The organism is Bacteroidales bacterium, from assembly GCA_035647615.1.
Lineage (GTDB): Bacteria > Bacteroidota > Bacteroidia > Bacteroidales > 4484-276 > SABY01.
This window is the reverse complement of the sequence record DASRND010000024.1, coordinates 1-57,671: the sequence shown is the minus strand read 5'-3', so window position 1 is coordinate 57,671 and position 57,671 is coordinate 1. Positions and strand designations below refer to the sequence as shown.

Below are 57,671 nucleotides of genomic sequence, written 5' to 3'. Positions count from 1 at the left end.
TCTGCTGTGGTGTGCGGATGCCGGCTACCACATCTTCGCCCTGGGCATCGATGAGATATTCGCCATTAAAAAGGTTTTCGCCTGTAGCGGAGTCACGTGTAAAAGCAACACCTGTAGCAGAATTATCGCCCATGTTGCCATATACCATGGCTTGTACGTTGACGGCGGTACCCCAATCGGCAGGGATATGATTGAGACGGCGGTAAACTACCGCACGCTTATTCATCCAGCTATCAAACACAGCACTGATCGAAGCCCAGAGCTGATCCCATGGATCGGTGGGGAAATCTTTACCGGTTTTTTCTTTGATAGCTTTTTTAAATCGAGTGACCAGGTCTTTCAGATCATCAGAAGTAAGATCGAGGTCGCGTTCTATTTTCCGCTCTTTTTTCACCTGATGGATGATTACCTCAAAGGGATCTTCTTCATGTTTCGAATCCGGTTTCATTCCCATCACCACATCGCCAAACATCTGAACAAAGCGACGGTATGAGTCCCAGGCAAAACGTTCGTTGCCGGTTTTAGCAGCGATGCCTTTCACGGCTTCATCGTTCAAACCCAGATTGAGGACAGTGTCCATCATGCCGGGCATCGAGGCACGGGAGCCGGAGCGAACGGACAAAAGACAAGGATTGTTTTTGTCGCCAAATTTTGTTCCCGTAATCTTCTCCACACGGGCAACAGCTTGCTTTACTTCGTCAGTGATGATATCAAATATATAACGTGCTCCTTTTTCGTTGTAAAGGGTACAAGCCTCTGTGGTAATAGTAAAACCCGGAGGAACGGGTACTCCTATCAAATTCATTTCTGCAAGGTTGGCACCTTTGCCACCCAACAGATTCTTCATCGTAGCATCACCTTCGGCTTTGCCGTCGCCAAAAAAATAGACGAACTTTTCCTGTTTCTTACTCATGTTATTTTTATGTTAGTGTTTAAAGTTTGAATTTCAATACTATAGATTTTTTTTGAATGTGCAAAATTATAAATTATCCCGCTGGAAAGTTGGGTCGATTATTAAAAGTTTGTTAAGAATACTTGCGAAAACGAGCATATCTATTCATTATCAAGAAGTTACATTTTAGGAATACTTATTGCAAACTACGCACCATTTCTTACCAAGCTATTAATTTATGAAATCATTGAAATTTTCGATTCTAATCTCTTCACTTTTTCTTCTCATTGCCACATCTGCTCCCTTGCTTTCGCAGAATAATTCCCGTTTGCCAGGCACGAATTCCGTTACTACCGAAAACATGCAATGGCGTTTTTTGGGGCCTTCGGGAATGCCCAATCCGGTGAGCAGCTCCAATACTTATGGCGTGGGGCAACTCAACCGTTTGTGTTTCGACGCTATGTATGACGGTGTAGAGAACCAGACCATTTACGGCTGCTCCTTCTTTGGCGGGCTATGGCGCACCGAAGATGATGGCGAAAACTGGAGCAGCGTCAATACTGATTTTCTACCATCGACGTCCGTGGCAGATGTTTGCATCAATCCTTTCGACCGGCGCCAGCTATTTGTATGTACCGGCTACGGCGACGGCGGAATCGATGACGGATGGAGTCCAAATTGGGCACAGATAAACCCATTGCCCACAACAGGAATCTTCAGGAGCAATGATTATGGCGCCACCTGGCAGGACATCTCGGGCAACTTTCTGGACTTCTTTCCTGATGGTGGCATGTGCCGCAAAATGGTGATCAACCCGCTGAATCCCGATCAGATTTTGGTAGCCACCACCTCCGGCGTTATCCGAACAAATAATGCCTCAGCAAAAGTGGTGCGGTGGGAAAATACTTTTAAAAATATTGATAAGGAACTTCGCGATACCCGCGGCATTGCCTACAAACCCGGCAACGCAAACGTAGCTTATGCTTCGGGTCAGGATATTTTTGTTTCTAAAGATGGTGGCACTTCCTGGCACCCACTCACCGGGCCGGAAACAGGTATTGAAATCGATAACCTCCCCGACTCGCTGGTGGTGCGACGCATCAATCTGGCTGTTTCTCCGGCAGCACCCGAGAGGTTGTACGTCTACATTTTGGGACATCACGAGATGAAAGGCAAAACTATTCTTGGCGCACACATCGCCATTCACGAATCAGGAAAGTGGGAAATTATTGATACTCGTTTTTCGACGGGACTTACCTACTTTGCACAGCATTGGATAGCGCTGGCAGTGTCGCCTGTAGATGGCGATGCGGTTTTTTATGGCAACTCACGGCTGCTGGGAACCGAGAAGATCAAAAATACGCCCTTCGGGCTGCGCTCGCCTTATTGCGGCAACGGCTTCCACGCCGACATCCACGCCCTGGCATTTCAACCCAATGTGGACAACCCGAAGCTTTTTTGTGGAAACCATGGCGGGGTTAGCGTAAAAACCATGCCCAATGCCGGTCAGGATGGATGGGAATACAAAAACGAAGGACTCGGAGTTGCCATCCTCTGGTCGTTTGACGCTGCCGGTTTTGATGAAAATTTGTTTGCAGTCGGCACACAGGATAACGGCGCGCTAATTCATATGGACACGCTGGGCCACCAGTGGCATTTTATCGCAGGTGGTGATGGTTTTACTACACGTATCGACGACAGCAGCCAATCCATTTATGTTTCGATGCACGACAGATCGCTGCTAAAATTCAACCATCATACCCTAAAAATGAAACACGAAACAGCAAAGCTGCCGTTCGACTCACAGGTAAAAAAGAGCAATGCAATTACCACCAAAACTTTTCCTTTGGTAAACCATCCCATAACCGGGGAACCCTGGTTTGGGTTTAGTGAAATCTATAGCAAACGCATCGAAGATCCCACTGTTATGGACCATCCCGACAGCATTTGGGTGCGCCAATCGGATTTATTCAAAACAGAAATCCAGGCCTGGCGCCGCCAAATTACGGATATGGCAATTAGCACCAAAAATCCCAATATTATTTATTTGGCAACAGGTGGCCAGCAAAATCCTCCCACCGAGGAGTGGCAGTTGCCGTCGGGATTGTATAAATCGAGCAGTGGCGGACTGCAGGGAATCGACAGAAGTGAGGCTGCTTTTGAGCGCCTCGACTACCCCGGCCAATACGACAATGACGATACATTGGCCATCATCTCAGGCATTGCGATTTCTAAAGAGAACCCCGACGAACTATGGATTACTTATCTTGGAGTCATGCCCCAATATAGAATTTGGCACTCGAAAGATGGCGGAATCAACTGGGAAAATGACGATGTAGATGGGATATTCGCCGACAATCCTGTAAATGCTATTGCGATAAGCAACGGCCCATCAAAGCGTTTCTGGCTCGGAACCGACCGCGGACTTTACACGAAAACCATCGGAACCCCGTGGCAACCGGTACCGGGATTTCCACACGTAAGAATAACGGAGATAAAAATCAGCGAACAATTTGGCAGAATCAGCGTGGCAACATTCGGGCGTGGGCTATGGGAAGGTTTGCTCCCGACAGAATGACCACCAAATCCCAAAAACAAGATCAAATAATTTTCATCGGGAATTATGAAAGCGGATTTGCTTAAGCCAGATATGGATCAATCACGCGGCAGATTTCTGCAAAGATTCCTTCCAAAGTTCCTACGCCATTGACGGAAATAAATTTCCCTTGATTTTTGTAATAATCAATCAGCGGGCTTGTCTGATTCTGATAAACTTCCAGCCGATTGCAGATTACATCCTCGGTATCGTCAACACGCCCCTGCTCCTTTGCACGATTGAGTAGGCGGGCAATGATTTCCTGCCGATCCACATCAAGCGCCAGCACCAGACTGATACAATCTTTGTGGCGGTGCAACATCACATCCATATCGCGCGCCTGACGCAAGGTGCGTGGAAATCCGTCAAAAATAAATCCATGAGGGTTGTCGGCCTTCTCCATAGCGTTTTCAATGATTTCCATCAGCAGCTCGTCGGAAACCAGATGACCACTGTCGATAACCTCTTTGACGCGCTTGCCCAGCGGCGTTTGGTTTTTTATTTCGTTACGGAAAATGTCGCCGGTGGAGATGTGTTTAAAATGATATTTGTGGGCGATTTTAACGCTCTGGGTTCCTTTGCCCGATCCCGGCGCTCCAAAAATAATGAAATTGAACATTGCTATTTTGATATTTTATTAATCGTAAAAAATCAATCGTATTCTGAATAGCTTACGAAAGTAGATATTTTATCTAATAAACCAATTTTTTTTGACCTTAGCACTCCCAATGACAATTCACAGGCGATTGAGCGACCCAGGTTCTACGCCGCTTTAAAAAAAACAGAAGCGCGCCAGTGGAAATCTTACTTTTGCAGCATTTATTGCACAAAACCATTGGATACTACAGGAATTATATTCGTTGTTCCGCCCGACAGCCTGTTTCTGTCAGATTCGTTGCCAACACCAGTGCATGGCTGGCAGCAGGCTTTGGGAGCTTTTACTGCCGGCGACACCACTGCAGAATATCCGGTAACCCAACGCTTTATCACCTCACAGTATGCCCCTGCCACCCGGGTGCGCCCCGAACCACTCGTACACAACTATTCGCAATGGCAGTTGCTCACGCTGGGCGTCGCCCTTCTGATCATTTCACTATTGCGACTGATGCAAAAGAATTTTTTTACCAACATCGGGCGCAGCCTTACTTCGCGGCCGCTTTTCAGGCAGCTTTATCGCGATGGTGATCTTTTTACGCCAGGCTCCAACATTTTGCTGTTTATTGCATCGCTGCTGGTGTACACTACTTTCGTGTTTCAATGGGACGAAGTGTATCACTTTTTGGGATTTCTCTATCCAAGAGCGCTCTATCAACAGATTGCCGCAGTTGCTATCGCTATCGCAATTATTATTCTCATAAAAGGATGGCTGATGCGATTGATTGGATTTATTTTTAAAAACAATTATCTGGTACGCGAATATCTGGCAAATACAACTTTTATGAATCAGGTGGCCACCATATTCCTGATCCCATTTTTGCTTTTTTCGCTCTATTCGACCAGCCGGATGCCTTTGCTGGCGGCCAGTATAGTAGCACTTGTGATTTATCTATTCAGGCTTTTCCGAAGCGTTCCTATTGGATTCGAATCAAGAAAATATTCCCATCATCAAAATTTTATCTACCTTTGCGCCCTCGAAATTTTGCCGGTAATTATTGTATTAAAAATCATTACAGGTTAAAAATACCAGGTAACAACGGGACTTTTAGAAAAAATTAATTTCCAAAAAAAAATTGATTAATGGTAAAAAACATTCTCGTTTCCCAACCAAAACCAACTGATCCAACGCGCAATCCCTATAATGAACTTGCCGAAAAATATGAACTTAACATTGATTTTCATAAATTTATTAAAGTTGAAGGCATTCCGGGGCGCGAATTCCGCAAGGACAAGGTAAACATACTGGATCATAGTGCTGTAATCTTCACCAGCCGCAACTCCGTCGATCACTTTTTCAGAATATGTGAAGAGATGCGCGTGGAGGTTCCTGATGAGATGAAATACTTCAGCATGTCCGAATCCACCTCATTTTATTTGCAGAAATATGTCCAGTTTCGCAAGCGTAAGGTTTTTCATGGTCATCAGAACTTCAACGATCTGATGGAGATCATCAAAAAGCACAAAGAAGAAAAATTCCTGCTGCCCTGCTCCGACATACACAAGCTTTCGCTGACCAAGGCGCTCGATGACAACAAGATCAAATATTCCAAAGCAATAATTTATCGCACTCTGGCCAGCGATCTTTCCAAGCTGGATATTAAAAGCTACGATATGATCATCTTTTTCAGTCCTTCGGGGGTGAAAGCGCTGCAGAAAAATTTCCCAAACTATGAGCAAGGCGACACCAAGATAGGTGTATTTGGGCCAGCTACTGCCAAGGCAGTAAAGGAAGCCGGCCTCTCGCTCAATCTTAACGCGCCTACTAAGTCGGCACCGTCGATGACCATGGCACTGGGTCAATACATTGAGAAGTTGTACAAAAAAAATGGTTTTAAGGTAGGAATGTAAACTGCATGCTTTCGGTGGCCAAAAAAATGCCGTCTGCTGCGCGGTTACAAATGATGCCTCTGAATATGTTGTCGCAAAACTTTAAGAAAACTGAACGCCTTTGTCGCCGCGCCCTCATCGGGAAGCTGTTCGACAAAGGCGTTTCCTTTTTTGAGTTTCCTTTCAAAATAATTTATCTGCAGATAGATGCAACGGAATCGCTACCGCCGGAAATTCCGGCGCAGGTTCTATTTACCGTGCCCAAGCGCAACCATAAACACGCCGTGTCGCGTAACCGCATCAAACGGCTGATGCGCGAAGCTTACCGGAAACACAAAACCGAACTCTACAACACCTTGCGGACGCAAAACAAACAGCTTGTACTGGTGTTTATCTACACCAATCGGGAAATGCCCGAATACCGACAGACAGAGCGAAAAATAAAGCTCGCGATACACCGTTTAGTTCACGACATTACAAAAAACACCACAACGTAAAACACATCATAATGAGCAGGCAACTATCAATAAAATCGGCAACACAGATGCTAAGCATGCTGGTGCTGCTGCTGACTCTCTCGTTCGCTTCGATAGCACAGGAAAAAAATCAGGATTTCGAGATTAGCAAAAATCTCGACATCTTCGCCGAGCTCTATAAGCAACTCGAAATAAATTATGTGGATGAGATTAGTCCTGGCGAGCTGATGAAAACCGGCATCGATGCCATGCTGGGTTCGCTCGATCCATTTACAAATTACATCCCCGAATCGCAGATAGAAGATTATAAACTCCTCACCACAGGACAATACGGTGGCATTGGCGCGCTGATACACAAACAGGGAAATTACGTGGTGATTTCTGAGCCTTACGAAGGATTTCCGGCGCAGAAGGCCGGTCTTCTTCCCGGCGACCGCATCCTGGAAGTTGACGGCAAACCTGCGATTGATAAAGACACCGAAGCGGTGAGCACTGTTTTGAAAGGCGAAGCCGGCACTACACTCAAACTTCGTGTAGAAAGAGAAAGCGTTGAGAAGCCTTTCGAGGTGGAACTTAAGCGTGAAAATATCAGCATCGACAACATTCCTTATTATGGCATGGTGAGCGATAACGTTGGCTATATCAAGCTTTCTGGATTTACGCAGGATGCAGGCAAAGAGGTAAAAAAAGCTTTTCTGGAGCTTAAGCAGGAAAACGATGTTCACGGTATTGTCCTCGATTTGCGCGGCAATGGCGGCGGACTTCTAAACGAAGCTGTGAATATTGTAAATATTTTCACCGACAAAGGCGAGCTGGTGGTAAGCACACGCGGCAAAGAAAAAGTGCGCAACCATTCGTATTTTACCTCTGACAAACCTGAAGACACTAAAATTCCGATAGTGGTTCTTGTAGATAATGCCTCAGCTTCGGCCAGCGAAATCGTTTCAGGAGCCTTCCAGGATCTGGATCGTGGTGTGGTAATCGGACAGCGCACCTATGGCAAAGGGCTGGTGCAAAACGTTTTGCCACTCAGCTATAATTCAAAAGTAAAAGTGACCGTAGCCAAATATTACATTCCGAGCGGCCGGTGCATTCAGGAGATCGACTATTCTCATCGCGACATAGAAGGCCAGGCCCACCAGGTTCCTGACTCTTTAATTTCTGAATTTAAAACGAAAAAAAACCGCAAAGTTTTCGATGGTGGCGGCGTTTCGCCCGACATCATCATGGAGCCGGAGATGCTCAGCCCTATCTCTGTAAATCTGCTCATTCAGTACATCATCTTCGACTATGCAAACAAGTTTGCACGCGAGCACGACTCCATTGCTCCGCCCGATAAATTTGCCATAAGCGACGAAACTTACAACGACTTTATCAATTTTGTAAACAGCAACAAAGACTTTAAGTACACCACCGACAGCGAAAAAACGCTGCAACGTCTCAAAAAAACCGCCGAAGAAGAAGCCTACTATGATGAGATAAGCGCTGAGCTTGCACAGCTCGAGCAAAAGCTTATGCACAACAAAAACGAAGACCTGCACACCCATCGTAACGAAATCGCAGAGATGCTCAAGATGGAGATAGCTTCGCGCTTTTATTTTCAGCGCGGACGGGTAATAGCAAGCCTGGCCACAGATCCGGAAGTAAAAAAAGCCATAGAAGTTTTGAATGATCAGAAAAACTATTCAGCCATTTTGGATGGAACCGTAACCAAAGCATCCATCGATTAACAGATTTTAGTTATTAAAAAACAAATAATAAAAGCCGGCCGAACAAATTGATTCTACCGGCTTTTTTATCCTACAAGCTGCCCCGTTAGCTGCAAAATACATATCTTCGCCCATCAGCTTAAAGAGCGTACTATGAAAGAATTACAAATAACATGTACCATCGTTTCTTACAACGGCGAGGAGGAGTTGCCCGCCAGCGACCGTGCCTTGCTTCAGGCGGCTAAACGAGCGGCAACAAAGGCTTACGCGCCTTACTCGCAGTTTAAGGTTGGAGCGGCACTTCGGCTTGCCGATGGCCAGATTATTACAGGTAATAATCAGGAAAATGTGGCCTATCCTTCGGGACTTTGCGCCGAGCGGGTGGCGTTGTTTTATGCATCGGCCAATTACCCCGATGTTCCTGTCGAAGCCATTGCTATCACTGCTAATACACAAGCTTTTAAACTGACCTCAGCAGTAACTCCCTGCGGATCGTGCCGCCAGGTAATGGCCGAAACAGAAAAAAAACAAAAGAATAACATCCGGGTGATCATGCCTGGAGACAACAACACCATTTTGGTTGCAGAAACCTGCCGGCAGTTGCTCCCACTGATGTTTGAAGCCAATGGGCTCATGAAATCATAGCGGCACATTACTTCCCTGCTAATTCAATTTTATTAATGACCTATTTTTACGCGGCTCATCTCCACCAACATTTTCAAGGCAGCGACATAAACACTGAAAATAGATGAGCGATTTTTTATTAAAATTAAAAATGGAAAAGCTCTGAATTATGAAAAGGATAAAATTACTTGTACTTCCCTTGTTTATGCTTGCGCTAATGGCCATGCAATCGGACAAACCAGCATACCGGCTTTTTGATAAAAATGGACAAGAAACGCCCTACAAAAATCTTCTTCGTGATGCCCTGGAAGCCGACGTGGTGCTTTTTGGTGAGCTGCACAACAATCCTATCAGCCATTGGCTGCAACTGGAGCTTACGCGGGATTTGTACACACAACGCGGCAAATCACTGGTGCTTGGAGCAGAAATGTTTGAAACCGACAACCAATTGATCATCGACGAATATTTGCATGGCGACATCCGGCAACGCAACTTCGAGAGTGAAGTAAAGCTTTGGAATAATTATCAAACCGATTACAAGCCATTGCTCGAATTTGCAAAAGACAGTGGCCTGCGTTTTATCGCCACCAATATACCCCGGCGCTATGCCTCGGTGGTGCATCAGAGAGGCTTCGAAGGATTGGATTCGCTGTCGGCGGAAGCCAGAAAGCTACTACCTCCGCTACCGGTACTCTACGACCCTGACCATCCTCCTTACCATGCCATGATGGAAATGATGGGCGACATGCCCACCGCAGCCCATGGCAACGACAATCTGTTGCGGGCACAGGCTATAAAAGATGCAACCATGGCCTGGTTTATCCTCCAAAATTTACAGCTAGGCGAACTCTTTCTGCATTACAACGGCGCCTATCACTCCAACGACTTCGGGAGCATTTGCTGGTATATCAATAAACTCAATCCTGGTGTGAAAATCCTGACCATCTCATCCATAGAGCAGGATAATATGGATGAACTATCCGAAGAGAACCTGGGAATTGCCGATTACACCATTTTGATTCCATCCACGATGTCAAAAACGTATTGATGTTTATTTCTGAATCATTCAATTATCAGTGTTTTTGTGATTGCCTGTTCATCTATCGTGATGCTTAGTTGATAAATTCCCCGGCCAAACGCTGATAAATCAATTGGATGATGCGATACATTTTCATTTCTGATAATTTTGTCTTCAAAGATCATCGTACCATTTAGGTCAAAAACCTTGTAATAAATCTTGTTTTGCGGGGCTTTGGATTGGATGGTCAAATTAAAAATCCCATGTCCGGGATTTGGATGGACGGAAACAGCAGATTCGCCGCTGATTTCTTCGGAAGAAGAGACGACTACATTTATCAACTCCGAAGCATCGTCTTCAAAACAAGGATTGGCAACCGATTGTTTTACCAGATAAATTTTGCTTTCAACGTAGGTGTGTGTCGGGTTCTGAAGCTCGGAAGTTTCGCCATCCCCAAAATCCCAGAGATAGGTTTCACCGTTTAATGAATTGTCGAGAAATTGATAAGTGGCGCCATCAACCAACCAGGAAAATCCTGCAAAAGCAATGTTGCCCTTGTCAAACCAGCTTTCCCGGGTCAGGTCATAATTGATATTTGTATAGGTATCGAAAAAAGTAAAGTTGTAGGTTTCATTCAGCACCACCTCTTGGGCCACTTGCTGCAGAAACAGCGCATCGCTTTCGGAAAGTCCCGCAGAATATTTTGTGCCAAGCGGCGACTTTTGGAACAGGGTGGCATACATCACACAAGCCGTCAGATACGTCCCCGACATCGAAGGGTGACTGTTGTCGGATGAAAACAAATTGATCAGGCTGTCGGGGTCATTATCCATCGCCTCTTTCCAGGCCAGCCCGACCGGAGCAAGGGTTGCGCTATTTTGCTCGGCCATGCTATAATATCCGGTCATCAGCCGCTCCTGCATACCAGCAAAAGTACACACCGGCGGCCATGCCGGGCAATTTTGCTTGTCGCCGTACTTTCGCCCCCAGGTCATATAAAACACCGTTTCGGTGCAAGCATTATTCAATTTTATCGAATCGTTCAAAACAGTAGCATAGGGCAAAACTTCAGTAGCCACCTGCGATGGCGGCCACGAAGGCTCCTGGCTCTGCGCCTGGATAACCACAAAATCCCAATCTTCTGCACTGATTTTTGCAAGGGTTGTGGCGTTTGTAGCATGATTTATCAACCTGAAGCCACCCGGTGAATTGCTGTCGTAATAAATGGAATCACCCAACGACAAGGCCAGATTATAAACTTCTTGTGGTAAATTATTTACGGCCGTGTAGCTGTTACCCAGGAAAAGAATCTTTTTTGCCTGCCCGGTAACACTGGCGTTGGCAATTACAACCAGCACCAAAATTAAAAGGCCTTTTATCGTATTATTCATCGCAATAAGTTTTTGTATTTTTCGTGCCTAAGAGGCGCGTCGTGCATGGGTTTTAGCAAGCTTACGCAAAGGTAAAGTAGAGATTCATAAAAAAGTTCCATAGCATCACCACCATGATGGCAAAGGCTTTTGAGAGGTAAAAATTGAATTTGAATCTGGTGACGATAAGCCACAAAATAAGGGTGTTGATGGCCAGGCCAATGATGGAGATGATCAGAAATTGCGTGAACTCTATAGCGATTTCGGGATTCTCACTTTGGAAAGTCCACACGCGGTTCAGGTAATAATTGGAAGTAGCGGCCAGGGTAAAGCCAATGGCATTGGCAACGTATTTCTGGACTTTCAGTTTTTCTTTGAAGAGCCAGGTAAAGCCAAAATCGACGATCAGTCCGGAGAATCCAACAATCCCAAACCTGATAAACTTCCCGAAAATCGTCTCTTGAAATATTTCTAACATGCAACTAAAATTAGCAACTGCAAAGAACAGCTTTTTTTAGCATTACAGCATTTTGGTCAGCATGTCGATGATGGGAGGAGCCTGCATCACGCCCGACTGGCGAAAAAGTGATTGTCCGTTTTTAAAAACCATCAGCGTGGGCACGCTCATCACCTGGTATTTTTGCGCTACAGCGGGATTTTTATCCACGTCGATTTTGATGATACGAGCACGCTCACCCATTGCTGCTGCCACCTCTTTAAGTATGGGGGCCATCATCTTGCACGGGCCGCACCACTCAGCCGAAAAGTCGATTAATACAGGCTTTGGCGAATTAATAATCTCATTGAAATTTGCCATACATCGATCCGTTTTTTTTGTTGCTTATTTTAATGATTACTGATTACATAGGAATGAGAAACACCATTTTTTTATTGTCTCTCATCACATCCACGGTGATGATCTGTCCGGCTTCGAGACTTTTGAGCCGCCCCATGTAGTCGTAAATATTCCCGACAGGCTTGCCTTCGATGGCAACGATCTTATCACCTTTCAACAATCCGCCTGTATGTGCCGGCCCGTCGGGGCGCACGGCATCCACGCGCAGACCGTCGTCGCCGGTGCCGGCGAAATCGGGCATAATGCCAAGCGTAACTTTAAAATTATAGCCGTGACGCTGGCGCTCTTTAGGACCTGCTTCCACGAAAACCAGTCGCTCGTGATCATCGGCAAGTGCAACAGCCAGATCGGCAGTAAAAGCCACCACCTCCGCCTCTCCTTCTGCGTTGATCAGCTCGGCGCGATCGCGCGGCGTATGATAATCGTCGTGGGCGCCGGTGGTAATAAAAAATACAGGAATATCTTTTCCATAAAACGAAGCATGATCGGATGGGCCATAGCCCTCTTTGGAATACTGCATTTTGAGTGTGGTTGTTTTAGCAAGGTCATCAAGAATGGCCTCGCTGCGCGCAGATGTACCCGTGCCTCCAATGCTTAGCGATCGGTCATCTTTAAGGCGGCCGATCATATCAATGTTGATCATCGCCATTACCTTACTTAGGTCGATCAGTGGGTTTTCGACAAAATATTTAGAACCTATCAGTCCCATTTCTTCGGCACCAAAAGCGATAAAGAGCAAGCTTCGTTCGGGGCGGTTGTTGCGGTCAGCGAAATACTCTGCGAGCTCGAGCAAGCCGGCTACTCCTGAGGCGTTGTCGTCGGCGCCATTGTGCACAGCCACCGTGTCGATGGCACGCGATCCGGAGCCGGGACCGCCCATTCCCAGATGATCGTAATGCGCTCCGATCACCACAAATTCATCTTTCAGCACCGGATTGGTTCCTTCGAGCCAGCCCACCACATTGTGCGTGGTAGCCACTTTTTGCTGCACTTCGAGCATGGCCGAAACCGACACCGGCAATTTGTAAACAACCGGAGCCTTTTGCGCTGCGATCTGCCGTTCGATCACCGCTATGGAATCGGCCACAGTAATCATAATGTTGTCGATGATGCTTCGTTTGAGTTGCAACACCGGGATTCCTGCAGTAGCGGAGCTTTTGTCGTAGGTGAGGCGCAGCAATTGGTCGTCGTTATCGAATTGCGCACCGTTTACGAAAATCACGCCAGCAGCGCCTTTGTCGCGGGCTGTCAGCACTTTCATCCTTTCGCCGATCATTCCCTGAAACACACCATCCCATCCTTCGATGGCAGGCGCACCGCGCAGCACAATCGCCCATTTACCAGCCACATCAGCCGCGGCATAATCGTCCCATCCGATGCTGTCGTTTTTAATTTCAAATCCATATCCCACAAAAACAGCAGCAGCCGATAACGCAGCATTGGCGGTGAAAGGCAGCGGCATAAAATCTTTTTCGACCAGATACACATCTATGCCAATGCTCAGGCGGTTGCTGCGACCCAGCGCAACATCGGTCACGAGATCAAAATTCTGATAACCCTCCTCCCCCATCAGTTGCAGTCCGGCAGCCGACATTTGGTCGCGAATATAGGCTGCTGCTGCAGCGTCGCCCGGAGTGCCGGGCTGGCGACCTTTCAGTTTGTCGGAAGCAAGAAAGTTGATGTGTTCCTGTATCTCAGCAGCGGAAATGGCAGTTTTCTGTGCGCTGACATGAAAGGCGAAGGAGAATAAAAACAAAAATAGTAAGGCAATATTTTTCATCTAAAAATATGATTAAGAATTTAATAATTGAGTTTACAAAATTAATGGTTTATCAGCTAACGCAAAATCTGCGAAAAGCATATCCAAAAGCCTGTTCTGCATCGAGCAAAGACTTGATGAGCGGATAATTTCCGGGAGGCGGCAGGAAAGATCGTGCTATTTCCAGACTCTGATCCCAAAGTTCTTTTTGCAAATTTTCTTCACCAGCTACTTTTGCAGGATAACGGACTTTTTTATTTCCGACATAATCTTTTACATTTGCCAGGTCAAACAAACTTTAGTTACATTGGTTTCTATAATAATTGAATCATAAAAATAAAGCACGATGAAAAAATTTGCAATGATCCTGGCTGGTAGCGGCGTTCAGGATGGTTCCGAAATACATGAAGCTACCCTTTCGATGCTTGCCATCATGCAGCAGGGCGGCAGCTATCAACTGTTTGCACCCAATGTAGAGCAGCATAATGTGGTAAATCATCTCACGGGCGAAGAGATGAACGAAAAGCGGAATGTTCTGGTTGAATCCGCAAGGATTGCACGCGGTCAGATCAAAAGCCTGGACGATTTTTCGGCTGGCGATTTTGATGCACTCATCATTCCGGGTGGCTTTGGAGTAGCCAAAAACTTGTGCAATTATGCCTTTAAGGGCGCCGACTGTTCGGTAAATCCACAGGTTGCTGAGGCAATTAATACAATGCACGACCTGAAAAAACCCATCGGGGCGTTGTGCATCTCACCGGTACTGCTGAGTAAAGTTTTGGGCGAGGTAACCATCACCATCGGCGACGACGATAGCACCATCGACAAAGTAGAAGAAATGGGCAGCCAGCACCTCGTGACTACCCATGGCGAAGTAATTTACGACGATGATCACAGCCTCTTCACCACGCCTTGCTACATGCTCGACGCCAACATCCGGCAAGTCTATCAAGGCGCCTCTGCGCTGGTAGATGCGATGATGAAGGCAATGAAATAAAGTGGAAACGTCGCGGGAGGCTGGTTGTAATCTTAAAAAAGCTCTTAAAAGGAATCTTCAAATACGCCTAACGATTTGAGATTTTAAAATTTAGCTATTGGGATTTATTTGGAACTTGAGTTTTGTATTTTGAGATTTAGAGCTAATAAAGCATCAAATGCTACAGCCAATTCCATACCTCCTACTGCTCATTTTTGGGCGCTTTACGAATACGAATGCTGAAGTTTTCGCTCAGGGCATAATAATTTTCACGAGGGTCGGCCTGTGTGGCAGCATCCAACAAAGGCATATCTTCCTTGATATCCATCAGAAGTTGCCTGCTGTTTTGCGACAATGTTGCAAGTGCCTCCTGCTGTTGGAGGGTAGCATTGTCGAAGAGCTTACCAACAATACTACCTGCTATACGCGCCAGTACGCCTCCTGATGGCTCCGGCTGTGCCGCGCGCGCATCGCGAAGCAGCATATACCCAAAAGCCTCCGTAACCTCAGTGCGATAATCTAGGGTTTGATTTGCTGCAAACTGGTACTCCAAACCCCACTGCTGACGGGTTTCGATAGGCGATGGAAGTGGAAGATTCTCTCTGACCGGCAAAGCTGAATTTGTTTTAAAACTTGATTTATCAGAAATATCATAATAATGAGATGGGTGGGCGGCGATCTGCTTTGCAGCGACATTAGCTGAATTAACGGAACCATCGTCTGCTGGTTTTTCCACCTGAACTGTGGGAGTCTCCTGCGGAGACAAAGGCTGCAAAACCATTTCGTGACGCGCAGTTTTTGCAGGATTCTCAGCCGGCTGCCGCAACAAACTATTGGTAATCATCAAAACCAAAACCAGCAAAGCCGCTATGGACAAAGCGGATATTATATATTGGCGCGGAGGCACCAGAAATGCAGATTTTTTTAACTTTTCCTTATCCGGATAACTTTCGTAGTCGGATGCTTTGAGAAAGGTGCGCTTATAGAGGGCTATCTCGTTTTCGATAGTTGGATTGATAGCTGTAAAAGAAGCAAATTCGGCTTGTTGCATTTCATCCAGATCGCGCTCCAGGTGGGCAATGATAAAATCCTCGTAGTTATCCTGATTAATGTTTTCGGTAGGAATAACTTCTTTCTTTTTCAATTTCAGCTTCGGCTCAAAAACCAAAGCATCGTCAGGCGTGAATGTGCAGAGGGCAGCATCTTTAAACTCCAAAAATTCGTCTTGCAGGTCGGGATGATTTTGCAAAAAAGTAGCCAGCTCTTGCTGCTGCGAAGCATCGAGAGAATTATCCCAGTAATCGAGAAACCAGGCCTGGTAATTATTTTGGTTGATCAGCATAGGTTCTCCTTTCATTAAATCACCACATCCACATTTACAATATAGGCCTTTAGCGCCTTGCGTGCACGATAAATGTACACTTTCACCTGCGATTCGTTGAGCTGCGTTATCTCGCCAATCTCTTCATACGAATATCCTTCGTAGTCGCGCAAAAGAACCAAAGTACGCTGTATCTCCGGCAATCTTTTCAGCGCTTCTTCGAGCACATGTTTCAGATCGGTAAATTCATCGTAAGTCACCGGATCATTCGTCTGACTTTTGAGATACATCTGCTTATGCTTGTTCTTTCTCACCATATCCACAATCAAATGATACGCTGTGGTGAAAAGATACGATTTGCATTTTTCAAAATCTACTTCCTGATGTTTGTCCCACAATCGCACATACGATTCCTGCACAATATCTTTAGCAGCTTCCTGCTCAGGCATACTCTTGATTACAAACCTGAAGATACCATCAGAAAACAAATCTACTGCACGATTGTATTCCTTTATTGTCATTCGCATTATGCGTTTGTTGCAACTTAACTACTAAAACGAACAGCTCTCAAAAAAGTTACACCCTTCTTTGGGCAAATCATAATATAGCAAGGCTTTTGTTCGCTTACAATGTCTGACAGGGAAAACGTACACAAAACCTTTGAGAGCCTTACATCGATGAGATTATCAGTGATTATTTAAACATTTAGATAAAATATACCGGAAGCAAAACGCGTTGCAATACAACTAAAAAAAACTGATAATATAATTATAATTTATATTTGCACCGCCATTCAGAGAGTTGGTAAATCATTACAGAAAAACAGATATTATTACTATTAACAATCTTATTATTAACTACACTTAAAAAGGAATCGGGATATGATACGAGATTTCAACAAAACAGTCGAACAACTAAAGGAACTCGCAAAGATTATTAATGAGTTTCAATCGGAAGCCGTACAATTAAAACTTATCGAATTGCTTTTTAGCAGCAACTCACTGGAAACGGCAGCACCTGCACCTGCACCTAAACCTGCAAAAGAGAAAAAAGCAAAGGTTGCAACTGTAACCGCTGAAGCTCCGGCAACTGAACTAACGGAAGCTCCGGTTGTGATTAAAAGACGCCCTGGCCGTCCGCCAAAAGTAAGAACAGAAGCTCCTGTGGCCAAAAAGCCACGCAAAAGATCGACCGATCGCCCGGGACCAAGTCAGATATTGAAGCAACTGGTCGACAACAACTTCTTCGCCGACAAACGTACCATTGGCAATGTGGTAGATTACTGCAAGAACGTGTATAACTACGACTATAAAAGCACCGATCTTTCGGGAACGCTTGCAAAATTCGCCAAAGATGGTGTGCTGATGCGCGAGAAAAATCCGGAATCGAATCAGTTTGAATATTCAAAAGCATAGACCTTTTCTAAAACAAATAAGATAAGCTGATCTCCATACAGAGATCAGCTTTTTTTTGTTTTAATGCAGCGGCTAATGCCGGATAAAAAACTTTTCCGTGTGCTTTCCACAATTCTTTTCAACTCTGGTGGCTGATTTCTGACCATGAAAGCTCGGGATGTTCTTTATAATTTGTCATTTATGGTTATAAAACCACTTTCCGTGAAAAGCTTAGGTAGCCACATCCACAATCGCCAGCGTTATTTCTCTGCCATCGCCCTTTCACTTTTTTTTAAATAGTTTTGCGGTGGCAAGTTTAAAAGTTAATTATTTTGCAGCAAATCAAGTGGTAGTAGCAATTTTATAAAAAAGCAGGTGTTTCTAAAAGAATGAACTGGGATATTTATATCAAAGGTTTTATGATGTATCTGAAGCTGGAGAAATCTGTTTCGTTAAACACGCTGCAAGCCTACAAACGCGACATCAACCAGTTTCGAAACTACATCGAAGAGGAGACCCAGGTGAGCGATCCTGTCAAAGTCACCACTGCGCAGCTTCAGAATTTTGCCGGGTGGATGAGTAACAACAACCGCTCGGCAGCCACCATTGCGCGCACCATTTCAGGAGTTCGTGCCTTTTATAAATACTTGCTGACTGAGGATTTGTTGGATCATGACCCGACCAGCCTGGTGGAAACGCCGCGGATTGGACGCTCGCTTCCGGAGGTACTCAGCTTTGGTGAAATCGAGCAGATGATTGCCGCCGTGGATATGTCGAAGCCGCAGGGCGAACGAAACCGCGCCATCATCGAGGTGCTTTATGGCTGTGGATTGCGCGTTTCCGAACTGGTAAATCTTACGCTTCATCAGTTGCACTTCGATTTGGGATTTGTACTCATCACCGGCAAGGGCAACAAACAACGATGGGTGCCCATTGGAAAGCCAGCGATGGAACAGACGGAGAGATACATCAGCTACAGCCGTTGCCACATCACGCCGCAAAAGGGTCATGAAGATTATGCATTTCTGAACAGCTCCGGGAAAAAGCTGACGCGCGTGATGATATTTTATATTGTAAAATCTTTGGTGGAAAAGGCTGGCATCCACAAAAATATCCATCCGCACTCATTGCGGCATTCTTTTGCCACCCATCTTGTGGAGGGCGGCGCCGACCTACGTGCAGTACAGGAAATGCTGGGACACGAATCCATTCTCACCACCGAAATCTACACCCATCTCGACCGTAAATTCCTGCGCGAAACCGTTGAGAAATATCATCCGATGGGGAGAGCTGATTCGTGACGATATGACGTTTCGAGGTCCTACGGACGCTCGAAAGCCTATGGCTGTGAATCAGCTACGCCTTTACATTCGAGGGCAATTCCAGGCCATAGCCGGATTTCTTGTCTTCGCGCTTTAGCAGCAAAGCAAATATCAGCCCCAGGATACCCAGACCGGCCAACATCAAAATAGCCCAGGTGTAATCGTAGCTATAGTTGCCCGTAGCTTTCACTGCGTCAGTGATGTCGGAATTGGTTCGATCGAGCACAATACCGATGAGCAACGGAAAAGCCCACAATCCGAGATTCTGCACCGAAAACATAGCGCCGTATGCGGTTCCTATCCGGCGTTCATCAACAATTCTAGCTACAGCCGGCCACATGGCAGCCGGAACCAACGAGAAGGTAATACCCAGAAAAAACATCGGGATCACCGGATTGATCGTCGTAAGTGCAAATACCAGATGAATGACCACCAGCAGCGAAGAACCGAAAATCATAAGCGTAGCACTCCGCCCGATGCGATCGACCAGAAATCCAAAAAACGGTGTAAAAACCAACGTGCCCAAGCTAAGATAAGAAGCTATCCTGCCGCTCTCCTGCTCATTCAGGCTAAATTTATTAAGAAAAAAATCGGCCGAAAACGACTGAAACGGGAACACCGCCGAATAGAAAGTAACACACAACAACGAAACATAAATAAACGACGGGGTGGTGAGCATCTTTTTGAGATCGGCCCAACTAAACCGGTCGTCGGCTTTGAGAAGCTCTACATTACTTTGTGTCTGCCGGTCGAGTTTTAAATCAAACATTACATACACCAGAAAAGCCAGCAGCGCAATGCCGAGCAACATGGCCGCAAACCAAATTGCCAGCGTCCACGGGTCAACGGCATCTTTGATGGCCGGCGAAAAATAAAAGGCAGCAAACGATCCAAGGCGCGCTATGCCTATCTTGGTCCCAAAAGCCAGCGCCAGCTCCTTGCCCTTAAACCATTTGACAATAATTTTGCTGATGACCACAATGCTGGTTTCGGCGCCAAGCCCAAAGAAGAACCTGCCGAGCAGCATCATTTTAAGCTCCGGAGAATAGCCCGGCCAAAAAGAAGTCATCAGATTATAAAAAGGTCCGCCCGACCGGTAGATTGTGCTGGCGCCGTAAGCGGTGATAAACCCACCGATGGCCATCATTCCGATAAACATTGTTCCAGTGCGGCGTATTCCGAGACGGTCGAGAATGATACCGCCCAAAATGGCCATTAATAAAAAGGTGTTGGGAATTGAATAAAACGAAACGAACAATCCAAAGTCGGACGACGAAAACCCAAACTCTGTTTCAAGCGTGCGCTTCAACGGTGAGATGGCATCATAGAAGTAGTAATTAGCCGCCTGCACCGAGGCCACCAGCAACAAAATTCCCCACCGGCTGACAGCAGAATCTCTCAAGGTTCTTTTCAGCGTGTTCACAAGTAGCTTTTTTTATTAATAAAAAAGAAAAATGATTTCCCGGACGAACAAAAAAAAAGGTGCGTTCAGGCACCTTTCTTTTTAAACATCTTTTTTAGATCAACACATCCTCACCCTGTGGCAGTTTGTTGGGAATATCAAGTCCATAACCTTTGACCTTGTCAACCCTTCTGAGCACAACACTAAGAATGACGGCCAAAACGCCAAAGCCGGCAAAAATAAGCTCAGGCACAACATAGTTGTACTTTACAATTTCCCCGGCTTTAATTAGATCTGATACTCCGGGGTTTGAAGCTGATAATGCATATCCAATTAGCATAGGTACGAGTAATAATCCAATGTTTTGGATATAAAATATTAACCCATAAGCTGAGCCTAAGTACCTATCTTCAACAATTTTAGGAAGCGAAGGCCACATTGATGCGGGAACAAGAGAAAAGGCAACGCCTAAAATCACTATTGTTCCTATAGCTATAAAAGGAGTGAATGATGCGTCAGGAACCAATGCAAAAATTAAATGTGAAACAGTTAATAGTATTGCTCCATACATCATCATTGTTGCGCCTTTCCCTTTAAAGTCTAAGAATGCACCAATAAATGGAGTAAGAATCATTGCTCCAATAGGGAAGAACGACACATACTTTGATGCAATAGCAGCATCTATGCTTAACTTTGAAGCAAGCATATCTGTTGCGAATTTTTGGAATGGGAAGATTGCAGAATAGAACAAAACGCATAGTCCTGCAATAGCTAAGAATCCTGGATTTGTTATTATTTTGCCAAGGTCTGAAATTTTAAATTCATCCTCAGGGTCAACATTTACACCTTCTCCGGTTTGTTTGTCAAGCGCTTTATCCATAAAGGTGTAGATAAAGAAGGTGATAAAACCAATCAAAAGGAATAAAACTCCAAAGAAAACAGAATTTGAAACTCCACCACTTTTTGCAAATATGGGTGAAAGTTGGAATACTGCAAAAACGCCTAATCTGGCAAGTGCCATTTCAAGACCCATTGCAAGTGCCAGTTCTTTCCCTTTAAACCATTTTACAATAGTTTTAGAAACACTGATACCGGCCATTTCAACACCTACGCCAAATATTGCAAATCCAAAGAAAGCCAGTTTTGCGGAAGCAGGAATGCCTACAATAAACGAACTCAGGAAGGTTTCGATTCCGGTGCCAACAAAACCCGGGGTTAGTGCGTACCATTTAAGAGTACCACCTGCAAGCATCAGAATTCCTGATAATCTTAATGTAAATCTTATGCCCATTTTATCAAGGATGATTCCCGAAAAAATAAGGAAGAAGGCAAACACATTAAGGAAGAACTCAGATCCTCCAAGCATACCAAATGTCTCGTTAGACCAAAAATAGGGCGCTTGTTCTAATAGAGTTTTTAATGGGGCAACGACATCAACAAAGAAGTAGGCGAAAAACATTGTCGATGAGATGAGAATCAATGCGATCCATCTGGCCGTTTTCGAATCGCGTAGCGAGCTTCTAACTTGTTCCATAATTTTTATAAATTTTTTAAGTATTTTTTTGAGTGGCCAAAAGTATGATAATTAAATTAACGCCCGAAACTTTTGTGGATAAAGATATGCACCGGTGCTGCTATGGAAAATTTAATATTTTTGTTCGACTAATCAAAAAACAAAGTAGCCTTGAAAATATCCTGCATCAATCCACTCCGCTTTCTGCTCATTTTTCTATTCGCTTCGCTTACCGCGGCAACTGCTCAGATCAGCACTCCGGGCGTTCCGGCCAGCTTCTCCAAAAATCTTTCTGCCGAATCCGTTCCGGTATTTAAAATACAGGCTCCCGACACAGAGCAGCTATTGCGCGAAGACGCCTTCACCGATAAACTTGGCATTGCCATGCGCTTTGCGCAAAATCAGCCCACGCAAATCGACCTGGCAAAAGATGGCCTGTGGCAACAACTTGACGACGGTTCACAAATTTGTCGTCTGGCAATAACAAGTGCCGATGCGCAAGCTTTGATTTTGTATTACAGCAATTTTGAAATTCCGGCCAGAGCACAACTCTTTCTTTACGATAAACTGCATCGACAGATTGCCGGCGCCTTTACGAGCACCAACAACAGCAATGGCGGCAGCTTTGCCACCCAAATGATTTATGGCTCCACAACCATTCTTGAATATTATCAGCCTGCCGGAAATTCGGAGCATCCAAACATGATCATCGATGAAGTAGGATATGTGTACCGCACCGCCGAAACGATGTATGGCACGCGCGGCTTTGGTGGCTCCGGGTTTTGCGAGGTTAATGTGGCGTGTCCTGAAGGAGAGCAATGGCAACAACAAGCCAAAGGCGTGGCACGCATCATTGTGAAGCAGGGCACCAGTTCGGTGTGGTGCAGCGGCTCGCTGCTCAACAATACGCTCCTCGACCACACTCCGTGGCTACTCACCGCCGATCACTGCGGGCCTAACGCTACACAATCCGATCTGGATCAATGGATGTTTTATTTTAAATATCAATCGCCCGACTGCGAAAACCCAACATCCGACAGCACCTTCCGGTTTTACACGATGACTGGCGCTACCAAAGTAGCTTCAGCAGGAGGCTCTGGCGTAAAATCAGATTTCAAGCTGCTGCTACTCAACGAAACGATACCCGACGAATACGAACCTTTTTATAATGGCTGGAGTGCTGAAGAAACGCCCTCCACACACGGTGTAACTATCCACCATCCGCAGGGCGACATCAAGAAAATCTCGACTTATACACAACCCCTGATTTCCGACAACTGGGGCTCGTATCCCGGAACGCACTGGCGTGTGTACTGGGCTCAAACACAGACCAACTGGGGCGTTACCGAAGGAGGCTCTTCGGGCAGCCCCCTCTTCAATCCCGACGGACTCATCGTGGGGCAGCTCACCGGAGGCACTGCCAGCTGCATTCAGGCATCCTCGCCCGACTACTATGGAAAATTTTCATACTCCTGGGATATGGGCGACACCCTCCCTGAAAATCAACTCAAACACTGGCTCGACCCCAACAATATGGGTGTGCTCGCGCTGCAAGGAATGACCGACATTACCGAAAAGGAAATCATTGAGAAGAATTTCACTCTCTTTCCCAATCCCAGCAATGGCATCGTTTTTATTAAATTAAACCAGCAAAGTAATGCTCCTGTCGAAATTGAAGTGATGGATATTGCCGGACGGGTAGTCTATCGAAGTGTCGAAAATTCTTCTTCCATAAAAATTGCAGAGCTGGATTTGAGGCATCTCGAGCATGGGATTTATTTTGTAAAAGTAAGCCAGGGTCAGAGAAATGTTTCCGTGGGAAAGGTGGTACTCTCGGAGGTTAGGTAGTGCTTGTTTTTTTATCAATTAGGAACATTACCATTAAATTCCAACCGCCGGAAGTCGGTGTAAACAATCTCAAATAAATTCCAATTTTAAAAACACAATAAACAAAGCCGTTGTGGATATTTGAAATTTGTTTTTTGGTATTTATTTGTCAATTGAAATTCGGAATTTGAATTTTTGTCATGATACTATCGACTTTATGGACGGAGACTAAGTAATAAAATGCTTGTCTCTGAATTTAAAAAAACAGGATCAGCTTTAAAAGAAAAAATAAACCCCCAGCAGCAGGCGGAGGTTACCTACTTCTTCTGAGTTTTTCACCACACCCTTCCTGTCGATGTCGGGGAAGCCGTATTCCTCTTTGGCGTATGCCGCAACTGTATATTCTATTTCGGGCGCAAAGCGAAACTTACCGGTGTTGAAAATCAGTCGGGGTGAAATGCGATAAACGTAGTCGACATTATAGCCACGGGAATAAGGATAACCGGGAATGTTTGCGAATGAAGCCAATTGTTCGATGGCGCCCAGGTTTTTGGTGTAGCCCAAAAACAATCCGACTTTCCATTTATCGCTGCGCGTTTCAAAGTCGCCCCATGCAGCAGCGGTTTTGTAAGGCGTATAGTTATATCGCCCTTCGTCCGAGTTGGTTAACTCATGTATGGCATAGCCTCCCAACATGGTGAGGTCGTGGGCATCTTGCGCATGGGTAAATCCCGCTTTTAATTCGATGGAAGGAAACACATATTTTATAAAAACGTTCCAGGAGAGACTGCTCACCATCTCATTGGTTTTGAAACCAACTGGGGTCTCCAATCGCGGCATCAGTTTTTTGTAATTAACCGAAGCACCACCCAAAAACTCATGGCCATTGGACCATGCGGTGTGATATTCGGCGCGAAGGTTAAGATTGGGAAGCACAGCATTGCGCAAATATTTGGTGTCGGGACCATCGGGGCCGGTGCTGGTAAAGTCGCGTTGCGAAAGCACCGTAAACATGGCACTCAAATTCCCGAAATCTTGCGTAAGCCTGATCTGTGGATTGCGTGCAAACGCGACAAACGGAACGCCGGTATTAAAAGATATGGTGCTCGGAAAAGAAGTTTCGATAAACATCGGATGCCAGTATTGGCCCACCAGCAAATGGGTGTTTTCCCAGTCGAGTTTTACGTAAGCATGACGCAACCTGAACTCGTTGATCTGCCCTTCGGCATGGCCAAAAAACTCGCCTTCGATAGCGCCTGAAGTTTTGGCTCCAAGAGCATCGGGCCCCGTGATGTTGCCCCGTAGCCTCGATTGTATGCTAATGATATTAAAACTGCTGCGGGCATTTATGTCGTCGCCGTAAGGATCATAATCTTTAGCAGCCGGATAAAGCAGGAATTGACCGTCGCGAATAGAAACGGTTTGGCGGCTGTCGAAATAAAAATCGTTTTTTACAAAGCCTGAAAATTTGATTCCAAACATGGGAGCATCCTGTCCGAAAGAAATTGTAACAAGCAGAAAAAAGCAGAAGAATAATAGGAGATTTCGTTTCATAGCCGGTTATTAACTATAACATCATTAATGGATTAGCATTTAAGTATTTAGCTTGCAAAATTATAACTATTTCTCTTTTACTAAAAGATTGCCTTTACAAAGTATTTCTTAACTGATCCTGATTCGCATCTCTATTTGCAGGATTTCGGATGGATAGTCAATCTATTATTTTTCTTAATATCTGATCTTACGTTACTTATCATATCATCACAAGAGTAGCAACCCAAAAGTATCCCCGTCGTTAAAACAAAATTTTAAACTCTTTACAAATGGACGGCCGGGGCAACAAATGTTTCTTGACTACCTTTGCCACGAATCAAAAAGTGCGTTAAGCGAAAGCTTACCGGGATTGAATATGCTGATTATTAATAAAATATCACTATAACTTTTACAAATGGAAGAAAAACTGGAACGGTTCAGCCTGAGCAAGTCGATGCAGCCCAAAGGGATACTGCAAAGAGTGGGACTGATAGGCTGTGGCTCTATCGGGCAGGAAATTGCGCTACACGTGAGCCAGAAAGGCATTGAAGTAGTCTTTATCGATTTATCGGAAGAGCTTGTGCAGGCCAGCCTGAAAAGCATGGGCGATCAGCTCGACGAACTTATCAACAAATGGGGCATGACGGACAGTGAGAAGAAACTGGTGATGCAACGTATTACCGGCTCGACCAAATACGAGCATTTGCACAACTGCGACATCATCATCGAAACTATCCTCTCCAAAAAACCCGGCACCAGCCTCGAAGAACGCATGCGGGTGTTTGAGCGCGTAGAAAGTGTGGTAAGTCGCGACACTGTAATTACCTCCAACACTGCTACACTCATGATCAGCGACCTTTCGGCAGCGCTGAAATATCCTGATCGCGCTGTGGGAATGCACTTCCTTAGCCCGATAAGCAGAATCAACATCGTGGAAGTAGTACGGCATGCCGGCACCAGCAACGAAGCCTTTGAAATGGTTAAGAAATTCTGCCAAATGATTGGTAAAAAAGTGGTCGAATGCAGCGAATCTCCTGGCAACATCAGCACTCGCATGATCGTGACCATGATCAACGAAGCCTGCAGTCTGCTGCTGGAAGGCGTATCATCCGTTACCGACATCGACGAGGTGATGATGGAAGCTACAGGATTTGAATTTGGCCCCTTCGAGCTGGCCGACAAATATGGTATCGACAAAATCCACAAATGGATGGAAAATCTGTACCGCGAGCTGGGCGATCTGCGCTTTAAGCCTTCACCCATCATCAAGCGTATGGTGCGGGCCAATATGTGCGGGCGTCATGTAGGCGAAGGTTTTTACTTTTGGGAAGAAGGAGTTAAAAAAGTAAAACCCGGCAGCATACGCACATTAGGCCGATAAGGCTAATTATAAGTTTTTGGTATTGAATGATAAAAATCAGAAAAAGCATAAAATGAAAATCATTGTTTTAAACTGCGGAAGCTCTTCGATAAAATATCAGCTTTTCAACATGCCTGAGAATGAAGTGGTGGCCAAAGGGCTGGTCGATAAGGTCGGACTCAAAGGAGCATCCATCAAGCATAAGCGCAACGACGGAAAAGAGTTGAAAATAGAGGGAGAAATCCTCGATCACCAGGCTGGTATCGAATACCTGCTGGGCATCCTCATCGACAAAGAATATGGCAGCCTCAACTCACTAAACGAGATTCAAGCCGTTGGTCACCGGGTGGTACATGGCGCCGAAGAATTTAGCGGAAGCGTAGCAATCACACCCGAGGTGGTTGCCGCCCTCGAAAAATGGACTGATCTGGCTCCACTGCACAACCCTCCCAACCTAAAAGGTATCTACGCCATGCAGCAACTGCTGCCGGATGTGCCACAGGCAGGAGTCTTCGACACTGCATTCCACCAGACTATGCCCGAGTACTCCTATTTGTATGGAATCCCCTACTCACTTTACGAAAAGCATAAAATTCGTCGCTACGGCTTTCATGGAACCAGCCACAAATACGTTTCGGCAAGAGCCTGCGAAGTTTTAGGTTTGGATATTAATAAAACCAAAATCGTTACCTGCCACCTGGGCAACGGCGCCTCACTGGCGGCTGTGCTCAATGGCAAATCGCTCGACACCAGCATGGGCATGACGCCCCTGGAAGGTGTGATGATGGGAACACGCGCCGGCGACCTGGATATAGGCGCACTCTTCCATATCATCAATAAAGAGAACATGAACCTAAAAACCGCCAACACGCTGGTGAATAAGTTCAGTGGCATTCTTGGTGTTTCAGGCATTTCATCCGACATGCGCGATGTGGAGAAAGCTGCCGCAGATGGAAACCACCGTGCACAGGAATCATTAAAAATGTACGCTTATCGCGTAAGAAAATACATTGGCGCCTATGCAGCCGCAATGGGTGGTCTGGACGTAGTGGTATTTACGGGTGGTATTGGCGAAAACGACGCATTAACCCGCGCCAAGGCGATGGAAGGACTGGAATTTCTGGGTATCGATTTTGATTTTGATCTCAACAAAACTGTTTGCGCAAAAGAAATTACACTCACCAGAGAAAACTCAAAAGTAAAGGTGGTGATCATTCCTACTAACGAAGAGCTGATGATTGCAAAAGACACCTATGAAATAGTGACGAAGTAGAGAAACTAGTGGTGAGAAAAAGAATTTACATTTCTCTAAAAAAACATATTTGGTTTAGATTAAATAAGAAACCCTGCCGTTTGACAGGGTTTCTTTTTTATTTAGGAATGGCCATACAAATATTGGCTGAAAAGCCATTTTATTTCTTCCTCACCTTCGATGCACCCGATGTGTGCTGTTCAACGACAGGATCGCCGGTGTAAACCACCGATGAAGCTCCGGAAGCATTTACTTCCAGCTGCTCAATTACTTGCACCTCTGCCTTAGAAGCGCCGCTGAGTTTTATAGTCATCTGCCCGACGATCAGGTTGGGCGCTTCAAGCTCGCAAGCTCCCGAAAGTTTGAACTCACACATCTCTGCCGAGCCTTCAAATTCGACCTCAGAAGCGCCGGAATAATCACCCCGGAGCTTTCCGGCGCGCAGTGATAAATCAATTTCTGATGCTCCGCTGCCATTCAGCACAAGGTTGTTAAAGTTGAGCTGGCCGGTGCCTGAAATATCACAAGCGCCCGAAGCCTCTATTTTGGTCAGCTCCCGGAAGGTAATGTAGACGTTCAATTTTTTGGATCTACCAATATTTTCGCGCGACCGGATAACCAGCCGGCCACTGCGCACGGTAGTTTCGATGAGCGACAACAGGTTCTCGTCGGCTTCCACACGCAAAGATTCGCTATCGCCTTGTGTGAGGAAAATCTCGAAAGCACCGCCGGCGCTTATCTGGTCGAATGAACCTACGCTGCGTTCTTCAGATTTCACGTTGCCGTTGCCGTTAAGGCCAGTCAGATTATCACATCCGGCAAGTGCGAAAACGGCCGGGATAAGGAATAATAAATAAACCGTTGAAAAGTTTTTCATAATGGTATTGATGTTAGATTTTTAAAATTATCTGTGATAAATATCGCCCGAACCCTTGGAAGAAGTGCTGATGGAGGTGGGTGCACCATAATACGTAAGATCGCCGGAGCCTCGGAGCGACACCTTTAAATTACCGGATACTGAAACCACCACATCGCCCGACCCACGGCTGTCGACAGAAACATTATTAGCCTTGAGATTAAACAGGTTGATATCGCCGGAAGCAGATTGGTTTAGTGTTACATCGTTAGCGCTGCCGTTGAGTTTCACATCCCCAGAACCATTCACCGTAATTTTGCACTGATCCAATCGCACACCACCGGCTTCAAAATCGCCGGAACCATTGACAAAAAGTTCAAGATCGCCCTGGATACCTGAGAGTTTAACGTCGCCCGACCCATTGATGTTTGTGGTGATGTGTTTCATTTCCAAATCCATCACTACATCACCGGAACCATTGATAAGAATCTGCAGGTCGTTGCCACGGATAACGCCTTCGCTTTCAAAATCGCCGGAGCCATTAATCCTGACCAGCTCCAGATTTTTGACAGTTACAAATACAACCAGCTCTTTCACTGCCGAAAACCTTCCTTTGGTATCAATTGTGAGTACGTCTCCCAAAACTTCGGTAGTCACATTTTTTTGGATGTTCTCGTCAGTTTTAACAACCACTTTCGTTTTGTTACCCTGCGTTAATTTTACATCGGCAGAAGAGTTGATGGAAATGGATGTAAAATCGCCCACAGCCCGCTCAACGCTTACAACCTTGCCGTTGCCACGCGCGCTCGTGACAAATTGAGCATTTACACCATGCGTCATCAGGAGCAAACTCCCAATTATCAGACTCATCAGAACATTCCTTTTTACTTTTTTCATTGTTGCTATTTTATTAATATTAAAAAATAATTTTTTACAATCCTATTTTCACACTACCGTATGAGTTATCAATTTTCACCAAAGCTTTTTGTGGATCGGAGCCGGTGGTACCCGTGTAACGGCTTCCGGTGTAGGTAACTTCACGTCGGGAAAGTTTAAACTGTGATTCCGGAAACTTAATCGTGCCCAGATCCACTTCAGCTTCAAATCTGAAACTGGCGCCGTTGCAAAAATCCAGCACAGTAGAACCATAGGCGTTTTCGATTTCTACCAGCTCAAATTGAGGCGAAACCTCCGACACTATCAGTGAGCCATAATCTGACTCAGCGCGTAGGGTGCGTCCAAGTTTTTTGATGATGCAATCAGAAAACTTCGCCGAAACCACCGCATCATCCACCAATTCTATCAGCACACTGCCACCTTCGGTATCAATCCTAAGCCGCTCCACCTTGCGAATCTTCACATCAGAATAGTTCGACTCCACCGATAAAAAATCGCTCTCACCAATGTTTAGCGGCGAATAAGAAACCCCCACTTTACCCTGCCGGATATACTCGATGCGACCGTTACCAAAACCGATTCCTACCTTGTTATCTTCATTTTTTAATGCAGCAATTTCCAACGAACCATATTCGATTTGTATCTCAGTGGCACCGCTCACCCTGCCGATGTAGCAGTTGCCAAACTGGTTGCGGATATTCAGTTGCACAGCCTCGGGCATCATCACCTCCACACGGATGGTCAGTTTGTTGTTTTTGCCTTTAAAAAGATTATCACTATTTCGGCTCTCAAAACTTACTTTGCTGCGTTTGCCCGAAAGCTCGTATTCGATGCGGGCAAAAATTTTCTCGGCCGCTTCGCGCGAAGCAGCATCCACTTCTGCAGTAATCTTTACAGCAATGGCTTGCTGGTCCCAATTTTTGCAGGTAACCATGCCATACTTATGATTGATAGAAAGCAGGGCGTTTTCGTCGATATCAAATTTCTTGTCGGCAAGAATTTTCTCAAAGACTCCGCCCGCTGCGCTTGCCGATACACCAAGCAAAATGAGCAGAGCCAGCATTATCGTATTAAAAGTTGTTTTCATAACATGTTTTTTTATTCTGATAAATTGCCTGCAGGATTTTGTTGAATTGCTTCGGCCTGATCGAGTTGTGCCAGGATAGTTTCCATGATCCGTTCTTTTTGTCTTTTGTTATTTACCAAAGCGGCTTTAACCTTTTCATTCTCGGGATTTTTCATGTATTCTTTTTCAATTTTTGCAAGGCTGGCGTCGAGTGCCTGCAGCTGCTTTTCAGCCAGTGCTTTCACGCGAAGTGCTTCGGCATCATTGGGTACAGCCTGATCTATTTCTTCAACTTTCTGTTGTGCGGCGCGATCGTAATAATTAAAAACGCTCTCGAGTTCCTCAGGAAATGCGATCATTGTTACGCCCTCAAGCACTGCACCACCAAAGCGTTGGAAAGAAATATTTTTAAAAACAAAAAAAGACGAGACCAAAATGAGCAGCACCGCAGCCATCCTAATAATTCCCGGCCAATGAATCTTTTTAGACTCTTCCTGGTCAGCCTTTTCGAGTTTGTCCAAAAAGCGTTTGCGATGACCGGCAGGCATTGGCTGGTCATCAAAAAACTCCTTGTTTTCGCGTATTTTCTTTTCGAGGAACGACATGTTCTTTACGTTTTAAAATTTAAAATTATCACCTTTATTTACTCATCACGGCTGCGCATGATTATCTGCAACAGCTTTTGCTTGGCCCGCGAATAGCGTGTGCGCACATTGCCATACGACATTTGCAAAACCTCGGCTATTTCCTGATGATCGTATCCTTCGAGGAGATGTAGCGATAAAATGCTGCGGTAATCATCGTTGAGTAGCTGCATTGCCGTGCGGATTTCTTCGAGCCGGCAGAAGACATTCTCGGTAATCGACTCCTCTTCTGTTGCCGGATCGGCCAACTCCTGATGCTGATCATCCAGGATGGTCATCTCCTTTCTGCGCTGCAGATAGTTGATGGAGTTGTTGATGACGATGCGCTTGAGCCAGCCACCAAATTCCCCATCGCCTCTGAAGTCGCTGATTTTTTGAAAAGCTTCAATGAACGAATCCTGCATGATGTCTTCGGCCTGGGCAGTATCGGCCACAATGCGCAAACTTGCGTTGTACATGGCGTTGCAGTACAGATCGTAAATGCGCTCCTGCGCCTTTCGATCAGAAAATTTGCAGGCTTCTATCAGATCGGCATGCTTTATCTCTACTGCGTGTTCCAATTTCATCATTTAGTTACTTGTATGACACAAGACGAAACGTAATGTTACACTTTATTCAAAAAAAAAGACCTGCGTCAAACGAGGCAGGTCTTTTTTTTCCAGATTAATTATCAATTACTGGCCTAAATAGGCTTTGAGCAATTTGCTGCGTGAATTGTGTTTTAGACGTCTGATGGCCTTTTCTTTAATTTGGCGAACCCGTTCTCGGGTAAGGTCAAATTTCATAGCAATCTCGTCGAGGGTGAGGCCGTGATTCATTCCGATACCGTAAAAAAGATTGATGACGTCGCGTTCTTTTTTGGTAAGTGTAGCCAGCGAACGCTGAATTTCTTTGGCAAGCGATTCTTTCATCAGGTATCTGTCGGTATGCGGGCTGCTGTCGTCAGAAATATAAACATCGAGCAGACTCATATCCTCGTCCTGTGTTAGTGGAGCGTCCATCGACACGGTACGGGTAGTAATCTTGAGCACCGACTGAATTTTGCTTTCCGGCAAATCCAAAGATTCTGCAATTTCGTCGGGCGAGGGCGGGCGCTCAAATTTCTGTTCGAGCTTGGATGATTCCTTGCGAATACGGTTGAGTGATCCCACCTGGTTGAGCGGCAAACGCACAATACGCGACTGCTCAGCCAGTGCCTGCAATATCGATTGACGAATCCACCAAACTGCATAAGAGATAAATTTAAAACCTCTGGTTTCGTCAAAACGCTGTCCGGCTTTAATCAGCCCCAGATTTCCTTCGTTGATAAGATCAGGCAAACTAAGTCCCTGGTTTTGATACTGCTTTGCTACCGAAACCACAAAACGCAAATTGGCTTTGGTAAGTTTTTCCAATGCCGTCTGGTCGCCCTGCTTGATGCGCTGAGCCAGCAGTACTTCTTCCTCGGCAGTAATGAGTTCTTCCTTGCCTATGTCCTGAAGGTACTTGTCCAGAGATGCGGTTTCGCGATTGGTAATCGACTTAGTGATTTTTAATTGTCTCATTAAAAATTTCCTTAAAAATTAGTTAAAATTATCCCGATAAATAATGATTTTGGTAATGGTGTGGCCTGCGGTTATTGTTGATAATTAACTATACACCTGTTGTTTTATTGCGATAACAAAAGGATTAAGTCAAATGTAAAAAAAAGTTAACCATGCAAGTTTAATAACACAGCTTACACGTCAATGTTTACTAGGATAGAAAATGTTCAGCTTTTTTTCGCAGGTATATAAAACGCCTGTCTTAAAGGCCAATAGCATAATAGGCTCTTTGCCCGTTGGGATAAACGCCTTCGATAAGCACGCCGCCCGACTTTTTGGCCAGCAGGTTTTTGATATCATCGATAGAACGCACGGGATTTTTGTCTATTTCGGTGATGATAAAACCTTCGCGAATGCCGCGATCCATCAGCTTACCGCGATTCAGCTCCACAATCTTCATCCCGTAGTCGATGCCCAGACGAGCCCTTTCGTCGGCAGGTGGAACATCGAAGGTGGCTCCTAATTTACTGATGGCTTCGCTTTTAGGAGTCGATACCAGATCGTAGGTATTTTCACGGTTTTTTAGCAGCACTTCTTTTTTAATGATTTTTCCGTCCCGGATCAAAACCACGTCGATGCGTTCGCCCGGGCTGTGCTGACTTACAGCTTCGAGAAGTCGAGACACACTGTTGACAGGCATTCCCTCAATTTGTAAAATCACATCATCGGCTCGTATGTCGGCATCGGCGGCGGAACTATTTGCTGCCACCCCGACGACATAAACTCCATGCAGATCTTTCAGTTTACGCTCACGGGCAAATTCACTGTCGATTTCCCGAATAGAAACGCCAATGTAAGCACGCTGAATCTCGCCGTAATTAATAAAATCATTCACCACTTTTTTTACAATATTTACTGGTATCGCAAACGAATAGCCCGTATAGCTGCCGGTGTTGGAGGCAATGGCAGCATTTATTCCGATGAGCTGCCCGGCAATATTGACAAGCGCGCCGCCACTGTTGCCACGATTTACGGGTGCATCTGTTTGAATAAACGATTCGATGGCAGCGGAAGTTCCCAAAATATTAATGTCACGGGCTTTGGCGCTCACAATACCAGCCGTGACGGTGCTGGTGAGATTAAAAGGATTGCCCACAGCCAGCACCCACTCGCCTACTTGTATCTCGTCGGAGTTGCCGTAGGTGAGAAAAGGAAGATGCTCTTCGTTAATTTTTATCAAAGCCAAATCTGTCGAAGGATCGGTTCCAACAATCTCTGCTTCGTACGAGCGCTTGTCGTTAAGAATTACCTCGATGCGTTCGGCATTTTGCACCACATGATTGTTGGTAACAATAAAGCCTCCATCCGAAATAATCACTCCGGAACCCGAAGCCATCAGCGGCTGGTTGTATTGAGGCTGGCTCCGGCCAAAGAATTCATAGAAAAAGTTGTCGTAAGCAGAAGTTCGGCGGCGCACTTCCGTTTTGATATGAACCACTGCGTTCACTGTCATTTCGGCAGCCTGCACAAAATCGGGAGCACCCTGCTGCGGCACCGAAGGCACCGGATAAGCAGCCGGCTGCGCCATAAATGAATCGGGTAAAATCATCGAAGTGCTTACAGGTTGCACTTCATCGTCATGGCCGATCATGTTGATAAGACCTACAGCAAGCATACCGCCAGCAAAGGCTACCAGTAATGTTAAAGCGAATCTTTTCATGATGCTATTATTTTTTTAATAAATTTGACTTAAAAGTAATTGTTTGAGGTCTTAATCAAGAACCAAACCATCTTGGTTTGGACAGATTAATATGACAAAGACAATTTGATAACGAATGTTCAAAAAAATATTAATTCCCGGGTGCCGTTAAAAGTTGTTAAGTTCGCAAGCGTGAAACCAGATTTGCCGGATAATCAATGATTTCGGACAATAGCAAACAACCTGAACCGGTTAACCAAAAAATAGCGTTTTTTGTACTAATATTACTAAGATATGAATATAGATTTTGAAAAATACGAAGGCACCGGCAACGATTTTATCCTGATCGACAACCGGCGGAATCAGTTTAAAGCTGATGTTGAGATAATAAAATCCATGTGCGACCGGCATTTTGGAGTGGGCGCCGACGGCTTGCTATTGCTTGGCAACAGCCGGGATTATGATTTTGATATGCGTTATTTCAACTCCGACGGCAAAGAAGCTACCATGTGTGGCAATGGCGGCCGATGCATCGCATGGTTTGCCATCCGACGCGGTATCAGCGAAAAGCAGCTCACTTTTAGCGCCGTCGACGGGATTCATCACGCCCAACTTGTGCAGGAGCAGCAGCAACAGGCTACCATCCGCCTCAAGATGAACGACGTAGAAGATTTTGTAAAGATTGAAAATGAATACCGCATCGACACCGGGTCGCCACATCTGGTGGTGCCTGTCGATAATGTTGCCAGCATCGACGTTCAGCAAGAGGGCAGCGCTATCCGAAACAGCGATCGATTCAAAGAGCATGGCATCAATGTGAATTTTGTTCAGAAAGTAGCCCCACTCCATCTTCGAATGCGCACTTACGAGCGTGGCGTAGAAGCCGAAACACTTGCGTGTGGCACCGGATCAGTCGCAGCAGCCATTGCCACATTATTGGAAAGCGACACCGAGTTCGGAACAGTAATCATCGATGCCGCAGGTGGAAAGTTGCGTGTTTCGGCTCGCCGTGAAGACAATGTTTTTATAAAGGTGTGGCTCGAAGGCCCGGCCACCTATGTTTTTAGCGGAAACTATCAAACCAAGTTCTGATTTCTTATTTTAAAAACATCATGACCCTTACCGGAGAAAATATCTTTTTGCGCGCCCCGGAGCCCGAAGATATCGAGCAACTTTATCAGTGGGAAAACGACCCGGCAGTGTGGCGCCTGAGCAATACACTGGCACCTTATTCCCGATTCGACATCGAACAATATGTGCTTACCGCTGCACGCGACCTGCTTTCAGTCAGGCAATTGCGGCTGATGATCGTACTTCGCGAGAATAGCCAGGCCATTGGCGCCATCGACCTTTTTGAATACGATCCGCTGCACCGCCGTGCCGGCACCGGAATATTGCTGGCTTCGACCGAACGAAGCAAGGGCTATGGCAGCGAAGCCCTTGGACTGGTAATAGATTATTGTTTTGAAATCCTCGACCTGCATCAGATACATGCCTCCATCACCACCGACAATACAGCCAGCATAAAGATGTTTGAAAAACAGGGATTTGTGCAAACAGGAACCAAACGACACTGGCTTCTGCAAAACGGTGAATGGAAAGACGAACAATTTCACCAACTTATCCGCGCTTAGCCTATTGCTGATCATTGTTTTAAAATGAAATCATCAACACACAAAATTTTTCTGTACGGCGGCATCGGCCTTGTGTTGGCATTGACGGCCATAGCAACAATCCTTTTCTGGTGGGTGGTTTACTTGGATAATGTGAATCTGGCAGAAGACGAAAAAGGTTATCTCTATGTATCTACCGGTTCAGATTACAACGATTTGATCGAAAATATTGCGTCAAGCAATCTGCTCAAAGATACGCGCACCTTTGCCTGGCTGGCCGAACGCAAAAACCTGTCAGCGCACATCAATCCGGGAAGGTATGAGTTGAAAAAGGGCATGAGCAACGACGACTTGATTGACATGCTGCGCTCTGGAGCACAAACGCCGTTGAATGTTATTTTCAACAATCTGCGCACCGTCGGGCAACTGGCCGGAGTAATTGGCAAACAGATAGAAGCTGACAGCCTTTCCATCATCAATTACCTGCAAAGTGCAGAATTTTACAATCTCTATAGCCTGACCATCGAAACAGCGCCTGCCTTGTTTATCCCAGACACCTACGAATTTTATTGGAACACCACCGCCGAGGGTTTCACAAAACGCATGCATCGTGAGTACAACAAATTTTGGGATGCTGAAAAAATGTCAAAGGCCGCATCCGCTGGTCTCGACCCGGTGCAGGTGAGCACGCTGGCATCTATCGTCGAAAAGGAAACCAACCGCAACGACGAAAAAGCCACCATCGCCGGCGTGTATCTCAACAGGCTGCGAAAAGGTTGGAAGCTACAGGCCGATCCTACGGCAGTCTATGCTTTCTACATACAAACCGATTCCCTTCTTAACAGAGTTTACCGAATACACACGCAAATAGATTCGCCATACAACACCTATTTGCACGAGGGCCTGCCTCCCGGACCTATTTGCATCCCCTCGCCAAGCAGCCTTTTGGCGGTGCTCAATGCCGGGCATCACGACTATATGTTTTTCGTTGCCCGCCCCGATGGTTCCGGCTACCACACATTTGCACAAACCTACCGGCAACATCTCAACAACGCCCGCGAATACCACCAGGCGATCAACAAACGAAGCAAAAATTAATAAATAATGATGAATAAAAACATTTTTCGATTTACCAGCGCACTGCTTTTTATCGTGATCTTGCTTACCGCTTGCAGCGACCCAAAAGAAGAGGCACAGCGCCATGTGAGGCAAGCAGAAGTTTTTCTGCACCAATCCAGGATTGATAAAGCGATGGAGCATTATCAGGAAGCCGCCCGCCTTAACCCAGAAAATGCACAGGCAGTTTATGGAATTGCAGTGGTACTGATGAACAAAGGCCGCTACCCCGAGGCCATCGAACAACTCGATAAAGTCATCGCAATAAAAGCCGACTATGCCGATGCTTATTACAATCGCGGGCAATGCCATTTTTACCTGGGCGATCGCTATACTGCCTGCGACGACTGGACGATTGCCGACAGTCTGGGAAGACCAAATCTCAGAGATAAACTTTCAAAATGCTACTAATGAATGAGAGTTGTCCGATTGTCAGTTTGCCGAACTGTCAGTAAAAGCATCATTTTCTGTTACAACAAGAAGCAATCATGCAGATGATTGTCTATTTTTGCCGGTCAGTTTTATTATCATTTAATTATCAAAATAAATAAAAACTATGGGTCTGAAATGCGGCATCATCGGGATGACAAATGTGGGGAAAACGGAAATTTTCAACTGCATCTCCAAAACTAAAGCTGAGACTACCAAATTCGCCTTCAGCACCAGCAAATCGAACATGGGCATGATAGACGTGCCCGACGAGCGCTTGTACAAAATTGACGCGCTTGTGAAATCGGCGCGGGTGATGCCTGCCAACGTAGAAATCGTCGACATACCGGGACTTACCAAAGGATCGAGTCATGGCGAAGGCGTGGGCAATAAATTTCTAGCCGACATTCAGCAAACCGACGCCATCATTCACGTGCTACGCTGCTTCGACGATGAGGAGTTGCCCCATATGGAAGGATCTATCGATCCGGTGCGCGATTTGGAAATTGTCGATCTGGAGTTGCAGGTACGCGACCTGGACTTGGTAGAGCGCAAAATTGTACGCGTCGAAAAAGCTGGCAAAACCGGCGACAAAGAGATGAAACGACAGGCAGAGGTGCTGCGTCAGGTAGCGGCACATCTCGAAAATTTTGGCAGTGTCCGCGATATGGAACTCGATGATGACGACAAAAAGAACATCATCGACGACATGTTTCTGCTTACCGCCAAGCCGGTGATTTATGTCTGCAATGTCGACGACAGCTCAGCCGCCAAAGGCAATGCTTATGTAGATGCTGTAAAAGCAGTCTTGGCCGATAAGCAAACGCAGGTGATCGTAATTGCCGGGAAACTGGAAGCAGAGATTGCCGAGCTGGACGATGAAAACGACCGCCGCGAATTTCTAAGTGATGCCGGCCTCACCGAACCGGGCGTTAACATAATGATCAAGACAGCTTACGACATGCTCAACCTACAGTCGTTTTTTACGGCCGGCCCCAAGGAGGTGCGCGCCTGGACCATCCACAAAGGCATGACCGCACCACAAGCTGCCGGCGTAATTCACAGCGATCTGGAGCGGGGCTTCATCCGCGCAGAAGTAATCAAGTACGACGACTTTATGAAATACGGCTCAGAGCACGCCGTAAAAGAAGCTGGGAAATTCCATGTGGAAGGCAAAAATTACATTGTGCAGGAGGCTGACATGCTGAATATCAGATTTAATGTATAGAGGAAGATTGGCGCATGGCGCGTGGCGCTGGGCGCTAAATGCAAGAAGTTTGGTGAAGCAGGCAGTTTTCGGGTGGCAGGCATCCGGTACCGGACAGCCGTAGAGACGCCCGATCAGGAGTCATTTACATAGGACGCTTTGAAATATTCCTGAATTTTGAATATTGGATTTTGAATTAATACCCAAATGTGATTCACATCAATTTATAGCCCTGCCACCACTTCCGTAAAAATCCTATCAAGGTCTGCTCCCGCCACCGCCGCTACCGCCAGAAGATCCTGCAGCTTTACAGGCACCAGATTGTCGGGATCGCACTCATCGGTGATTACAGATACAGCCGACACCGGCAAACCGGCATGATGAGCCGCCATCACTTCCGGCACCGTCGACATGCCCACCACATCGGCGCCGATGCGCATCAGATAACGATATTCTACAGGGGTTTCCAGACTAGGACCGGCTAAAGCTGCATAAACTCCCTGATGCATTGTTACACCAAATTTCTCTGCTGCTGCTAACAAGCGCTTGCTAAGCTCCGGCGAATAAGCCTGACCCATATCAGGAAAACGTGGCCCAAGTTCATCGGGATTGTAACCAATGAGAGGGTTATCGCCCAACAAATTGATATGATCGGTGATGAGCATCAGCGAACCTTTTAGAATAGCCGGGTTCATCGACCCACAGGCGTTGGAAATCAAAAGATGCTTCACGCCCATAGCCTTCATCAACCGCACAGGGAAGGTGATCTGCTTCATGCTATAGCCTTCGTAGTAGTGAAAACGCCCCTGCATGGCCAGGACTGTTTTGCCAGACAACTTTCCATAAAGCAAGCGTCCATGATGCGACTCGACAGTAGAAACAGGAAAATGCGGAATTTCGGCGTAATCGATAGCAACTTCTATCTCAATGCGGCTCGCAAGTTTTCCAAGCCCCGTACCCATGATGATTGCCGTTTCGGGAGACACCATTCCTTTGCCTTTTAAAAAAGCAGCGGTTTCGTTAATTTTTTCAATAAAATTATCCATCAGAACTTTTTTACAATTAGTTGTCAAAAGTAACCAATCGCCGGAAAGCACGGAATGTTGTACAAACAAACCGTAACTTTGTCGACGGATTTTGATATTGGTATTAACACCGAAAACCTACACTTTGATAAAGAAAATCTTTCCACTCCTGCTTCTTCTTCTGTTTTTTCAGTTGACACATGCACAGAATGCAACGCCACCTGCTCCTGTTGTTACCACCCGTATTCTTTTTGTTTTTGATGCTTCGCAAAGTATGTACGGACGCTGGCAAAGTGATATGAAGCTGCATATTGCCCAGCGAATTCTGGGCAGGGTGCTCGACAGTCTGAAAGGCGTCGACAACCTCGAGCTGGCGCTAAGGCTTTACGGACATCAAAAACCATTTCCACCCCAGGATTGCGACGACACACGGCTGGAAGTTCCGTTTGCTCCAAACAATATTGCCGAAATAAAAAACCGCCTTTCTACCATCAACCCCAAAGGAACTACGCCCATAGCCTACGCGCTGTCGGAGTCGCAGTACGACTTCACACCCTGCACCCATTGCCGCAACATCATTGTGCTGATAACCGATGGAATAGAAGAATGCGGCGGCGACCCCTGCGAAGTCTCCAGAATGCTGCAACAGCAAGGCATCACGCTCAAGCCGTTTGTGATTGGTATTGGCACCGGCTTTAGTGAATCGCTCGATTGTGTGGGCAACTTTTATCCCGTTGCCAACGAAGTTGATTTCAACAATGCACTAAAAGTTGTAATCCGCCAGGTGCTCAATGCCACCACCACTCAGGTGAACCTGCTTGACCAGGCTTTCCGGCCTACCGAAACCAATGTGAATATGACCTTTCAGGATCATGTGAGCCACAAAATCCTATACAACTTCGTGCATACTTTCAACAATAAAGGCTTGCCCGACACACTGGCACTCGACCCTTTGGTAACTTACGACATAACGGTTCATACCATCCCGCCGCTCCGGCGCGACAGCATAGCGATCATCGCCGGAAGGCACAACATCATCCCGTTTGATGCAGCACAGGGAGTACTCTCGCTGCAAGTGGGTGGCAACTGGCAAACGCTCAAAAACCTCCAGGCCATCATACGGAAGCATGGCTCCACGGAAACGCTCAACGTTCAGAATTTTGGCAACACACAGCAATATCTTACCGGCGTGTACGATCTGGAGGTGCTTACGCTCCCACGGCTGTATGTCGACAGCGTAGTAATCAGCCAAAGCCACACCACAACGATTGAAATTCCACAACCCGGCATTCTGGCATTGCGACGCTACACCGACGGCTATGGCAGTTTGCTGGTGGAGCGTAATAATGAGCTGGAACTAATCTATACGCTGCCGCAGAACAAAGGCCAGACGGAAAACTTGCTGCTGCTTCCCGGAGATTACCGGATTGTGAATCGATCAAAATGGGCTGACAAATCGTTCTACACCGTCGAAGAACGCTTTACAATAATTTCTGGAAAAACAACTGAGATTAGACTGACACGATAGAGTGTTTGTTGTTCGTTGTTCGTTGTTCGTTGTCAAGCTCTTTGCCCCTTGCTCTATGCGCCATGCGCCATGCTCTTCGCGCCTTGCGCTTTATTCAAACCTTACCACGCGCGTCACCCCTTTTACTTTGAGAAGTTTCAGCTTGAGAAAAGCCAGATGTTCCACATCGCGCACCTGCACCTTTACATTTCCCTCGAAATTGTTGCCCTCGGTTTTAAAAGTCATCCCTTTGAGATTTACTTTCAAATCGTTGGTAATTACTTTGGTAATATCGTTGAGCAGCCCCATGCGGTCGAGGCCCAGGATGCGCAGATTGGAGATGAAAAAGTGCCGGCTCATGCTCTCTTTCCAGCGCGATCGGATGATGCGATAGGGGTATTTTTTAAGCATCTGTGCGGCGTTGGGGCAGTCGTAGCGATGGATTTTGATGCCGTGGTTCACAGTTACAAAACCAAAAATCCGGTCGCCGGCAATGGGATTGCAACATTTGGCCAACGAATAGTTGAGGTTGGTAACGCCGGCTTCGATAAGGATAAATTCCTGATCTTTTTCCGACTGCGATTCGATGAGTTCCTCGGTAAGTTCAAAAGTTTCGTTTTCTGTCTGACTTTTAACATTCATCTCTTCGTGTTCAGAAAAGAGCTGCTTCACCTCAAGTAGATCAACCTTTCCGTTGGCGATATGAAAATATAGGTCGATGGGTTTTTTGAAACCGTAATGCTTTGTAATCTTAACAATATTCTGATCGCTAAAATCAATCTTCCAGTTTTTGAATTTGCGCATCAGCGTTTCCTTGCCATGCTCGGCCTCCTTGAACTTATCTTCGCGCAACGCTCTGTTGATGCGTGCCTTGGCTTTGGAAGTCACTACATATTTCAGCCAGTCGATGTTGGGCTTCTGGCGTTTAGAAGTGATCACCTCCACCCTGTCGCCATTTTGCAGCTCGTGACGGATAGGCACCAACTTGTTGTTGACTTTCCCGCCGGTGCATTTGCTTCCCACGTCGGTGTGTATGTCGAAAGCAAAATCGAGGATGGTGGCTCCGGTGCGCAGTTCGCGCAAATCGCCTTCGCGGGTAAAGACGTAGATTTTGTCGGAGTTGATATGAATTTTGGAGGCACTGCCGTCGTCGAGCTGCTGAGCTCCCAAATTCTCAAGTACGTTGCGCACATCGTTCATCCAAACGTCCACATTTTTGCCATAAGCCGACTCTTTGTAGCGCCAGTGAGCAGCTACACCTTTCTCGGCTTCATCGTCCATACGCCTGGTACGTATCTGCACTTCCACATACCTGTCGGATGGCCCCAGCACAGTGGTATGCAATGATTCATAACCGCTGGTCTTGGGAGTGGAAATCCAATCGCGAAGCCTTTTGGGGTTGGGTGTATAGATGTTGGTTATTAAAGAATAAACACGCCAGCAGGCGGTCTTTTCGCTGTCCATCAGGGCAACATATCTTTTGCGGCGTTCTTCAAAGTTGTTCAGCTCTTTCTGTTTCAACTCCTCCTCAGCAGCAAGTTCATCCGTTGCATCATCATTGCGGTCGGTGCTGGCTATTTCGTTCACTTTCTCACGCCGTGCTCTGCGCATCTGCCGGGGATCGCCGTAAATTTCGAGGTCGTGCTGAAACTCCGTCACAAAATTTTCATCCTCCGGTGTCATGCATCCGGTGAGGATAAGGCGGACGGCAAAAAGATCGTACACCTGATCGATATCCACGCCCTGGCTGTCCATTTTCTTTTTGATGGAAGTGATGGTCTTGGTGCGGCTTTTTATCTCAAAAGGAATCTTTTCCTGTTCGAGCACCCCGATGATGGGTTTAGCGAATTTCTCGATATAGCGTTCCTGATCCAGCTTGCTTTCCTTCAGACGCGAGGCAATCATGGTGTAACCAATCGGATTGGTGTACCTGAAAGCATGGTCTTCGAGTTCGGCTTTTATCTGATACAATCCCAGCCGGTGGGCAATAGGAATATAAAGATACTGCACATCGTCGAGGTACCATTTCTTGAAACGATCCGGCAGCTTGTGGTAGTTGCGCATGTCGTAAAGCCGGTGCGCCATTTTGATAAAAATAACGCGCACATCATCCACAGTACTTAAAAATAGTTTCCGAAAATTCTCTGACTGGATGCTTACCTTTTCGGAATGGATGGCCGAAATCTTTTTGAAGCCTTTGACGATAGCCGATACTTCCGGCCCAAACTGCTCTTCCAATACAGACGTGTCGTCGGTGAAGCTATCGATGGCATCATGCAGCAGCGCGGCAATTACCGAAATGAGCTGCAAGCCAATTTCAACGGATACAATGGTGGCCACATTGATGCTTTGCAATATTTTCGGTTCCCCATTTTCGTGAAGCTGATCGCCATACAAATTACGGGCGTAAGCAAAGGCGTTATTAAGCAACGAATCATCAGTGTTGGTACAACCGATACAAGAGCGTTTCAGCTTTTCAAACTTCGCAGCAATCTCCTTTTCATCAGCTTCGGTCATCGTATCGTAAGGCGTTTTAGTTTTAAATTTTTAAAATCAGTGATCAAACGTAAAGCAAATTGGGTAAGTATCTTTTTCTGATTTTTACATACTTACAAAAATAACAAAAGCCCGCAGAATGTTTGCGGGCTTTTGGCTTTTTACAATTAATATCTAAACAGAGACTACTTAGTCTCCGGAAATTTTATTTCTGATCTCCTTTTGCCTGACCTTTTCGTGGCGATCCTCCTTGCTCCGGTTGCCCGGAAATAGAATCACGCATACGGGTGTCAGCTTTTATATTTTCAAATTTATAATAGTCCATTATTCCCAGGTTTCCGTTGCGGAAAGCTTCGGCAATGGCTTTGGGGATTTCGGCTTCAGCCTGAATAACGTTGGCGCGGGCTTCCTGTGCTTTGGCTTTCATCTCCTGCTCAGTAGCTACTGCCATGGCGCGCCGCTCTTCGGCTTTTGCCTGGGCAATATTTTTATCAGCATTGGCCTGATCCATCTGCAAGACCGCGCCAATGTTTTTACCAACGTCGATGTCGGCAATGTCGATGGATAGAATTTCGAAAGCTGTTCCTGAATCGAGGCCTTTTTCGAGTACCACGCGTGAGATGGAATCAGGATTTTCGAGCACCTTTTTGTGCGAATCGGCAGAACCAATCGACGATACCACACCTTCACCAATACGTGCCAGGATGGTTTCTTCGCCGGCACCTCCTACCAATTGTTTCAGGTTGGCACGCACCGTAACGCGTGCTTTTGCGATAAGCTGAATGCCGTCTTTGGCAACAGCCGCAACCGGTGGCGTATTGATAACTTTCGGGTTTACCGACATCTGCACTGCCTGGAACACGTCACGACCGGCAAGGTCGATGGCGGTAGCCGATTTAAAATCGAGCTCCATGTTGGCTTTGTCGGCAGAGATTAGCGCAGTAACGACAGACTGCACATGGCCACCAGCCAGATAATGCGCTTCCAGATCGTTACGATTTAGCTTGATTCCGGCTTTGGTGGCGGCAATCAGACTGGTGACGATCACTTCTGGCTTTATCTTACGCCAGCGCATAAGGATAAGCTGAAGCAGAGAGATGCGCACTCCCGACACCAGCGCAGAAAACCATAGGCCTACCGGCACAAAATAGAGTATTACCCACAATCCGAAGATGGAGGCAATCCCAATGGCAATAATTATTAAAGCATTTGATTCCATGTAGCGATTATTTAAGTTTTACAAAAATTTTCTTGTATTCAATTTTGGTAATAACAATGGCTTTGCCTTCGTCGACAAATTCACCGGGACTACTTACTTCGTAATATTCGTCGTTGATAAGAGCTTTTCCCATTGGCGCAAGCCGTGAAATGGAAACACCCTCGTCGCCAATTTTTATTTTGGCCAGATCGTGCATGTTGGCACGACCATCGAGCTCAGTGTGCAGCATCACACGATTCCAGGTTTTGGAACGCAGCGAAACCGCCACCACCGCTATCGATAGCACCAACGTTGCAGCCAGCACATAATGTCCGGTGCGGGTGGAATGAGTGGCATAGGTTTGCCAAATGCCAATAACCATCAGGATGAAACCCAAGACGCCCACCAGGGTGGTGCCGGGCACTACCAGAATTTCGAGAATAAGGAATAACAACCCTACAAGAATCAGTACCAGGATGATCGTCCACGACATAGCCTGAAATTTATTTTATTTGATGCTCACCGTCAATCCTCTGTTGGAGAGTTCTGTACAGAGCGGTTCAAGCACTTTAAGTTCTCCATTTTTTACAGCACATTTGCCTTTGTAATGCACAATCAGCGTAAGCTGTTCAGCAGTAACGGGATCGTGATCACAAACCTCTATCAACGCCTCTATAACATAGTCGAAGGTGTTGTGGTCGTCGTTGTAAAGCATCAGTTTATGCTCGTCAACCTGTACTTCTTTGGTTTGGTCAGCCTGTTTTGCGCGTTCTTTAAACATGTCAAATCTTGTTTTTGCCGGAGACAATAATAGCTGTTTTTTATGAATCCCGACAAAATTAACCAATAAAAACCGGATAGCAAACGATTTTATATTTTTGTCGCGGATATGAGTCAAAAAATTCAATCATTAATTACACAGCTGCAGCAGCAGCTTTGCCAACCACTGCCAGGAACGAGTGCCCATCAGCGGCTAATGCCGGAAATACGGCGTCGCTATCCCGAAAACCCTGATCTTGCGGCCGCCATGTCCAGCAGTGTGATGGCTTTGTTTTTTGAACAGACCAACGACATCCGGCTGGTATTTATTCAGCGCCCTCTTTATGATGGGGTACACAGCGGCCAGATAGCTTTTCCGGGGGGACGTACCGAAAAAAGTGATGCCGACACTTGCCAGACAGCCCTGCGCGAAACGGAAGAAGAAACCGGCATTTCTGCAAAAGATATAAAAGTGATAGGACAGCTTTCTGATTTGTACATCCCGCCAAGCAATTTTCTGGTGCATCCTTTTGTAGGATACCTCACCCATGAGCCGCACTTTGTGCCTGATCCTGTTGAAGTTCAAGAAGTTTTTACCATAAAACTCGACGACCTGCTTCGGCCCGATGCTATAAAAATGCGCACGGTCACCGGAGCCAACTACACCGCCGAAGTACCCTGCTTCTTCATCGACAACCGTTTGATATGGGGTGCAACGTCGATGATCCTCAGCGAGCTGATCATGGTAATTCAAAGATAGCAACCACGGGTTGAGAGCCACTTCAAAGCTCTAAATATTTTTAAGTAAAAACCTTATTGGATTAAGACCAAATAAAGTTGTGTGCTTATTCCAAAATTTTAATCTCGTGGGTAATGACAGCAGTTTTTCCGAGCATTAACGACACACCACAATAATGCTCCTGCGAAAGATTTATAGCCTTTTCAAGTTTGTTCATGGGCAAAATCTTGCCTTTAAAAGAGTAGATGATGTGAATCTTGCTAAAATATTTGGGATGCTCTTCGGTCAACTCGGCGCCTACAGTTACGTTGAAATAGTCGGGTTCGATGCGCATCTTGCGAAGAATAGAAATTACATCTATCCCGGTGCAGCCGCCCAACGATGCGAGGGTCAATGCTTTGGGACGAGGCCCCAAATTTTTACCACCAGATTGTTCGCCGGCATCAATCATAAATTTATGGCCATTCAGACCAACTTCAAACGCCATTCCCTCCTGAAGGGTTACATCAGCTATCATTTCCATGATTTTTTTGTTTAAATAATTTGACGGCAAAACTAAATTAAATAGTGCGACTAAGCCGATTTATTCAAATATTTTAACAAGAAATACAGTAGTCCTCGAATTCCCCCGGATCAGGCTAATTAACACGAAACTATTTCGCTGTAAAAGTCATCTTTCCGGGGATGAGACCTGTACGATATTCTGCTATAAAAGTTCCGTTGGCACGATAACGCAGCACCAAACCTTTTTGCTGGTAGTCGATGGCGTCGGTTGCAAAGATTTCGGAGGTTTTGGGATGAACCGCCAGCGTATATAACAAATGAGTATCGGGTTCAATCAGTGGCTGGCCGGGCAGATTAGCATCACTAATCGACATTGCGTAAATCCCGCCATTGATAAAATACAACGAATCGGCATTGCCATTAGCGCAAAGCGAAGACGGCGAGCTGTCGACATCGTCGAAAGTGTAAATTCGTTCGGCTTGCAGCGACCGGGGATTTATCCGGTAGAGCGTCGGGAACTCGTCACCCATCCAGCCACCGCTGCACAGCACCCAGAGCTTTTCGTTTTTATCCACCACCATCGACTGCGGCTCCTTGCCGGTCATTACTGAATCGACCACAAGGTTCGTCAGAGGATCAATAACTAACACCTTATTATTAGTATGATCTTCAAAACCATAATTGGACCAGCAGGCAGCAAACACTTTTCCTTCGACCGGTACAAGTGCTTCGGTGGGTTGATTTACAGGAATACTTCCTGTGATCGCATAGTTGTTCATGTCGATGATATGAATTGCAGGGCTTGCTAAATCGCTCACGTATGCACGGCCATCCAGCAGCGGAAGGATGTTGCGGGGCGAGGTCATTCCACTGATGACAGCCACCGAAGCAAGATCCTGCCGATGCGCCACTTCTATGCGCCCGGAATTGTTTACCACAATCCAAATGGTGCTATCCCGGAGCATGAGCGAAAGAGGCACGTCGCCCAGCGGACGCTGATTTTTGGTGTAAAAAATATCATCGCTCATCTTCAGGCTGTCGAGGTTCAAAAATGAAAGCGAGCCATTGCCACTGCCAAAGTTGCCTTCGTTGAGCACAAAAACGCCATTGTTGAGATACGGACTGTAAGGCGGCACAGGAATTACTTCGCCCCCATCGTTATCGCAGCCGGCAAACATAAAAGAGATGGCAGCTATCAATAACATGGTTCGGACTAATTGCAAACTCTTGAAGATCGTTTTCATCATTTTGTAAATTTATATTTAATAAAAAAGGAATCATTCCGAAGGGGCATGGGCTGCCAAGCGATGAGCTGGTAGTTGGCAGCGCCAATATTGTTGAGAGCTACGCCCAGTTCCAACATCGACTTTCCGAGAGGGATGTTTTTGTTGAGCTGGACATCGTTAATAAAAAAATGTGGAAGGTAACGACTGTTGTCGCTGGTGGTGTAGCGGCGGCCGGTATAATTTGCAAAATAATTCACCGTAAATCCTTTCCAGGTAAGGCTAATGTTGGCATTCAGCAAATGATCGGGGACATAAATCACCTGCTTTTTTACAGAGAGATCATTTAGCGAAAGCGCCCTAAAATTGGTGGCCGAGGTATAGCTGTAATTTAGCGAAAGCGCCCAGCTGAGGCTCTGCATTTTCGACTTCAATGCCAGCCGCGCTTCTATTCCTTTGGCCACAACATTTTTGAGATTTCGGGGCGTCCAGTAGCTAAACACCGTGTCCGGCTGCCACACGATCCACTGGTCGATGTCGGAATAAAACCACCCTGCTTCGGCTTCCAGCGAAATGTTTCCGTATTTTTTATTCCAGCCCAGACCGGCCTCGGCTGTGTAGCCCGTTTCGTTTTTCAAATCGGGATTTCCGCCCGGCGACCAATAGAGATCGTTGAGCGAAGGGGCATGGAAATTCATAGCCAGATTCCCTTTTATCTGCACCGGAAAGCTGGCAAAAGGCTGGTAATTAAATCCTGCTGCCGGAGCTATGGGCGCCCAACTATCATCCAGCAACTCCTGCCTCACAAGCAGGTTAAGTTGCAGTTGCTGCCACGGACTATAGAAAGCGCTGGCTGTAAGTGAGCCCTGGCTTCGCTTCTGCGGCTGCGCATAGTTTTCGGAGTTTACATGGTGATAATCATACTTGCCGTTGATTGTAAAGAGCAGATTATCTGCGCTGTGATAAGTATAAGATGCCTCGTTGAGCGATGAGGAAATCCTGTTTTGGGTGTTGATGGAGGAGATGACGTTTTCGTATCGCGATAAGCTGTGAATGAAACCGCTTTGAAACGTCAGCTTTGATTTACCAAAATAATGCTCCACACCTCCCACAGCGCGCACGTTGGTTTCCCGATAGGATTCATTGTTTTCGGGTACCTGCACCAGAATGTTGGGCGGCAGGTTGCGATCGTTGTCCTGCACCCAAAGACGAAGCGAAAGCGTGGTATTGTCGTCGGGGCGGTAAAATGCCTGTTGCAGCAAGCCGCTCTGCTGCCAGTCGGCATTGTAGCGATTCTCAGTAGGCGGGTTGTTGCGGCTTGCGCCAATATTCCGATAAGGGTAATCATTTGCCGATTGGTTGTGCAAAATGCGGGTAGAAAGCTGCAAGCGCTGGCTGCCGGTCTCCACGAGGGCATTCGATTGCCAGGTTGAAAAGCTACCCACTTGCTGCTGCACATTAACGCATAGCTTGTTCTGCCAGTCGGGCGAGGTGGTAAGCAAGATGCTTCCGCCCAGCCCGCCCGATGAAAATCGCGCCGATCCTGCACCAAAATAAATATCTGCACGGTCGATAAAAAGAACGGGAACTGTCGAAAAATCAGCTTGCCCGGGCATGGGTGAATTAATGTTGATGCCATTCCAGATTACCTGTGTATGCGCCGCCGATGCCCCTCTGATAGAAGTGGTGGCCAGCGAACCCTGCCCGTAGCTTTTTACAAATATGTGCGTTGACGCGGTGAGCAGCTCAGCCAGGCTGCCGGCAGCATGAGCGTCGAGTGCGGCAGAATCGAGCGGGAGGGTTTTGTATCCGGCAGATTGATCGTAGCGCCGGCTTTGTATCTCTACCACCTTCAGATTGATGGTGTCGAAAATCATCTGTCCCTGCACATTTTGCGCAAAGCAAAACCACAGCAACGCCGATACAAGGATGCCGGCTGCTTTAGGCAACAGCTTACCACTGCCGATTCGGGCGATATTGCCACCCCAAACTGCTGTGTATCCAGCATCGAAACATAGTCTTGTAATCTTTACGTTCATGTTTTAAGAATCACTAAACGAACAAATCGTCATGCTGCATCATCTTAAAACTTGCGGAAAATTGATGGGAATAAATAAAGTGGTGTACAATCTATTTATTCTAAACCTTTATCCCGAAAGCTTTTGAATGTTGTAATGGCTATGGCAGGTCTTCTGACTCACTCCCTTTTTGTCGGCGCCTTCCCATTGGTTTCGTATTTACCAACAGTGGCATGTAGATTCGGCAAAAAAAATTTTGAGAGCTTACAGCAGCGGGTACTGTTCCTGACTTTCACAGGATTCCCTATTATGACCTCTCTGCAATGTGCAGATTTTTGGTCACCATAACGCTGGCAAAAATAGGCTTTTTTGTTGGTGATTTATAATTTCAATTGAAAAGAATCAACGAAGCATGTTGTTTTGGTCAAGATCAAAATATTGATCCTTCGGGCGAGTTTTATTTTACGCATCAGATTTTTTATAAATGTGTAATCACTTTAAAAACAGCACTTATGTATAAAGAAAAGTTCGTTATAGACACACAAGGGAACAAAATTGCCGTAAAAGTTCCCTATGAGATTTTTAAGCAATTAGTGGCTGATTCAGAAGAGCTGGAGGACATTAATGAGTATCGAAAAACAAAGAAACAGAAAAGCGACCCGGTGCCTTTTGAACAGGCTTTCAATGAAATCGAATCTGAAAATAAATGAAATATTCTTTTTTTATTGAAAGACACGCGATCAAGCAATTGAAGAGAATCAACAAAACTGATATCCTAAAAATTAAATTTGGTCTTTCCTGCACGCCCTTTATTATCATTCCGCCACACGCCTTCACTTACAAAGTCTAACCCCGACGCAATACAACTATGGATATCGACATAAAGCCATGAGACCTTTCCAAAACCCGCTATTTTAGAAAGGTTCTGTTATACTGCTACCACCCCTTTGGTAAAAATTTACTATACTTTTGTCAGGTATTTTTTACGCATCAATAACTTATTCAATTTATAAATTTTAAAACACGCATCTGGTTATGAAAAAACACAATTTCTACGCAGGACCCTCCATTCTGCCACAATTTACCATCGACGAAACAATCAAAGCCATTAAAGATTTTGCCGGCACCGGCTTGTCGTTGATGGAGATTTCGCACCGCAGCAAAGAATTTGTTGCTGTAATGGACGAAGCCACGGCATTGTTTAAAGAATTGCTCAGCATTCCGGAAGGTTATTCCGTGGTATTTTTGGGCGGTGGCGCCAGCTTGCAGTTTGCTATGGTTCCTTACAACCTTATGAAAACAAAAGCCGCTTATCTCAATACCGGCCAGTGGTCATCGAAGGCAATTAAAGAAGCCAAATTGTTTGGTGAAGTGATAGAGGTAGCTTCTTCAAAGGAAAAAACCTTCAACTACATCCCCAAAGATTATAAAGTACCCCAGGATGTTGACTATTTCCACATCACCACCAACAACACCATTTATGGAACCGAAATCAGAAAAGACCTCGAAGTAGGCGTTCCATTGGTTGCCGACATGTCGTCTGATATTTTCAGCCGTCCCATCGATATTTCTAAATACGCAATGATTTATGGTGGTGCACAGAAAAATCTGGCTCCCGCCGGCGTTACCTTTGTTATCGTCCGCAACGACATTCTTGGAAAATCCGGTCGCGCCATCCCCACCATGCTCAACTACCAAACCCACATCGACAAAGAATCGATGTTTAACACACCGCCGGTAGTTCCCGTTTACGCTGCAGTACAAACTTTGAAATGGCTTAAAGAACAAGGTGGCGTTGCCGCAATGGAAAAAAGAAACATCCGCAAAGCCAATCTGCTTTACGACGAAATCGACCGCAACCCAATGTTCAAGGGCACCGTGGCCAAAGAAGACCGCTCGCTGATGAATATTTGTTTTGTAATGAAAGAAGGCTTTGAAGCACATGAGAAAGACTTCCTCACATTTGCTACAGAGCGCGGACTTATCGGACTGAAAGGTCACCGTTCGACAGGTGGTTTCCGTGCCTCTACCTACAACGCCCTACCCGAAGAGAGCGTAAAAGCACTGGTGAATGCCATGCAGGAATTTGAAAAAATTAAAGCTTAAAAAGAAAGGAATTAATATGAAAAAAGTATTGGTTGCAACCGAAAAACCCTTTGCCGCTGAGGCTGTAGATGCCATCCGCAACATTGTGAAAAAAGCCGGTTACCAACTGGAGCTGCTCGAAAAATACACCGAGCCAGCCCAACTGATCCAGGCCGCCAAAGATGCCGACGCGATGATTATCCGCAGCGACAAGGCAACCCGCGAAGTGATAGAAGCCGCTCCAAAGCTCAAGATTATTGTGAGGGCAGGCGCTGGTTTCGATAATATCGACCTGACAGCCGCCACCGAAAAAGGTATCGTGGCGATGAACACACCCGGACAAAACTCCAACGCCGTAGCCGAACTTGCATTAGGCATGATGGTAATGGCTATCCGCAACAACTACAACGGCAAAAGCGGCACCGAGCTGCGCGGCAAAACCCTGGGCATCCACGCCTATGGTAACGTTGGTAAATATGTTGCCTGCATCGCCAAAGGTTTTGGAATGGACGTGTATGCCTTCGATCCTTTTGTTAAAAAAGAAGACATCGAAAAAGACGGCGTAAAAGCACTCGCCAGCGTGGAGGAGCTTTACAGCAAATGCCAGTATGTGTCGTTGCACATCCCTGCCAACGATAAAACCAAAAAATCGATTGGCTGGCCACTGCTCTCCAAAATGCCAAAAAATGCTGTGCTGATCAACACCGCACGTAAAGAAGTGATAGACGAACAAAGTCTGATGGAGACACTCGAAAAACGTCCCGACTTTATGTATCTCTCCGATATTGCTCCCGACAGCGCCGCTGACCTCAAAGCTAAGTTTGATACCAAATGTTTCTTTACACCAAAGAAAATGGGTGCTCAGACTTCCGAAGCTAACATCAACGCAGGTATTGCAGCAGCACAACAAATCGTTAATTTTTTCGAAAAAGGAGACAAAACCTTTCAGGTTAATAAATAATTGTTCCTATTTTTGCATCGCATCAGACCTGACAATGTCGGTATCATCAGGTCTGATGCTCTTTTAACCCTGATTGGTGTAATCTTTTTTTAAAAAAAACCTAAAAAACCCTGAGCTATGGAAGAACCCGAAAGGAATTTCACCTTCTTCAGGTTTGAAGACCTGAGAGTGTATCACAAGGCATTGGAGTATGTAGAATGGGTTCATTCGGCATGTACTCTGTTTCCTGAGAATGAGATGCATAATCTAACCGTTAAGTTTACCACCGCTGCTCAGGCCATCGCTTTGCAGATTGCTGAAGGCTCTTCACGCAACAAGCCACAATTTGTTTATTACCTCAAACTGGCCAAAAGTTCCATCAGAAATTGCGTGGTGTATACTTCGGTAGCTTTAAAACTCAATTACATCACCGAAACGTCCAGCGACGAATCGCGCGGACAGCTCATGGAACTTACCAAAATGATTGGCGCCCTGATCGGCTCACTGCAGCGCAGCGCCAACTATGATGAAAGGTAATCATAACTAAATCATTAAATATTTTGCATCTGTTTAGCTGATGTCTTTTAAAACACATTTTTCAGATAATGATTTTTATTTTCTATACGCCTGCGCTACCCCTCAATCCCCTAAAGGGAAAGCCTACCGCACACTTCCGATTGTGCGTTGGCAATTCCCCCTTTAGGGGATAGGGGGTGCGCGATGGGTAATCCCAATTCATGGACTATGTACTAAATGTAAATCTAAAAAAACCACATAGATAATCACTATTTATTAAAATTAAAAATCTCCATCTAAAATTACTATGGCACAACTAAAAGCTTTTAAAGGTCTGCGTCCGCCCAAAGAAATTGCTGCAAAGCTTGCTTCGCGGCCTTACGACGTCCTCAACTCGGAAGAAGCCAAAGAGGAAGCCCGCGGCAACGACTACTCGCTGCTGCACATTATCAAACCCGAAATCGATTTGCCTGCCAATACCGACCTCTATGCACAGGAAGTGTATAACAAGGCACACTCGAATTTTGAAGCCTTCCGAAACAAAGGATGGCTTACTCCGGATAAGGAGGATCATCTCTACATCTATGCACAAACCATGAACGGCAAAACGCAATACGGCCTGGTGGGATGTGCTGCCGTAGAAGACTACATGAACAACCGGATAAAAAAACATGAGCTTACGCGAAAGGCTAAAGAAGAAGACCGCATGAAACATGTACGCATAACCAATGCCAACATGGAGCCGGTGTTTTTTACTTATCCTGCCAACGATAGGATTGACGAGATAGTAGCCAAATGGGTGCGCGAACACGATGCCGAATACGATTTTACTTCCAACGACGGTTTTGGACACCATTTTTGGGTTGTCGATGATAAAAAAGTTATCGACGAACTTATCAGCCTTTTTGCGGCTATTCCGGCTACCTACGTTGCCGACGGTCACCACCGTACCGCCGCCGCCGCTTTGGTGGGCAACGAGAAAAAACAGAACAATCCCAACCATACCGGCAAAGAAGAATACAACTATTTCCTGGCAGTGCACTTCCCCGACAACCAGCTCACCATCATCGACTACAACCGCGTGGTGACTGACCTTAACGGCATGAGCGATAAGGAATTTCTGGAAATGCTCAAAAAGAATTTTGAGGTATCCGAGATGGGAACAGAAATTTATAAACCCAACCGCCTGCACAACTTCAGCATGTATCTAGGGGGCAAATGGTATTCGCTCACGGCACGGCCGGGAACTTACGACGACAATGACCCCATCGGGGTGCTCGACGTAACCATCCTGTCGCACCTGGTGCTCGACCCGCTCAACATCAAAGATCTGCGCACATCAGAGCGCATCGACTTTGTTGGTGGCATCCGCGGACTGGGCGAGATACAAAAACGCGTCGATTCCGGCGAAATGAAAGCGGCCTTTGCACTTTATCCCGTTTCGATGAAACAACTGATAACCATCGCCGACACCGGCAATATTATGCCACCCAAAACTACCTGGTTCGAACCCAAGCTGCGCAGCGGCCTGGTGGTGCACCGGCTGGAAGACTAACAACAGACTTTCGTCTGATCATTTATAAAAAAAAGGCTGTCCTGATGGGCAGCTTTTTTTTATTAAATTGTTTTTTAAAATCTAATTTTTCGTAATAATGACCTTTTGATATTTTACCTGTTGCTTATTGTCTGTCAACACCATCAGGTAAACTCCCGCCGGAAAATGACGCACGTCAAACTGATATTCGTTTACGCCAGTTTGCAGTAAGCGTTTTTCTTTTTGAATGCCTTGAAAATTGTAGAGAACTGCTGACTTAAAATTTGTTTCTGGAGATATAGTCAGTACGAAAGATTCGGAGACGGGATTGGGATGAATGGTAAATACAGAAGCTGAATGATGTTCGTCAACACCAGTAATAATTTGATCGCAATCCACATGATTCCAATGCCCACCATAATAAGGACTCAACCAAACATCCGTCTCCTGATCCTGATAGCACCTGAGCGGACCATTGTTCGAACCGTCGTAGTTAGGAAACATAAAATAAGTTCCCCCAATACCCTCGATAACTTTGTCGGCAAACTCAATCATCATCCCGTCGCCCGAGGTTACATATTGGATTTTGCGTGACTCGCCACTTATCTCAATAGTTCCTGTTGAGTCGATGATCATCAGCAAAGGATCTCCGGTGTATGTCTTATAATAATCAAGCACGAGTGTATCCCCGGCGATTGCAGAGAAATCGTACAAAAGATGAAACGCGTCATCAGCATAGAAATAGACACGGCCTTCCTCAGAATACATGTAGTGAGAACCCATTGAAGCAGTATCGGCATAGTACCGATCGACCTGAAGCAGACGCTTACACAACTTTCCGCCAACGTTCACCTCCGAAATGCATTCAATGGTTTTATAAGTTGTAAATGTATCACCAAAACCCCACTGGGTGTAGTGCCACAAGGCGCCGATTGGGGCAAACTCGTTTTCGGTAGTTTTGGAAGAAGCATATTCCTGTCCCTGCGCGTGGCACAGCAGCAGGAAAAACAAACTATAGAACAGCAATGTGGCTCTTCGAAAGTTAGAACGATAAAGCGTCAGAACCGCTTTAGAACTTTGAAGAAAGTAATGCTTTTTCATATCTGCCTCCAAAAAGTTATTAAACGCTCTTCCTACGCAATAGGGTAGGAAGAGCATGATAAACTTTATATCTATTTACTAATAGCAATTTTACCAGATTGACTAAAACCTTTCACGTTGAGAGTATAATAATAAACACCGGGCTTAACCTTTCGAGTATCCCAAAGTTTCTGGCCTTGCTGCCCGTTTACTTGGAGTATTTCAACAATACTGCCCATCGAATTCGAAATCACGATGGTTGCTTCCGTTGCATCGACCGGAAGTGTATAGTCAAATGCTGCCCATTCTTTAGCAGGATTGGGTTTAACGAATATCGAAAGTCCGTGTGCTTTACTCAGGTTTCCATTTATCCCGACGCCTTCACATTTTTCAAACAAATGATCAAAGTTGTTATCGGAGTAGTGTCCAACATTTACATGTATCCAATCTGTTGGCAAGCCGCAGCCGTTTCCTGATCCATCTGGTGAGGGCTCCATAGTATTAATTAAAGGATAGTTGTTAATAATGCCAATACGTTCAATCAGTGTATATTCGATGTATTCGGGATAGCCGGGTACATACAAGTGCTCAAACAATGTATCGCGTAGGATGAATTTTTTGAGATACTCTCCTTCAATTTCAATTATGCTTTCATCGATAACTTTGAGAGGTAGAATGGAAGAGCAAGCTGAATCCTCCCAATGATTATTCCACCCTGCTGTTCTGAAAGTTGTAAATACATCACCAAGGCTCAAATTAAAAGTGAAAAAAAGATATTCCTGATTGTTCACGTACCGATAAACAGTATCATTTTCAGATCGTGTAAACAAAGCTCGGTTTCCCCACTCATCTGATGCTTTGGAGCCTTTGTCATTGGAGCTAATAATACTGTAGAGGTTGCCTGAGATGAGTGTGTCACCAGTCACTCCGAAAATTTCTTCTCCGGCAGGCATGCCATCCCATCCTGTTACACAGTATGTCCAGGTTGCGCCTTGCACAGGCCACGTTTGCGTATCAGAAGCATATTCCTGCCCCTGCGCCTGGCACAGCAGCAGGAAAAACAAACTATAAAACAGCAAGGTGGCTTTTCGGAAATGAGAACGATAAAGCGTCAGAACCGCTTTAGAACTTTGAAGAAAGATTTGCTTTTTCATAAGGCGATAGTTTTGATTTGTGAATAATATGAATTGGAATCAATTTGTACCTGCTCTTTCCGTACCCGGAAAGATTATGATTAGTCACGGAAGACCCAAATGTACTGTAAATTTGGCTTGTTATTCAAATTATTTAACGTAATTTATTAGGGGGGGGGG

The 57,671-nt window shown here is 45.8% G+C and carries 54 protein-coding genes and 1 riboswitch (1 of these 55 running past the window's edge); of the genes, 25 read left to right on the top strand and 29 right to left on the bottom strand.

The genetic code is table 11. The features are described 5' to 3' along the window. Positions 1-913, bottom strand: partial view of a pyruvate, phosphate dikinase gene (ppdK, locus tag VFC92_07560; GenBank protein ID HZK08043.1) — the 5' end (the start) only. The gene continues 1,877 nt to the left of window position 1, outside the view; only the first 913 of its 2,790 coding nucleotides appear in the window; it begins with the start codon at positions 911-913; its stop codon lies beyond the left edge, outside the window. A gap of 217 nt (positions 914-1,130) precedes the next feature. On the opposite strand from ppdK, the gene VFC92_07555 reads away from it, so the two are divergent. Next, on the top strand, positions 1,131-3,470 hold the full coding sequence (locus VFC92_07555) for a hypothetical protein (protein ID HZK08042.1): 2,340 nt from the start codon (positions 1,131-1,133) through the stop codon (positions 3,468-3,470). Positions 3,471-3,531: 61 nt separating this feature from the next. Here VFC92_07555 and VFC92_07550 read toward each other — a convergent pair whose 3' ends face one another. After that, positions 3,532-4,107: an adenylate kinase gene (locus tag VFC92_07550; GenBank protein HZK08041.1), complete on the bottom strand. Its 576-nt coding sequence runs from the start codon at positions 4,105-4,107 to the stop codon at positions 3,532-3,534. A gap of 216 nt (positions 4,108-4,323) precedes the next feature. Here VFC92_07550 and VFC92_07545 point away from each other — a divergent pair, with 216 nt between their 5' ends. The 6 genes from VFC92_07545 (at position 4,324) to VFC92_07520 (ending at position 9,829) form a co-directional block, all read left to right on the top strand. Next, positions 4,324-5,166 (top strand): DUF4271 domain-containing protein, encoded by an 843-nt coding sequence (locus VFC92_07545; protein HZK08040.1) that lies wholly within the window; start codon positions 4,324-4,326, stop codon positions 5,164-5,166. A gap of 59 nt (positions 5,167-5,225) precedes the next feature. Beyond that, the gene (locus tag VFC92_07540; GenBank protein HZK08039.1) at positions 5,226-5,993 is read left to right on the top strand and encodes a uroporphyrinogen-III synthase; all 768 of its coding nucleotides are present in this window, start codon (positions 5,226-5,228) and stop codon (positions 5,991-5,993) included. A 50-nt stretch (positions 5,994-6,043) separates the two neighbouring features. Beyond that, positions 6,044-6,469 (top strand): ribonuclease P protein component, encoded by a 426-nt coding sequence (locus tag VFC92_07535; GenBank protein ID HZK08038.1) that lies wholly within the window; start codon positions 6,044-6,046, stop codon positions 6,467-6,469. Positions 6,470-6,480: 11 nt separating this feature from the next. Beyond that, the gene (locus VFC92_07530) at positions 6,481-8,178 is read left to right on the top strand and encodes a S41 family peptidase (protein ID HZK08037.1); all 1,698 of its coding nucleotides are present in this window, start codon (positions 6,481-6,483) and stop codon (positions 8,176-8,178) included. Between the two features lie 132 nt (positions 8,179-8,310). Then, positions 8,311-8,802: a cytidine deaminase gene (gene cdd / locus VFC92_07525; GenBank protein ID HZK08036.1), complete on the top strand. Its 492-nt coding sequence runs from the start codon at positions 8,311-8,313 to the stop codon at positions 8,800-8,802. Between the two features lie 148 nt (positions 8,803-8,950). Beyond that, positions 8,951-9,829, top strand: coding sequence for a ChaN family lipoprotein (locus tag VFC92_07520; GenBank protein ID HZK08035.1), 879 nt, complete (start codon positions 8,951-8,953; stop codon positions 9,827-9,829). A gap of 14 nt (positions 9,830-9,843) precedes the next feature. Here the strand turns inward: VFC92_07520 and VFC92_07515 are convergent, their stop codons facing one another. The 5 genes from VFC92_07515 to VFC92_07495 form a co-directional block, all read right to left on the bottom strand. Beyond that, positions 9,844-11,190, bottom strand: a complete 1,347-nt coding sequence (locus VFC92_07515; protein ID HZK08034.1) for a T9SS type A sorting domain-containing protein — start codon at positions 11,188-11,190, stop codon at positions 9,844-9,846. Positions 11,191-11,251: 61 nt separating this feature from the next. Further along, positions 11,252-11,647 (bottom strand): GtrA family protein, encoded by a 396-nt coding sequence (locus VFC92_07510; GenBank protein ID HZK08033.1) that lies wholly within the window; start codon positions 11,645-11,647, stop codon positions 11,252-11,254. Between the two features lie 42 nt (positions 11,648-11,689). Next, a complete protein-coding gene (trxA, locus tag VFC92_07505) occupies positions 11,690-11,986 on the bottom strand; it encodes a thioredoxin (GenBank protein ID HZK08032.1) in 297 nt (98 codons plus the stop codon). 43 nt (positions 11,987-12,029) lie between these two features. Continuing rightward, a complete protein-coding gene (locus VFC92_07500) occupies positions 12,030-13,805 on the bottom strand; it encodes a M20/M25/M40 family metallo-hydrolase (protein ID HZK08031.1) in 1,776 nt (591 codons plus the stop codon). Between the two features lie 52 nt (positions 13,806-13,857). After that, the gene (locus tag VFC92_07495; protein HZK08030.1) at positions 13,858-14,079 is read right to left on the bottom strand and encodes a hypothetical protein; all 222 of its coding nucleotides are present in this window, start codon (positions 14,077-14,079) and stop codon (positions 13,858-13,860) included. A 51-nt stretch (positions 14,080-14,130) separates the two neighbouring features. Here VFC92_07495 and elbB point away from each other — a divergent pair, with 51 nt between their 5' ends. After that, positions 14,131-14,781, top strand: a complete 651-nt coding sequence (gene elbB / locus VFC92_07490; GenBank protein ID HZK08029.1) for an isoprenoid biosynthesis glyoxalase ElbB — start codon at positions 14,131-14,133, stop codon at positions 14,779-14,781. A 181-nt stretch (positions 14,782-14,962) separates the two neighbouring features. Here the strand turns inward: elbB and VFC92_07485 are convergent, their stop codons facing one another. Beyond that, positions 14,963-16,117, bottom strand: coding sequence for a hypothetical protein (locus tag VFC92_07485; GenBank protein ID HZK08028.1), 1,155 nt, complete (start codon positions 16,115-16,117; stop codon positions 14,963-14,965). Next, entirely contained in the window at positions 16,117-16,602 is a 486-nt protein-coding gene (locus VFC92_07480; protein HZK08027.1) for a sigma-70 family RNA polymerase sigma factor, read from the bottom strand. Before VFC92_07480 ends, VFC92_07485 begins: the two co-directional genes overlap by 1 nt. Positions 16,603-16,962: 360 nt before the next feature. On the opposite strand from VFC92_07480, the gene VFC92_07475 reads away from it, so the two are divergent. Together VFC92_07475 and xerD are read left to right on the top strand one after the other, a co-directional pair. Continuing rightward, positions 16,963-17,496, top strand: a complete 534-nt coding sequence (locus tag VFC92_07475) for a hypothetical protein (protein HZK08026.1) — start codon at positions 16,963-16,965, stop codon at positions 17,494-17,496. 368 nt (positions 17,497-17,864) lie between these two features. After that, positions 17,865-18,776 carry a site-specific tyrosine recombinase XerD gene (gene xerD / locus VFC92_07470; GenBank protein HZK08025.1) on the top strand — a complete coding sequence of 304 codons (912 nt, stop codon included), beginning with the start codon at positions 17,865-17,867 and terminating at the stop codon, positions 18,774-18,776. A gap of 55 nt (positions 18,777-18,831) precedes the next feature. On the opposite strand, the gene VFC92_07465 is transcribed toward xerD, so the two are convergent. Beyond that, complete coding sequence (locus VFC92_07465) at positions 18,832-20,220, bottom strand: MFS transporter (GenBank protein HZK08024.1); 1,389 nt, start codon at positions 20,218-20,220, stop codon at positions 18,832-18,834. 94 nt (positions 20,221-20,314) lie between these two features. Beyond that, complete coding sequence (locus VFC92_07460) at positions 20,315-21,733, bottom strand: MFS transporter (GenBank protein HZK08023.1); 1,419 nt, start codon at positions 21,731-21,733, stop codon at positions 20,315-20,317. 150 nt (positions 21,734-21,883) lie between these two features. Between VFC92_07460 and VFC92_07455 the strand changes: the two genes are divergently transcribed. After that, positions 21,884-23,560, top strand: coding sequence for a T9SS type A sorting domain-containing protein (locus VFC92_07455; GenBank protein ID HZK08022.1), 1,677 nt, complete (start codon positions 21,884-21,886; stop codon positions 23,558-23,560). A 255-nt stretch (positions 23,561-23,815) separates the two neighbouring features. Here the strand turns inward: VFC92_07455 and VFC92_07450 are convergent, their stop codons facing one another. Next, positions 23,816-25,093 (bottom strand): hypothetical protein, encoded by a 1,278-nt coding sequence (locus tag VFC92_07450; protein ID HZK08021.1) that lies wholly within the window; start codon positions 25,091-25,093, stop codon positions 23,816-23,818. A gap of 394 nt (positions 25,094-25,487) precedes the next feature. Between VFC92_07450 and VFC92_07445 the strand changes: the two genes are divergently transcribed. Beyond that, positions 25,488-26,453, top strand: a complete 966-nt coding sequence (locus tag VFC92_07445) for a 3-hydroxyacyl-CoA dehydrogenase family protein (GenBank protein ID HZK08020.1) — start codon at positions 25,488-25,490, stop codon at positions 26,451-26,453. A 52-nt stretch (positions 26,454-26,505) separates the two neighbouring features. Continuing rightward, positions 26,506-27,705: an acetate kinase gene (locus tag VFC92_07440; GenBank protein ID HZK08019.1), complete on the top strand. Its 1,200-nt coding sequence runs from the start codon at positions 26,506-26,508 to the stop codon at positions 27,703-27,705. A 139-nt stretch (positions 27,706-27,844) separates the two neighbouring features. Here VFC92_07440 and VFC92_07435 read toward each other — a convergent pair whose 3' ends face one another. The 7 genes from VFC92_07435 to VFC92_07405 all read right to left on the bottom strand — a co-directional run bounded on the left by VFC92_07435 (position 27,845) and on the right by VFC92_07405 (position 34,390). Beyond that, positions 27,845-28,561: a head GIN domain-containing protein gene (locus tag VFC92_07435; protein ID HZK08018.1), complete on the bottom strand. Its 717-nt coding sequence runs from the start codon at positions 28,559-28,561 to the stop codon at positions 27,845-27,847. 27 nt (positions 28,562-28,588) lie between these two features. After that, positions 28,589-29,410: a head GIN domain-containing protein gene (locus VFC92_07430; protein ID HZK08017.1), complete on the bottom strand. Its 822-nt coding sequence runs from the start codon at positions 29,408-29,410 to the stop codon at positions 28,589-28,591. A 61-nt stretch (positions 29,411-29,471) separates the two neighbouring features. Further along, on the bottom strand, positions 29,472-30,524 hold the full coding sequence (locus VFC92_07425) for a hypothetical protein (protein ID HZK08016.1): 1,053 nt from the start codon (positions 30,522-30,524) through the stop codon (positions 29,472-29,474). An 11-nt stretch (positions 30,525-30,535) separates the two neighbouring features. Then, on the bottom strand, positions 30,536-31,108 hold the full coding sequence (locus tag VFC92_07420) for a hypothetical protein (protein HZK08015.1): 573 nt from the start codon (positions 31,106-31,108) through the stop codon (positions 30,536-30,538). Positions 31,109-31,146: 38 nt separating this feature from the next. Continuing rightward, positions 31,147-31,716, bottom strand: coding sequence for a sigma-70 family RNA polymerase sigma factor (locus VFC92_07415; GenBank protein ID HZK08014.1), 570 nt, complete (start codon positions 31,714-31,716; stop codon positions 31,147-31,149). A 105-nt stretch (positions 31,717-31,821) separates the two neighbouring features. Continuing rightward, positions 31,822-32,691 (bottom strand): RNA polymerase sigma factor RpoD/SigA, encoded by an 870-nt coding sequence (locus tag VFC92_07410; protein ID HZK08013.1) that lies wholly within the window; start codon positions 32,689-32,691, stop codon positions 31,822-31,824. A gap of 241 nt (positions 32,692-32,932) precedes the next feature. Beyond that, positions 32,933-34,390, bottom strand: a complete 1,458-nt coding sequence (locus VFC92_07405) for a trypsin-like peptidase domain-containing protein (GenBank protein ID HZK08012.1) — start codon at positions 34,388-34,390, stop codon at positions 32,933-32,935. Positions 34,391-34,663: 273 nt separating this feature from the next. On the opposite strand from VFC92_07405, the gene dapF reads away from it, so the two are divergent. From dapF to ychF, 5 genes are all read left to right on the top strand, one after another. Next, positions 34,664-35,461: a diaminopimelate epimerase gene (dapF, locus tag VFC92_07400; protein ID HZK08011.1), complete on the top strand. Its 798-nt coding sequence runs from the start codon at positions 34,664-34,666 to the stop codon at positions 35,459-35,461. A 20-nt stretch (positions 35,462-35,481) separates the two neighbouring features. Beyond that, positions 35,482-36,003: a GNAT family N-acetyltransferase gene (locus VFC92_07395; protein HZK08010.1), complete on the top strand. Its 522-nt coding sequence runs from the start codon at positions 35,482-35,484 to the stop codon at positions 36,001-36,003. Positions 36,004-36,027: 24 nt separating this feature from the next. Beyond that, entirely contained in the window at positions 36,028-37,080 is a 1,053-nt protein-coding gene (gene mltG, locus VFC92_07390) for an endolytic transglycosylase MltG (protein ID HZK08009.1), read from the top strand. A gap of 6 nt (positions 37,081-37,086) precedes the next feature. Next, positions 37,087-37,509, top strand: a complete 423-nt coding sequence (locus tag VFC92_07385) for a tetratricopeptide repeat protein (protein ID HZK08008.1) — start codon at positions 37,087-37,089, stop codon at positions 37,507-37,509. 145 nt (positions 37,510-37,654) lie between these two features. After that, entirely contained in the window at positions 37,655-38,755 is a 1,101-nt protein-coding gene (ychF, locus tag VFC92_07380) for a redox-regulated ATPase YchF (protein ID HZK08007.1), read from the top strand. 203 nt (positions 38,756-38,958) lie between these two features. Here the strand turns inward: ychF and VFC92_07375 are convergent, their stop codons facing one another. After that, a complete protein-coding gene (locus VFC92_07375) occupies positions 38,959-39,780 on the bottom strand; it encodes a purine-nucleoside phosphorylase (GenBank protein HZK08006.1) in 822 nt (273 codons plus the stop codon). A 124-nt stretch (positions 39,781-39,904) separates the two neighbouring features. Here VFC92_07375 and VFC92_07370 point away from each other — a divergent pair, with 124 nt between their 5' ends. Then, a complete protein-coding gene (locus VFC92_07370; protein HZK08005.1) occupies positions 39,905-41,287 on the top strand; it encodes a VWA domain-containing protein in 1,383 nt (460 codons plus the stop codon). 90 nt (positions 41,288-41,377) lie between these two features. Here the strand turns inward: VFC92_07370 and VFC92_07365 are convergent, their stop codons facing one another. From VFC92_07365 to VFC92_07350, 4 genes are all read right to left on the bottom strand, one after another. Next, positions 41,378-43,783 (bottom strand): HD domain-containing protein, encoded by a 2,406-nt coding sequence (locus VFC92_07365; GenBank protein HZK08004.1) that lies wholly within the window; start codon positions 43,781-43,783, stop codon positions 41,378-41,380. A 184-nt stretch (positions 43,784-43,967) separates the two neighbouring features. After that, positions 43,968-44,981: a flotillin-like protein FloA gene (gene floA, locus VFC92_07360; protein ID HZK08003.1), complete on the bottom strand. Its 1,014-nt coding sequence runs from the start codon at positions 44,979-44,981 to the stop codon at positions 43,968-43,970. A 7-nt stretch (positions 44,982-44,988) separates the two neighbouring features. After that, on the bottom strand, positions 44,989-45,453 hold the full coding sequence (locus VFC92_07355; GenBank protein HZK08002.1) for an NfeD family protein: 465 nt from the start codon (positions 45,451-45,453) through the stop codon (positions 44,989-44,991). Positions 45,454-45,468: 15 nt separating this feature from the next. Further along, positions 45,469-45,741, bottom strand: coding sequence for an ATP-dependent Clp protease adaptor ClpS (locus VFC92_07350; GenBank protein ID HZK08001.1), 273 nt, complete (start codon positions 45,739-45,741; stop codon positions 45,469-45,471). Between the two features lie 108 nt (positions 45,742-45,849). On the opposite strand from VFC92_07350, the gene VFC92_07345 reads away from it, so the two are divergent. Beyond that, positions 45,850-46,479, top strand: a complete 630-nt coding sequence (locus VFC92_07345) for a CoA pyrophosphatase (GenBank protein HZK08000.1) — start codon at positions 45,850-45,852, stop codon at positions 46,477-46,479. A gap of 85 nt (positions 46,480-46,564) precedes the next feature. Here VFC92_07345 and VFC92_07340 read toward each other — a convergent pair whose 3' ends face one another. The 3 genes from VFC92_07340 to VFC92_07330 form a co-directional block, all read right to left on the bottom strand. Next, positions 46,565-46,981 carry an OsmC family protein gene (locus VFC92_07340; GenBank protein HZK07999.1) on the bottom strand — a complete coding sequence of 139 codons (417 nt, stop codon included), beginning with the start codon at positions 46,979-46,981 and terminating at the stop codon, positions 46,565-46,567. A 130-nt stretch (positions 46,982-47,111) separates the two neighbouring features. After that, complete coding sequence (locus VFC92_07335) at positions 47,112-48,209, bottom strand: DUF5074 domain-containing protein (protein HZK07998.1); 1,098 nt, start codon at positions 48,207-48,209, stop codon at positions 47,112-47,114. Continuing rightward, complete coding sequence (locus VFC92_07330; GenBank protein ID HZK07997.1) at positions 48,206-50,224, bottom strand: TonB-dependent receptor; 2,019 nt, start codon at positions 50,222-50,224, stop codon at positions 48,206-48,208. The genes VFC92_07335 and VFC92_07330 overlap by 4 nt, the downstream gene beginning before the upstream one ends. A gap of 125 nt (positions 50,225-50,349) precedes the next feature. After that, positions 50,350-50,565: riboswitch (cobalamin riboswitch) on the bottom strand. 30 nt (positions 50,566-50,595) lie between these two features. Here VFC92_07330 and VFC92_07325 point away from each other — a divergent pair. The 5 genes from VFC92_07325 to VFC92_07305 all read left to right on the top strand — a co-directional run bounded on the left by VFC92_07325 (position 50,596) and on the right by VFC92_07305 (position 55,299). Beyond that, positions 50,596-50,913 carry a hypothetical protein gene (locus VFC92_07325; protein ID HZK07996.1) on the top strand — a complete coding sequence of 106 codons (318 nt, stop codon included), beginning with the start codon at positions 50,596-50,598 and terminating at the stop codon, positions 50,911-50,913. Between the two features lie 325 nt (positions 50,914-51,238). Continuing rightward, complete coding sequence (gene serC / locus VFC92_07320; protein ID HZK07995.1) at positions 51,239-52,309, top strand: 3-phosphoserine/phosphohydroxythreonine transaminase; 1,071 nt, start codon at positions 51,239-51,241, stop codon at positions 52,307-52,309. Between the two features lie 16 nt (positions 52,310-52,325). After that, complete coding sequence (locus tag VFC92_07315) at positions 52,326-53,249, top strand: NAD(P)-dependent oxidoreductase (protein HZK07994.1); 924 nt, start codon at positions 52,326-52,328, stop codon at positions 53,247-53,249. A 117-nt stretch (positions 53,250-53,366) separates the two neighbouring features. After that, the gene (locus VFC92_07310) at positions 53,367-53,765 is read left to right on the top strand and encodes a four helix bundle protein (GenBank protein HZK07993.1); all 399 of its coding nucleotides are present in this window, start codon (positions 53,367-53,369) and stop codon (positions 53,763-53,765) included. A gap of 286 nt (positions 53,766-54,051) precedes the next feature. Beyond that, complete coding sequence (locus VFC92_07305) at positions 54,052-55,299, top strand: DUF1015 family protein (GenBank protein ID HZK07992.1); 1,248 nt, start codon at positions 54,052-54,054, stop codon at positions 55,297-55,299. Between the two features lie 81 nt (positions 55,300-55,380). Here the strand turns inward: VFC92_07305 and VFC92_07300 are convergent, their stop codons facing one another. Further along, a complete protein-coding gene (locus tag VFC92_07300; GenBank protein ID HZK07991.1) occupies positions 55,381-56,379 on the bottom strand; it encodes a T9SS type A sorting domain-containing protein in 999 nt (332 codons plus the stop codon). 71 nt (positions 56,380-56,450) lie between these two features. After that, the gene (locus VFC92_07295; GenBank protein HZK07990.1) at positions 56,451-57,512 is read right to left on the bottom strand and encodes a hypothetical protein; all 1,062 of its coding nucleotides are present in this window, start codon (positions 57,510-57,512) and stop codon (positions 56,451-56,453) included. Positions 57,513-57,671 lie beyond the last annotated feature (159 nt).

Excerpts from the sequence above, each read along its gene's own strand:
- VFC92_07485 (HZK08028.1), bottom strand. The coding sequence starts at position 16,117 with ATGAAAGGAGAACCTATGCTGATCAACCAAAATAATTACCAGGCCTGG.
- VFC92_07480 (HZK08027.1), bottom strand. The coding sequence starts at position 16,602 with ATGACAATAAAGGAATACAATCGTGCAGTAGATTTGTTTTCTGATGGT.
- VFC92_07435 (HZK08018.1), bottom strand. The coding sequence starts at position 28,561 with ATGAAAAACTTTTCAACGGTTTATTTATTATTCCTTATCCCGGCCGTT.
- VFC92_07460 (HZK08023.1), bottom strand. The coding sequence starts at position 21,733 with ATGGAACAAGTTAGAAGCTCGCTACGCGATTCGAAAACGGCCAGATGG.
- floA (HZK08003.1), bottom strand. The coding sequence starts at position 44,981 with ATGGAATCAAATGCTTTAATAATTATTGCCATTGGGATTGCCTCCATC.
- VFC92_07450 (HZK08021.1), bottom strand. The coding sequence starts at position 25,093 with ATGAAACGAAATCTCCTATTATTCTTCTGCTTTTTTCTGCTTGTTACA.
- VFC92_07355 (HZK08002.1), bottom strand. The coding sequence starts at position 45,453 with ATGTCGTGGACGATCATCCTGGTACTGATTCTTGTAGGGTTGTTATTC.
- VFC92_07385 (HZK08008.1), top strand. The coding sequence starts at position 37,087 with ATGATGAATAAAAACATTTTTCGATTTACCAGCGCACTGCTTTTTATC.
- VFC92_07475 (HZK08026.1), top strand. The coding sequence starts at position 16,963 with ATGATACGAGATTTCAACAAAACAGTCGAACAACTAAAGGAACTCGCA.
- trxA (HZK08032.1), bottom strand. The coding sequence starts at position 11,986 with ATGGCAAATTTCAATGAGATTATTAATTCGCCAAAGCCTGTATTAATC.
- VFC92_07445 (HZK08020.1), top strand. The coding sequence starts at position 25,488 with ATGGAAGAAAAACTGGAACGGTTCAGCCTGAGCAAGTCGATGCAGCCC.
- VFC92_07515 (HZK08034.1), bottom strand. The coding sequence starts at position 11,190 with ATGAATAATACGATAAAAGGCCTTTTAATTTTGGTGCTGGTTGTAATT.
- VFC92_07535 (HZK08038.1), top strand. The coding sequence starts at position 6,044 with ATGATGCCTCTGAATATGTTGTCGCAAAACTTTAAGAAAACTGAACGC.
- VFC92_07365 (HZK08004.1), bottom strand. The coding sequence starts at position 43,783 with ATGACCGAAGCTGATGAAAAGGAGATTGCTGCGAAGTTTGAAAAGCTG.
- VFC92_07295 (HZK07990.1), bottom strand. The coding sequence starts at position 57,512 with ATGAAAAAGCAAATCTTTCTTCAAAGTTCTAAAGCGGTTCTGACGCTT.
- dapF (HZK08011.1), top strand. The coding sequence starts at position 34,664 with ATGAATATAGATTTTGAAAAATACGAAGGCACCGGCAACGATTTTATC.
- VFC92_07410 (HZK08013.1), bottom strand. The coding sequence starts at position 32,691 with ATGAGACAATTAAAAATCACTAAGTCGATTACCAATCGCGAAACCGCA.
- VFC92_07335 (HZK07998.1), bottom strand. The coding sequence starts at position 48,209 with ATGATGAAAACGATCTTCAAGAGTTTGCAATTAGTCCGAACCATGTTA.
- VFC92_07330 (HZK07997.1), bottom strand. The coding sequence starts at position 50,224 with ATGAACGTAAAGATTACAAGACTATGTTTCGATGCTGGATACACAGCA.
- VFC92_07500 (HZK08031.1), bottom strand. The coding sequence starts at position 13,805 with ATGAAAAATATTGCCTTACTATTTTTGTTTTTATTCTCCTTCGCCTTT.
- VFC92_07425 (HZK08016.1), bottom strand. The coding sequence starts at position 30,524 with ATGAAAACAACTTTTAATACGATAATGCTGGCTCTGCTCATTTTGCTT.
- VFC92_07300 (HZK07991.1), bottom strand. The coding sequence starts at position 56,379 with ATGAAAAAGCATTACTTTCTTCAAAGTTCTAAAGCGGTTCTGACGCTT.
- VFC92_07550 (HZK08041.1), bottom strand. The coding sequence starts at position 4,107 with ATGTTCAATTTCATTATTTTTGGAGCGCCGGGATCGGGCAAAGGAACC.
- VFC92_07340 (HZK07999.1), bottom strand. The coding sequence starts at position 46,981 with ATGGAAATGATAGCTGATGTAACCCTTCAGGAGGGAATGGCGTTTGAA.
- VFC92_07520 (HZK08035.1), top strand. The coding sequence starts at position 8,951 with ATGAAAAGGATAAAATTACTTGTACTTCCCTTGTTTATGCTTGCGCTA.
- VFC92_07305 (HZK07992.1), top strand. The coding sequence starts at position 54,052 with ATGGCACAACTAAAAGCTTTTAAAGGTCTGCGTCCGCCCAAAGAAATT.
- VFC92_07395 (HZK08010.1), top strand. The coding sequence starts at position 35,482 with ATGACCCTTACCGGAGAAAATATCTTTTTGCGCGCCCCGGAGCCCGAA.
- VFC92_07310 (HZK07993.1), top strand. The coding sequence starts at position 53,367 with ATGGAAGAACCCGAAAGGAATTTCACCTTCTTCAGGTTTGAAGACCTG.
- mltG (HZK08009.1), top strand. The coding sequence starts at position 36,028 with ATGAAATCATCAACACACAAAATTTTTCTGTACGGCGGCATCGGCCTT.
- VFC92_07415 (HZK08014.1), bottom strand. The coding sequence starts at position 31,716 with ATGATGAAATTGGAACACGCAGTAGAGATAAAGCATGCCGATCTGATA.
- xerD (HZK08025.1), top strand. The coding sequence starts at position 17,865 with ATGAACTGGGATATTTATATCAAAGGTTTTATGATGTATCTGAAGCTG.
- VFC92_07510 (HZK08033.1), bottom strand. The coding sequence starts at position 11,647 with ATGTTAGAAATATTTCAAGAGACGATTTTCGGGAAGTTTATCAGGTTT.
- VFC92_07430 (HZK08017.1), bottom strand. The coding sequence starts at position 29,410 with ATGAGTCTGATAATTGGGAGTTTGCTCCTGATGACGCATGGTGTAAAT.
- elbB (HZK08029.1), top strand. The coding sequence starts at position 14,131 with ATGAAAAAATTTGCAATGATCCTGGCTGGTAGCGGCGTTCAGGATGGT.
- VFC92_07375 (HZK08006.1), bottom strand. The coding sequence starts at position 39,780 with ATGGATAATTTTATTGAAAAAATTAACGAAACCGCTGCTTTTTTAAAA.
- VFC92_07540 (HZK08039.1), top strand. The coding sequence starts at position 5,226 with ATGGTAAAAAACATTCTCGTTTCCCAACCAAAACCAACTGATCCAACG.
- VFC92_07420 (HZK08015.1), bottom strand. The coding sequence starts at position 31,108 with ATGTCGTTCCTCGAAAAGAAAATACGCGAAAACAAGGAGTTTTTTGAT.
- VFC92_07440 (HZK08019.1), top strand. The coding sequence starts at position 26,506 with ATGAAAATCATTGTTTTAAACTGCGGAAGCTCTTCGATAAAATATCAG.
- VFC92_07345 (HZK08000.1), top strand. The coding sequence starts at position 45,850 with ATGAGTCAAAAAATTCAATCATTAATTACACAGCTGCAGCAGCAGCTT.
- serC (HZK07995.1), top strand. The coding sequence starts at position 51,239 with ATGAAAAAACACAATTTCTACGCAGGACCCTCCATTCTGCCACAATTT.
- ychF (HZK08007.1), top strand. The coding sequence starts at position 37,655 with ATGGGTCTGAAATGCGGCATCATCGGGATGACAAATGTGGGGAAAACG.
- VFC92_07530 (HZK08037.1), top strand. The coding sequence starts at position 6,481 with ATGAGCAGGCAACTATCAATAAAATCGGCAACACAGATGCTAAGCATG.
- VFC92_07555 (HZK08042.1), top strand. The coding sequence starts at position 1,131 with ATGAAATCATTGAAATTTTCGATTCTAATCTCTTCACTTTTTCTTCTC.
- cdd (HZK08036.1), top strand. The coding sequence starts at position 8,311 with ATGAAAGAATTACAAATAACATGTACCATCGTTTCTTACAACGGCGAG.
- VFC92_07350 (HZK08001.1), bottom strand. The coding sequence starts at position 45,741 with ATGTTTAAAGAACGCGCAAAACAGGCTGACCAAACCAAAGAAGTACAG.
- VFC92_07315 (HZK07994.1), top strand. The coding sequence starts at position 52,326 with ATGAAAAAAGTATTGGTTGCAACCGAAAAACCCTTTGCCGCTGAGGCT.
- VFC92_07405 (HZK08012.1), bottom strand. The coding sequence starts at position 34,390 with ATGAAAAGATTCGCTTTAACATTACTGGTAGCCTTTGCTGGCGGTATG.